Source organism: Streptomyces sp. NPDC093252 (assembly GCF_040683675.1).
Classification (GTDB): Bacteria; Actinomycetota; Actinomycetes; order Streptomycetales; family Streptomycetaceae; genus Streptomyces.
Genome location: NZ_JBFBEM010000016.1, coordinates 1 through 56,590, shown reverse-complemented (window position 1 = coordinate 56,590; position 56,590 = coordinate 1). Strand labels below are relative to the sequence as shown.

The 56,590-nt window shown below is 70.6% G+C and carries 51 protein-coding genes and 2 CRISPR repeat arrays (1 of these 53 cut by a window edge); of the genes, 31 read left to right on the top strand and 20 right to left on the bottom strand.

Annotation, left to right across the window (positions count from 1 at the left end):
* The 13 genes from AB0O01_RS29640 to AB0O01_RS29580 form a co-directional block, all read left to right on the top strand.
* Nucleotides 1-662: the 3' portion of an alpha/beta hydrolase gene (locus AB0O01_RS29640; RefSeq protein WP_365318110.1), read on the top strand. The gene continues 316 nt to the left of window position 1, outside the view; 662 of the gene's 978 nt are visible here — the last part of the coding sequence; the start codon falls outside the window, past its left edge; it ends in the stop codon at nucleotides 660-662.
* Between the two features lie 211 nt (nucleotides 663-873).
* On the top strand, nucleotides 874-1,770 hold the full coding sequence (locus AB0O01_RS29635) for an endo alpha-1,4 polygalactosaminidase (RefSeq protein ID WP_365318108.1): 897 nt from the start codon (nucleotides 874-876) through the stop codon (nucleotides 1,768-1,770).
* A gap of 194 nt (nucleotides 1,771-1,964) precedes the next feature.
* Nucleotides 1,965-2,309 carry a DUF3817 domain-containing protein gene (locus tag AB0O01_RS29630; RefSeq protein ID WP_365318106.1) on the top strand — a complete coding sequence of 115 codons (345 nt, stop codon included), beginning with the start codon at nucleotides 1,965-1,967 and terminating at the stop codon, nucleotides 2,307-2,309.
* On the top strand, nucleotides 2,306-2,602 hold the full coding sequence (locus AB0O01_RS29625) for an MTH1187 family thiamine-binding protein (protein ID WP_365318105.1): 297 nt from the start codon (nucleotides 2,306-2,308) through the stop codon (nucleotides 2,600-2,602). The genes AB0O01_RS29630 and AB0O01_RS29625 overlap by 4 nt, the downstream gene beginning before the upstream one ends.
* Nucleotides 2,603-2,767: 165 nt before the next feature.
* Nucleotides 2,768-3,526: a hypothetical protein gene (locus AB0O01_RS29620; RefSeq protein WP_365318103.1), complete on the top strand. Its 759-nt coding sequence runs from the start codon at nucleotides 2,768-2,770 to the stop codon at nucleotides 3,524-3,526.
* A gap of 2 nt (nucleotides 3,527-3,528) precedes the next feature.
* Nucleotides 3,529-4,227: a DUF4166 domain-containing protein gene (locus tag AB0O01_RS29615; RefSeq protein WP_365318370.1), complete on the top strand. Its 699-nt coding sequence runs from the start codon at nucleotides 3,529-3,531 to the stop codon at nucleotides 4,225-4,227.
* A 50-nt stretch (nucleotides 4,228-4,277) separates the two neighbouring features.
* Entirely contained in the window at nucleotides 4,278-4,928 is a 651-nt protein-coding gene (locus AB0O01_RS29610) for a TetR/AcrR family transcriptional regulator (protein WP_365318368.1), read from the top strand.
* A gap of 208 nt (nucleotides 4,929-5,136) precedes the next feature.
* Nucleotides 5,137-6,366: a helix-turn-helix transcriptional regulator gene (locus AB0O01_RS29605; protein ID WP_365318101.1), complete on the top strand. Its 1,230-nt coding sequence runs from the start codon at nucleotides 5,137-5,139 to the stop codon at nucleotides 6,364-6,366.
* A 56-nt stretch (nucleotides 6,367-6,422) separates the two neighbouring features.
* The gene (locus tag AB0O01_RS29600; protein WP_365318099.1) at nucleotides 6,423-6,863 is read left to right on the top strand and encodes a hypothetical protein; all 441 of its coding nucleotides are present in this window, start codon (nucleotides 6,423-6,425) and stop codon (nucleotides 6,861-6,863) included.
* Between the two features lie 255 nt (nucleotides 6,864-7,118).
* Entirely contained in the window at nucleotides 7,119-8,267 is a 1,149-nt protein-coding gene (locus AB0O01_RS29595; RefSeq protein ID WP_365318097.1) for a hypothetical protein, read from the top strand.
* Entirely contained in the window at nucleotides 8,231-8,590 is a 360-nt protein-coding gene (locus tag AB0O01_RS29590; protein WP_365318095.1) for an ASCH domain-containing protein, read from the top strand. Before AB0O01_RS29595 ends, AB0O01_RS29590 begins: the two co-directional genes overlap by 37 nt.
* A 393-nt stretch (nucleotides 8,591-8,983) precedes the next feature.
* Entirely contained in the window at nucleotides 8,984-10,750 is a 1,767-nt protein-coding gene (locus tag AB0O01_RS29585; protein ID WP_365318366.1) for a cellulose synthase catalytic subunit, read from the top strand.
* Between the two features lie 3 nt (nucleotides 10,751-10,753).
* Nucleotides 10,754-12,688 (top strand): kelch motif-containing protein, encoded by a 1,935-nt coding sequence (locus AB0O01_RS29580; protein ID WP_365318093.1) that lies wholly within the window; start codon nucleotides 10,754-10,756, stop codon nucleotides 12,686-12,688.
* Between the two features lie 11 nt (nucleotides 12,689-12,699).
* On the opposite strand, the gene AB0O01_RS29575 is transcribed toward AB0O01_RS29580, so the two are convergent.
* A complete protein-coding gene (locus tag AB0O01_RS29575) occupies nucleotides 12,700-13,710 on the bottom strand; it encodes a glycoside hydrolase family 6 protein (RefSeq protein WP_365318091.1) in 1,011 nt (336 codons plus the stop codon).
* Nucleotides 13,711-13,821: 111 nt separating this feature from the next.
* Nucleotides 13,822-14,871, bottom strand: coding sequence for a DUF5937 family protein (locus AB0O01_RS29570; protein WP_365318089.1), 1,050 nt, complete (start codon nucleotides 14,869-14,871; stop codon nucleotides 13,822-13,824).
* 233 nt (nucleotides 14,872-15,104) lie between these two features.
* On the opposite strand from AB0O01_RS29570, the gene AB0O01_RS29565 reads away from it, so the two are divergent.
* The 3 genes from AB0O01_RS29565 (at nucleotide 15,105) to AB0O01_RS29555 (ending at nucleotide 17,577) form a co-directional block, all read left to right on the top strand.
* A complete protein-coding gene (locus tag AB0O01_RS29565) occupies nucleotides 15,105-16,376 on the top strand; it encodes an MFS transporter (RefSeq protein ID WP_365318087.1) in 1,272 nt (423 codons plus the stop codon).
* A gap of 22 nt (nucleotides 16,377-16,398) precedes the next feature.
* On the top strand, nucleotides 16,399-16,908 hold the full coding sequence (locus AB0O01_RS29560) for a MarR family transcriptional regulator (RefSeq protein WP_365318085.1): 510 nt from the start codon (nucleotides 16,399-16,401) through the stop codon (nucleotides 16,906-16,908).
* Nucleotides 16,909-17,106: 198 nt separating this feature from the next.
* Nucleotides 17,107-17,577, top strand: coding sequence for a hypothetical protein (locus tag AB0O01_RS29555; protein ID WP_365318364.1), 471 nt, complete (start codon nucleotides 17,107-17,109; stop codon nucleotides 17,575-17,577).
* A 125-nt stretch (nucleotides 17,578-17,702) separates the two neighbouring features.
* Here the strand turns inward: AB0O01_RS29555 and AB0O01_RS29550 are convergent, their stop codons facing one another.
* The gene (locus tag AB0O01_RS29550; protein ID WP_365318084.1) at nucleotides 17,703-18,044 is read right to left on the bottom strand and encodes a DUF3817 domain-containing protein; all 342 of its coding nucleotides are present in this window, start codon (nucleotides 18,042-18,044) and stop codon (nucleotides 17,703-17,705) included.
* 94 nt (nucleotides 18,045-18,138) lie between these two features.
* On the opposite strand from AB0O01_RS29550, the gene AB0O01_RS29545 reads away from it, so the two are divergent.
* On the top strand, nucleotides 18,139-19,839 hold the full coding sequence (locus AB0O01_RS29545; RefSeq protein WP_365318082.1) for a methylmalonyl-CoA mutase family protein: 1,701 nt from the start codon (nucleotides 18,139-18,141) through the stop codon (nucleotides 19,837-19,839).
* Between the two features lie 50 nt (nucleotides 19,840-19,889).
* Here the strand turns inward: AB0O01_RS29545 and AB0O01_RS29540 are convergent, their stop codons facing one another.
* The gene (locus AB0O01_RS29540) at nucleotides 19,890-20,540 is read right to left on the bottom strand and encodes a TetR/AcrR family transcriptional regulator (RefSeq protein WP_365318081.1); all 651 of its coding nucleotides are present in this window, start codon (nucleotides 20,538-20,540) and stop codon (nucleotides 19,890-19,892) included.
* Between the two features lie 345 nt (nucleotides 20,541-20,885).
* Here AB0O01_RS29540 and AB0O01_RS29535 point away from each other — a divergent pair, with 345 nt between their 5' ends.
* The 4 genes from AB0O01_RS29535 (at nucleotide 20,886) to AB0O01_RS29520 (ending at nucleotide 25,260) form a co-directional block, all read left to right on the top strand.
* Nucleotides 20,886-21,863 carry a tetratricopeptide repeat protein gene (locus tag AB0O01_RS29535; protein WP_365318079.1) on the top strand — a complete coding sequence of 326 codons (978 nt, stop codon included), beginning with the start codon at nucleotides 20,886-20,888 and terminating at the stop codon, nucleotides 21,861-21,863.
* A 645-nt stretch (nucleotides 21,864-22,508) separates the two neighbouring features.
* Nucleotides 22,509-23,141 carry a DUF6230 family protein gene (locus AB0O01_RS29530; protein ID WP_365318078.1) on the top strand — a complete coding sequence of 211 codons (633 nt, stop codon included), beginning with the start codon at nucleotides 22,509-22,511 and terminating at the stop codon, nucleotides 23,139-23,141.
* A gap of 144 nt (nucleotides 23,142-23,285) precedes the next feature.
* Nucleotides 23,286-23,858 carry a DUF6114 domain-containing protein gene (locus AB0O01_RS29525; RefSeq protein WP_365318076.1) on the top strand — a complete coding sequence of 191 codons (573 nt, stop codon included), beginning with the start codon at nucleotides 23,286-23,288 and terminating at the stop codon, nucleotides 23,856-23,858.
* Entirely contained in the window at nucleotides 23,848-25,260 is a 1,413-nt protein-coding gene (locus AB0O01_RS29520; protein ID WP_365318074.1) for a hypothetical protein, read from the top strand. The genes AB0O01_RS29525 and AB0O01_RS29520 overlap by 11 nt, the downstream gene beginning before the upstream one ends.
* A gap of 94 nt (nucleotides 25,261-25,354) precedes the next feature.
* Here the strand turns inward: AB0O01_RS29520 and pyk are convergent, their stop codons facing one another.
* The 3 genes from pyk to pta all read right to left on the bottom strand — a co-directional run bounded on the left by pyk (nucleotide 25,355) and on the right by pta (nucleotide 30,308).
* The gene (gene pyk, locus AB0O01_RS29515) at nucleotides 25,355-26,779 is read right to left on the bottom strand and encodes a pyruvate kinase (protein WP_365318072.1); all 1,425 of its coding nucleotides are present in this window, start codon (nucleotides 26,777-26,779) and stop codon (nucleotides 25,355-25,357) included.
* A 146-nt stretch (nucleotides 26,780-26,925) separates the two neighbouring features.
* The gene (locus AB0O01_RS29510; protein WP_365318070.1) at nucleotides 26,926-28,167 is read right to left on the bottom strand and encodes an acetate kinase; all 1,242 of its coding nucleotides are present in this window, start codon (nucleotides 28,165-28,167) and stop codon (nucleotides 26,926-26,928) included.
* Entirely contained in the window at nucleotides 28,164-30,308 is a 2,145-nt protein-coding gene (gene pta, locus AB0O01_RS29505; protein ID WP_365318068.1) for a phosphate acetyltransferase, read from the bottom strand. The genes AB0O01_RS29510 and pta overlap by 4 nt, the downstream gene beginning before the upstream one ends.
* A 336-nt stretch (nucleotides 30,309-30,644) precedes the next feature.
* On the opposite strand from pta, the gene AB0O01_RS29500 reads away from it, so the two are divergent.
* The gene (locus AB0O01_RS29500) at nucleotides 30,645-31,670 is read left to right on the top strand and encodes an ATP-dependent 6-phosphofructokinase (RefSeq protein WP_365318067.1); all 1,026 of its coding nucleotides are present in this window, start codon (nucleotides 30,645-30,647) and stop codon (nucleotides 31,668-31,670) included.
* Between the two features lie 133 nt (nucleotides 31,671-31,803).
* Here AB0O01_RS29500 and AB0O01_RS29495 read toward each other — a convergent pair whose 3' ends face one another.
* The 5 genes from AB0O01_RS29495 to AB0O01_RS29475 form a co-directional block, all read right to left on the bottom strand.
* Nucleotides 31,804-32,628, bottom strand: a complete 825-nt coding sequence (locus tag AB0O01_RS29495) for a carbohydrate ABC transporter permease (RefSeq protein ID WP_365318362.1) — start codon at nucleotides 32,626-32,628, stop codon at nucleotides 31,804-31,806.
* Between the two features lie 13 nt (nucleotides 32,629-32,641).
* Nucleotides 32,642-33,604, bottom strand: coding sequence for a sugar ABC transporter permease (locus AB0O01_RS29490; protein ID WP_365318064.1), 963 nt, complete (start codon nucleotides 33,602-33,604; stop codon nucleotides 32,642-32,644).
* A 10-nt stretch (nucleotides 33,605-33,614) separates the two neighbouring features.
* Entirely contained in the window at nucleotides 33,615-35,024 is a 1,410-nt protein-coding gene (locus AB0O01_RS29485; protein WP_365318062.1) for an extracellular solute-binding protein, read from the bottom strand.
* 161 nt (nucleotides 35,025-35,185) lie between these two features.
* Nucleotides 35,186-35,398: a hypothetical protein gene (locus tag AB0O01_RS29480; protein WP_365318061.1), complete on the bottom strand. Its 213-nt coding sequence runs from the start codon at nucleotides 35,396-35,398 to the stop codon at nucleotides 35,186-35,188.
* Nucleotides 35,395-35,778: a hypothetical protein gene (locus tag AB0O01_RS29475; protein WP_365318059.1), complete on the bottom strand. Its 384-nt coding sequence runs from the start codon at nucleotides 35,776-35,778 to the stop codon at nucleotides 35,395-35,397. Before AB0O01_RS29475 ends, AB0O01_RS29480 begins: the two co-directional genes overlap by 4 nt.
* Nucleotides 35,779-36,124: 346 nt before the next feature.
* On the opposite strand from AB0O01_RS29475, the gene AB0O01_RS29470 reads away from it, so the two are divergent.
* The 7 genes from AB0O01_RS29470 to AB0O01_RS29440 all read left to right on the top strand — a co-directional run bounded on the left by AB0O01_RS29470 (nucleotide 36,125) and on the right by AB0O01_RS29440 (nucleotide 40,305).
* Nucleotides 36,125-36,964, top strand: a complete 840-nt coding sequence (locus AB0O01_RS29470; RefSeq protein ID WP_365318057.1) for a helix-turn-helix transcriptional regulator — start codon at nucleotides 36,125-36,127, stop codon at nucleotides 36,962-36,964.
* Entirely contained in the window at nucleotides 36,961-37,170 is a 210-nt protein-coding gene (locus AB0O01_RS29465; RefSeq protein ID WP_365318055.1) for a DUF397 domain-containing protein, read from the top strand. The genes AB0O01_RS29470 and AB0O01_RS29465 overlap by 4 nt, the downstream gene beginning before the upstream one ends.
* A gap of 372 nt (nucleotides 37,171-37,542) precedes the next feature.
* Nucleotides 37,543-37,665 carry a hypothetical protein gene (locus tag AB0O01_RS29460; RefSeq protein WP_365318053.1) on the top strand — a complete coding sequence of 41 codons (123 nt, stop codon included), beginning with the start codon at nucleotides 37,543-37,545 and terminating at the stop codon, nucleotides 37,663-37,665.
* The gene (locus tag AB0O01_RS29455) at nucleotides 37,652-38,161 is read left to right on the top strand and encodes a DUF6879 family protein (protein WP_365318051.1); all 510 of its coding nucleotides are present in this window, start codon (nucleotides 37,652-37,654) and stop codon (nucleotides 38,159-38,161) included. The genes AB0O01_RS29460 and AB0O01_RS29455 overlap by 14 nt, the downstream gene beginning before the upstream one ends.
* Nucleotides 38,162-38,175: 14 nt before the next feature.
* A complete protein-coding gene (locus tag AB0O01_RS29450) occupies nucleotides 38,176-38,973 on the top strand; it encodes a helix-turn-helix transcriptional regulator (RefSeq protein ID WP_365318049.1) in 798 nt (265 codons plus the stop codon).
* A gap of 92 nt (nucleotides 38,974-39,065) precedes the next feature.
* The gene (locus tag AB0O01_RS29445; protein ID WP_365318047.1) at nucleotides 39,066-39,548 is read left to right on the top strand and encodes a hypothetical protein; all 483 of its coding nucleotides are present in this window, start codon (nucleotides 39,066-39,068) and stop codon (nucleotides 39,546-39,548) included.
* A 94-nt stretch (nucleotides 39,549-39,642) separates the two neighbouring features.
* Nucleotides 39,643-40,305, top strand: coding sequence for a class I SAM-dependent methyltransferase (locus AB0O01_RS29440; RefSeq protein ID WP_365318045.1), 663 nt, complete (start codon nucleotides 39,643-39,645; stop codon nucleotides 40,303-40,305).
* 110 nt (nucleotides 40,306-40,415) lie between these two features.
* A CRISPR array of direct repeats spans nucleotides 40,416-40,932; the repeat unit is 28 nt; unit sequence GGAACACCCCCGCACGCGCGGGGCCGAC.
* A 220-nt stretch (nucleotides 40,933-41,152) separates the two neighbouring features.
* Nucleotides 41,153-42,339: direct repeats of the CRISPR family, unit length 28 nt; unit sequence GGAACACCCCCGCCTGCGCGGGGCCGAC.
* A 308-nt stretch (nucleotides 42,340-42,647) separates the two neighbouring features.
* Here AB0O01_RS29440 and AB0O01_RS29435 read toward each other — a convergent pair.
* The 4 genes from AB0O01_RS29435 to AB0O01_RS29420 form a co-directional block, all read right to left on the bottom strand.
* Nucleotides 42,648-44,888, bottom strand: a complete 2,241-nt coding sequence (locus AB0O01_RS29435; RefSeq protein WP_365318044.1) for a UvrD-helicase domain-containing protein — start codon at nucleotides 44,886-44,888, stop codon at nucleotides 42,648-42,650.
* A 211-nt stretch (nucleotides 44,889-45,099) separates the two neighbouring features.
* Entirely contained in the window at nucleotides 45,100-45,447 is a 348-nt protein-coding gene (locus AB0O01_RS29430; protein ID WP_365318043.1) for a thioredoxin domain-containing protein, read from the bottom strand.
* On the bottom strand, nucleotides 45,444-45,869 hold the full coding sequence (locus AB0O01_RS29425) for a MerR family transcriptional regulator (protein ID WP_365318041.1): 426 nt from the start codon (nucleotides 45,867-45,869) through the stop codon (nucleotides 45,444-45,446). The genes AB0O01_RS29430 and AB0O01_RS29425 overlap by 4 nt, the downstream gene beginning before the upstream one ends.
* Nucleotides 45,870-46,129: 260 nt before the next feature.
* Nucleotides 46,130-47,557 carry a cation:dicarboxylase symporter family transporter gene (locus AB0O01_RS29420; RefSeq protein ID WP_365318039.1) on the bottom strand — a complete coding sequence of 476 codons (1,428 nt, stop codon included), beginning with the start codon at nucleotides 47,555-47,557 and terminating at the stop codon, nucleotides 46,130-46,132.
* Nucleotides 47,558-47,709: 152 nt separating this feature from the next.
* On the opposite strand from AB0O01_RS29420, the gene AB0O01_RS29415 reads away from it, so the two are divergent.
* Together AB0O01_RS29415 and AB0O01_RS29410 are read left to right on the top strand one after the other, a co-directional pair.
* Nucleotides 47,710-49,392, top strand: coding sequence for a sensor histidine kinase (locus AB0O01_RS29415; RefSeq protein WP_365318038.1), 1,683 nt, complete (start codon nucleotides 47,710-47,712; stop codon nucleotides 49,390-49,392).
* Complete coding sequence (locus tag AB0O01_RS29410; RefSeq protein WP_365318035.1) at nucleotides 49,389-50,099, top strand: response regulator; 711 nt, start codon at nucleotides 49,389-49,391, stop codon at nucleotides 50,097-50,099. Before AB0O01_RS29415 ends, AB0O01_RS29410 begins: the two co-directional genes overlap by 4 nt.
* Nucleotides 50,100-50,209: 110 nt before the next feature.
* Here the strand turns inward: AB0O01_RS29410 and glgB are convergent, their stop codons facing one another.
* From glgB to AB0O01_RS29390, 4 genes are all read right to left on the bottom strand, one after another.
* Nucleotides 50,210-52,930: a 1,4-alpha-glucan branching enzyme gene (gene glgB, locus AB0O01_RS29405; protein WP_365318033.1), complete on the bottom strand. Its 2,721-nt coding sequence runs from the start codon at nucleotides 52,928-52,930 to the stop codon at nucleotides 50,210-50,212.
* A 34-nt stretch (nucleotides 52,931-52,964) separates the two neighbouring features.
* Nucleotides 52,965-54,344 carry a maltokinase gene (locus AB0O01_RS29400; protein WP_365318032.1) on the bottom strand — a complete coding sequence of 460 codons (1,380 nt, stop codon included), beginning with the start codon at nucleotides 54,342-54,344 and terminating at the stop codon, nucleotides 52,965-52,967.
* A gap of 102 nt (nucleotides 54,345-54,446) precedes the next feature.
* Nucleotides 54,447-56,147, bottom strand: coding sequence for a maltose alpha-D-glucosyltransferase (gene treS, locus AB0O01_RS29395; protein ID WP_365318031.1), 1,701 nt, complete (start codon nucleotides 56,145-56,147; stop codon nucleotides 54,447-54,449).
* A partial coding sequence (locus tag AB0O01_RS29390; RefSeq protein WP_365318029.1) for an alpha-glucosidase C-terminal domain-containing protein occupies nucleotides 56,144-56,590 on the bottom strand: 447 nt, incomplete at its 5' end. The genes AB0O01_RS29390 and treS, both read right to left, overlap by 4 nt.

The window sequence follows — 56,590 nt, the reverse complement described above, 5'->3', positions numbered from 1 at the left end:
GGCTGGTGCGTGAGCTGGCTGTGGGGGCGGGTGCCGCGGTGGTGTTCCCGGAGTACGACCGTGCGCCCGAGGCGCGTTATCCGGTGGCCATCGAGCAGAACTGGACGGTGGCCCGGTGGGTGGTCGCGGAGGGTGCCGCCAGGGGGCTGGACGCGGGGCGGATCGCTGTCGCCGGGGACTCGGTGGGCGGGAACATGAGCGCCGCGCTGACGCTGATGGCCAAGGAGCGGGGCGGTCTGGATCTGGTGCAGCAGGTGCTGTTCTATCCGGTGACGGACGCGGCGTTCGACACGCCGTCCTACCGGCAGTTCGCGGAGGGGTTCTTCCTGCGGCGGGACGGTATGCGGTGGTTCTGGGACCAGTACACGACCGATGAGAAGCAGCGTGCGGAGGTCACGGCGTCGCCGTTGCGGGCGTCGCTGGAGCAGTTGGCGGGGCTGCCGCCGGCTCTGGTGATCACGGGTGAGGCGGATGTCCTGCGGGACGAGGGCGAGGCCTACGCGAACAGGCTGCGGGCGGCGGGGGTGGCGGTGACGGCGGTGCGCTACCAGGGGATCATCCATGACTTCGTGATGCTGAACGCGCTGCGGGAGACGCATGCCGCGCAGGCGGCGATCGACCAGGCCGTGGGCGTGCTGCGGAAGGCGCTGGGCACGGACTGAGCGACGGGGCGGGCGGGTGCCACCGGTCCCGTGGCGCCGGGCATCATGAGCGGTGCCGGGCAGTACCGTGTCGTGCCGGGCCGTCGTGTGCGTGACCCCGCGCCACGCCGTGACCCTGCCCCCGCCTCCGCCCGGCACGTGACCCCGGCCCAGCCTCCGCCCCGTACGGTGACCCCGCCCCCGCCCCGCCCCCGCTGAGGAGCCCCACCCCATGCCGCACCGTCCCCGTCCCGCCCTCCCCCGCGCGCTGACGGTGCTGGCGCTGTGCGGGGCGCTCGCCCTCAGCGGCTGCTCCGGCGGCGACGGCACCGACGGCACCGACCGGGCCGGCGGCGACTCCCCGCCCCCGTCCACCCACGCCTCCCCCCGCTCCGGCGAGGTCGCCCTCCCCACCCCCGGGATGCCCTTCGACTACCAGATCGGCGGCGCCTACCCGCCCCCCGAGGGCGTCCGCGCGGTCTCCCGCGACCGGTCCGCGAAGCCCGCCCCCGGCCTCTACAACCTCTGTTACGTCAACGCCTTCCAGGCGCAGGCCGACGCCACCGGCTGGTGGCAGGAGCACCACCCCGACCTCCTCCTTCGCTCCCCGAACGACGGTGGCGAGGGCGGCCTCGTCATCGACCGGGACTGGGACGAGGCCCTCCTCGACGTCTCCACCCCCGCCAAGCGCGAACGCCTCGCGGAGATCGTGGGGGAGTGGATGGACGGCTGCGCCACCGCCGGTTTCCAGGCCGTGGAGGCCGACAACCTCGACTCCCACCTGCGCTCCGAGGGGCTGCTCAGCGCCGCCGACGATCTCGCCTTCGCCGAGCTGCTGGTCGAGCGCGCCCATGCCGCCGGACTGGCGATCGGCCAGAAGAACGCGGCCGAGCTGGCGTCCCGGGGCCGCGCCCTCGGCTTCGACTTCGCGGTGGCCGAGCAGTGCGGCCAGTACGACGAGTGCGGCTCCTACGCGAGCGCCTACGACGACCGGGTCTTCGACATCGAGTACGAGCCGGCCGGTCTCGCCGCCGCCTGCCGCGACTGGGACGACCGGCTCTCGGTGGTCCTCCGGGACGTGGACGTGACCCCCGTCGGTGCCTCCGGCCATGAACGCCGTACCTGCTGAACGCCGTACCTGCTGAACGCCGTACCTGCTGAGCGCCCGCGCGCCCTTCGCCGAGCCCGCCGCGAGGAACGGCGACCCCCGTCCGACCCGGCCCCACCCGCCTGCCACAATGGTGAACGTTTGTGCTTCCGTTCACAAAGGCGTCGGTCCGCAGGGGCCGCCGCCGGATACCCCCGATACGACGAAGGTGACCCGTGGACATCAAGACCGCCGGCGCGCTGCGCCGCCTCCGCCTGGTCTCGGCCCCCGAGGCCATCTCGTTCCTCGTGCTGCTGCTCTGCTCGGTGCTGAAGCGCACGACCGACTTCAACGCGGTGCCCGTGATGGGCGCGGTCCACGGCGTCCTGTTCATCCTGTACGTGCTCTTCTGGGCCGACGCCTGGAACCGGACCAAGTGGCCGATCGGCCGGGCCGCGCTCTACTTCGCCCTCTCCGTCCTCCCCCTCGGCGGCTTCTTCGCCGAGCGGATGCTGAAGCGGGAGGCCGAGGACGCGGTCATCGCCTCGCGCGCCCGCAACGAAGGGGTCGTGAACGCGTGATCGTCGCCTTCTCCGTGACGCCCCTGGGGGTCGGCGAGGACGTCGGGGAGTACGTCGCCGACGCCGTGCGCGTGGTGCGCGAGTCGGGGCTGCCGAACCGTACCGATGCCATGTTCACCTCGGTCGAGGGGGAGTGGGACGAGGTCATGGACGTCGTCAGGCGGGCCGTGGCCGCCGTGGAGGAGCGCGCGCCCCGCGTCTCCCTGGTCCTCAAGGCGGACATCCGGCCCGGTGTGACCGATGGGCTGACCTCCAAGGTGGAGACCGTGGAGCGGCATCTGTCCACCGGCTGACCCCGCCCCGAGCGTTCTGAAACGCTCTGAAACCCTTCTGAAACCCCGGCCCCTCAGGGCCGGGGTTTTCTCGGCCCATCCGATTGAGCACTCGCTCAAATTCCGCTACCGTCGTCACCACAGGCTTTGAGCACTCGCTCACATCGCAGAAGTGGGGGACGGCCCATGAAGCCCACCGCGCTCTACACAGAGACCCGCGTCCGAGCCGACCTGGACACCCTCTGGTCGGCCACCCAGGAACCCGCCCGGCACCGACGCTGGGACCTGCGCTTCACGGAGATCGAGTACCTCCCGCGCGCCGACGGCGAGCCGCAGCGCTTCCGGTACGCCACCCGGCTCCTGCCCTTCCTGACCGTCGCCGGGACCGGCGTCGCGGCCGGGGAGCGGCAGCGCCCCGACGGCACCCGCACCTCCGCCCTGCGCTTCTCCTCCCCGCACCCCCTCTCCCTCCTCGCCGAGGGCAGCGGCTACTGGCGGTACGTGCCGGACGGCGACGGGGTGCGCTTCCTCACCGGCTACGACTACCGCCCCCGCTGGGGCCGCCCCGGCGCCCTCGCCGACCGGTGTCTGTTCCGGCCGCTCATGGGCTGGGCCACGGCCTGGTCCTTCGACCGGCTGCGGCTCTGGCTGGAGCGCGGGATCACCCCCGAGCGGGCGCTGCTGAACTGGCTCGCGGAGATCGCCGTACGGGTCGTGGTCGTCGCCTGCGCGGTGAGCGGGCTGGGGCTGGAGCCGTTGCTGCGGCTGCTCGGGCCGTTCGCCGCGCCGCTGGCGTATCTGCTGCCGGTGCTGCTGCTGACCGCCGTCTGCCTGGCGCTGTTCCTGCCGCCCCGGGTCGGCACGCCCGCCGCCCGGCGCTGTCTGCGCACCCCGCCGACCCGGGTGCGCGCACCCCGGCTGCTGCGCACGCTGGAGACCCCGTGACCATGCCGGCCACCGGCCGCCCCGCCTCGATCTTCCGTACCGCCATGGGCGCCGGGTTCGACCGGCTCCACCCGGAGCTGCGGCGGCGCTTCTCGGTCGGGCTGGACAGCGGAGAGGCGTGCACCGGGCGCGGGGTGATGGACCGGATCTGGCACGGCGGGGCCTTCGTCCGGCCGTTCCTCGCGCTCGGCGCCACCCGCAACATCCTGGTCCCGTGCGAGGGCCGCCGGGTCCCCTTCACCATCGAGAACGTGCCCTACACCGACTCCCACGGCCGTGAGACGGTGACCTTCGTGCGCACATTCGACCTGCCCGGCCGCCCCCGCCGCTTCGACGCCCAGATGGTGCTGGACCCGCGCGGCGACCGCGTCCTCGACTATCTCGGCACCCATCAGCACCTCGCCACCGATCTGCGCCTGCGCGCCGAACCCGACGGATCACTCCTGATCCGGTCCGGCGTCCACCGCTTCCGGGAGGGCCCGGTGGACGTCCGGGTGCCCGCGCTGATCGGCGCCGACGCGGAGGTGCGGGAGTCGTTCGACGAACGCACCGGGAGGTTCCGGATCCGGGTGCGGGTGGTCAACCGGCGGTTCGGACCGCTCTTCGGCTACGAGGGCAGCTTCACCGCCGCCTACACCGACGTCCGCCGCCATGGCGTCCGCCCCGGGCTGCGGCCGGTGCGCGAGGAGGCCCGCGCGTGAGCCCCGAGTCCGAGTCCAATTCCGTGTCCAACTCCGCGTCCGCGAAACCGGTGTCCCCGGAGACCAGGAAGTCCCTGGAGACCAAGACCAAGCTGCTGGAGGGCGCTCTGCGCACCCTCACCGAGCAGGGCATCGCCAAGACCTCGGCCCGCAGTGTCGCGGCGGCGGCCGGGGTCAATCAGGCGCTGGTCTTCTACCACTTCGGCTCGGTGGACGAACTCCTCGCCGCGGCCTGCCGGTACGGGGCGGAGGGGTCGGTCGCCCGGTACCGGGAGCGGTTCGCCGCGGTCGGCTCCCTGGGTGAGCTGCTCGCGCTCGGCCGGGAGATCCATGAGCACGAGCGGGCCGCCGGGCATGTGACCCGGCTCGGGCAACTGCTCGCCGGGGCCCAGACCCACGCCGTCCTCGGCCCGGCGACCGCGGCCGGGCTGGAGCTGTGGATCGTGGAGATCGAGGCGGTCCTCGCCCGGGTGCTCGGGGCTACGCCGTTCGGGGAGTTCGTGGACCCGGCGGGGCTGGCGCGGGCGGTGGCGGCGTCGTTCGTGGGGATCGAGTTGTACGAGGGGGTCGACGGGGAGGGGGCGGGGGCGGCGCTGGCCGCGCTGGAGCAACTGGGGGTGCTGGTCGGGGCGTTGGAGGAGCTGGGGCCCGTGGCGCAGCGGGCGGTGCGGCATCGGTTGCGGAGGGCTTCGGGGCGGTGAGGGGGGAGTGGGTGCGGTCGAGGGGTGGGTGCGGGCGGGTGGGGGCCGGTCACGCAGTTCCCCGCGCCCCTTGGGGGGCGGCCCCCTGGAGCACTCCACACCCGGCCCACGACCTGGGTACCGTCAAGGATGGAAGCCCCGACGGATGGAGCACGATGTCTCGCCGCCCGCTGGATCGCCGGCGCCTCACCCTCAGGGGGGCGCGCTGATGCTGGAAGAAGCCGAAGAGATCGGCCGTCGCGTACGACGCGCACGGCTGCGTCTCGGCATGACGCAAGCCGACCTCGCCGCCGCACTGGGCAAGACGCAGGGCTGGGTGTCCAAGATGGAGCGCGGGCACATCGAACTCGACCGTGTCGGCCTGCTCAACCTGCTCGCCTCGGAGCTGCACGTACACCCGAATGACCTGATCGGGCGGCCGTACAACAGCTCTCCGGCGGAGAACCAGTGGCAGATCTCCGCCGCGGCGATCATGCGTGAGCTGCGCCGCTACGACCTCGCCCCGGTCTTCGACGGGACGCCGCGCCCCGCACGTCAGCTCTGGCAGGAGACCACCCGCCTGCACCGTCTCCGCGACGCCGCCGCGAACGTGGCGATCATGGAGATCCTCCCCGACCTGTTCCGTGAGGCGCGCGCCCTGGCCGAAGTCTCCACCGAGCACGAGCGGGAAGAGGCGTACGCGATCTACGCGGTGTGCTGCAAGTTCGCTCACACCGCCGGGCACGCCCTTGGACACCCTGAGCTGATCGCCATGGCGTGCGAACGCGCCGCATGGTCCGCACAACTGTCCGGCGACCCGGTGCTACCCGCCGTCGCCGACTGGATGCGAGTCTGGGACATGTGGGCAACCGCGGACTGGTCTGACGCCGTCGCCCTGTCCGACAAGGCGATCCGCAGTGTGCAGCAGGACTACGACCGGGGCGAACCGTTGGCCGTACGGGCCTGGGGGGCGCTGCAACTGCGCGCGGCCGTCTCGGCTGCCCGGGGTGGTCGCAAAGCCGAAGCGAAGGACCGGATCAAGCACGCGCGCGGTGCGGCCGAGCGGATGACAGAGGCCGTCGGCCCTCCGGTCTACGACCGCCACAGCCTCACCTTCTCGCCCGGGAACGTCCAGATCCACGCGATCAGCGTCGCCCTGGAGATGCACGAGCAACGCGAGGCGCTGTCGATAAACCGGCGCACGGGCAAGGAACTGGTCGCGTCGCTCCCGAACTCCCGCCAAGGCCACCACCACATGGACCTCGCCCGCGCCTGGCTGTGGGACGGAAACCGGGACAAGGCACTGACGGAACTGGAGAAGGCCGAGACCATCGCCCCCCAGCTCGTCCGCAATCACCCCATCGCCCGGTCAACGCTGCGCAGCGTCGTGTACGCCGAGCGGGCGAACACCCGCGAGAAGCTGCGGCGCATGTCAGATCGGTTCCGTCTCGACGGCTGAGGGCCGTATTCCTGCGGTTCATGTTGGGGCCCCGTCGCTCTTCGTAGCTTCGGGGCATGGCCGAACAGACCTCGCATCAACCTCATTCGCCAAGCGCCGAGTTGACCCCCGGCCTTCCCTTCCACCCCCGCCTCGGTGACCTCGCCCACGACCTGGCCAAGGGAGGGGCGATCGGGGTGGTCGTCGCTCTGCCCAGCAGCACTTCGGCGTCGTACCACCTGCGCCCGCCCGGCGGTGGTGCCGACTGGCGGGCCAGGAACGACGGAAGCACCCTGCGCCCCGTGCCGGTCCCGGTCACGCACGTCACGCCCATGCAGCGCGATGCCGTCTATGACCACCGCGCGCAACAGGCCGCGGTACCGGTCACGGTGCACTACGAGCACGGCGGCACCTGCGAGACCGTACTCGTGCTCACCCCGGGGCAGGTCGAGCTGCACTGCATCCAACTCGGCCGGCTCATCGAGGCGCGGGAATCGGCTCGGGAGCATGAGCGGTGACGCCAGCCGTGCTGACGCCCGCTCCGCTGGTCTCCGCACGCTTCCGGATGCCGTTGCCGATCGCCTTGCGGGGACGGGCCGCCACAGGCGACGGCCTAGGCCTCGCACCAGCCGATGACCCCGTCGTCCCCTGTGCCTCTGCTTGGTCCCCGCCGTGCGGGGGCGGGTGGGGCGTCGACCGGAGCTGTACCGCTGAACGCACATACGCCGCCTCCGCGGCGAGTCCTGCTCTCAACCACCGAGGGGAAGACTGCGGTGACCACCTATCCCGTATCACCGAACACCGTGCTCGCCAACGTGCTCATGAGCGCCGAGGATCTGCTGAGGCCGCAGATCATCAGCACTGCGCCTGACCGGGTCGTTTTCGTGGTGGGCACACAGATCAACGGAGCACCGCACGTCGGAACGTCCCTGGTCCAGTCGCTCACGTTCGTCATCGCCGCCCGTATCCGAGACAGGTTCGGCGTACCGGCCGAAGTCCGGTTCAGCGCGCTCGACAACGCCCCGTACGCCATCGTCACCGACAAGGAGACCGGTCACCGGTACCAGCGGGCCTATGCCCAAGCCCTCGGCGCGGTCGGTATCACCGAACAGGTCGAGAAGCTGTACCGGCCACTGTTCACCGCGCTGTCGGACCGGCTGAGCCTGCCCTTCTCGGTCGAGACGTACACCCAGCAGCAATCGAACGAGCACTTCCGGCGTACCTGGCTGCGGGTGCTGCCCCGGATGGACGCCGCCCGGTGGTACCTGTCCCCATCGTCCGGTGTGCCGCACGTCCGTGTCCCCTGCCCACGTCCTGGCTGCGGGTGGGCCGAGAAGCACGCCGAGCGCACCCGTGTCCGTGACGACGGTTTCGAGCGGGCAACCGTCTCGGCCGTGTGCCTGCACCATGGCGAGTACGAGGTGGCCATCGAGCCCACCGGCGGTGGCTACCTCGACCTGGCCACGCTGTATCGCAACCTGGTCAAAGAACTGGCCACCGGCAGCGGGCGCGGCGCTCTGCACGTCATGGTCAAGGGCAGCGACTGGATGCCGGGATGCATTCTCGTGGACGGTGCTCTCCAAGCGGTCGGCCTCACCCGCGGACAGTTGCCCGCCCGGCTGTTCTGCCCCCAGGTCGTCACGGACACGGGGGCGAAACTGTCCAAGTCCCTCATCCGCGAGGGGCGCGCGCCCTTGCCCGACGGCGCGGCCCCGTGGATGCTCGACACCCGCGAGTGGCCGGGGTCGTTGCCTGAGTACGTCGACCGTCTGCTCGGTCTGGCTGATGTGTTGCTCGCCGACCCTCGCCATTTCTACCGCTCGTACTCGGCCGGCGAACTCGGCCGACTCATGTCCACCGCATCACCTAGGAGCGTTCCCGCCCGATGTCGGAAATCGCCGCCGCGCGCGTCCACGAACTGAATCTCTATCGCCGGTACTTCGACCTGGTGGCCGCCGGTCAGAAGACGATCGAAGTACGGGTGAAGTATCCCCGGTTGGAAGACCTGGCCTCCGGTGATGTCATCCGCTTCCGAATCAAGGGCACCGACGAGACATGTGACGTGCTGGTCAAGCGAGTCACGGAGTACGAGACCTTCGAGGCACTGCTCGACGGAGAGGGCCCGGCGAACGTCAATCCGGCTTCCTCCCGCGAGCAGCAGCTCGCCAACATCCGCGAGATCTACGCGGCGGAGAAGGAGGCACTCGGCGTGCTCGCCATCGAAGTCGAGTTGCTGCCCCGGTAGAGCATCGTGCCGTCCCCGCTCCCGCCAGAGGGCGCACGGCCACCCACAGTGAGCGAAACGGACCGACCCTTCAGCCTGGACGGCAACAAGGGTGGTCCGGTGCTGGGGCCCGTCAGGACCCCGGTATCGGTGGTACCCGGACGGTTGGCGCGCGCTCGAACGCGGGTGCGCCAGCAACCCCGCACCGGTCTCAGCCATGCTTCCTCGATGCGTCAGAGGCTGTGACCACAGGGCTCCTACTGAGCGCGCCCAGAGCCCTGCGTTCACTGTCGTCACCAGCACTGGCGGGGCCCGAACCGTCCCCCACCTGGACGCCCTCCATTCGACATGCCTCGCAAAGTGCACTTCTGTGTGGATATCGACTCGTTCGATCTTCACTTCAGGGAGGGCGCTGTGCGGCCCGAGGGCTATGACTACGACACCCACAGCCGACTCGCCGGGCCGCTCACCGAGCCGTCCGGTCACGCGTATCAGGTGGAGTACACCTCGCTGCTCGCGCGTGAGCCGCACCGAATACGGGCGGTCCTGCTGATGGCCCTCGCGCCGGTCCTCACCGGCGTTCTGCTGGTCTACCTCGTCTGGCCCAGTCACTGGGTGGAGCGCGAGGGCGGTGAGCGGTGGCTGGTCTGGCTCGACGCCACCATGCTCATATCCGTCGGCCTGATCGGGCTGTTCATGGTCGTCAACGTGGCCTCCGTGGCCCACGCCACCATGGTCGCCCGCGATCCCCTGCCGGTCCGCCCCGAGCCCGGCACCCGGGTCGCCTTCCTCACGACGTACGTCCCCGGCAAAGAGCCGCTCGCCATGGTCCGCGCCACCCTCGAAGGCGCCACCCGGATCACCCACCCCGGCCCGCTCGACGTCTGGCTGCTGGACGAGGGCGACGACCCGCAGGCCCGCGCGCTCTGCGCGGAACTCGGCGTCCACCACTTCACCCGGCACGGCGTCCCCGAGTGGAACCGCCCCTCCGGTGTCCACAAGGCCCGCACCAAGCACGGCAACTACAACGCCTGGATCGCCCGGCACGGCGACGCGTACGAGTTCTTCGCCTCCGTCGACACCGACCATGTCCCGCTCCCGAACTTCCTGGAGCGGATGATGGGCTACTTCCGGGACCCGGACATCGCCTTCGTCGTCGGACCGCAGGTCTACGGGAACTATGACCACCCCGTCACCAAGGCCGCCGAGTCGCAGCAGTTCCTCTTCCACGCGCTGATCCAGCGGGCCGGGAACCGCTACCGGGCGCCCATGTTCGTCGGCACCAACAACGTCGTCCGGATCGACGCCGTCCGGCAGATCGGCGGGCTGTACGACTCCATCACCGAGGACATGGCCACCGGCTTCGAACTGCACCGGCGCCGCAATCCCCGTACCGGGCACCACTGGCGGTCGGTGTACACCCCGGACGTGCTGGCCGTGGGGGAGGGGCCGGCGTCCTGGACCGACTTCTTCACCCAGCAGCTCCGCTGGTCGCGCGGGACGTACGAGACACTGTTCACCCAGTACTGGAAGGCCCCGTTCAGCATGCCTCCCGGGCGGCTGTTCTCGTACTCGCTGATGCTCGTCTACTACCCGATGACGGCCGTGAACTGGCTGCTGGGGATGGTGAGCTGTGTGCTGTTCCTGTGGTTCGGGGCGTCCGGCACCCAGGTCACCGCCTCCGTCTGGCTGATGCTCTACAGCGATGCCGCCGCCCTCCAGATCGGCCTGTATCTCTGGAACCGGCGCCACAATGTCTCTCCGCACGAGCCGAGCGGCTCCGGCGGGCTGGCCGGGATGGCGATGTCGGCGCTGTCCGCGCCCATCTATCTGAAGTCGTTCGGCGAGGCGGTGACCCGGCGCCCCAGCCGGTTCGTGGTCACCCCCAAGGGCGACGGGGCCAGCCCCGACCGGGCGGCGACCTTCCGCATCCACCTCGGCTGGGCGCTGCTGCTCGCCACCTCCCTGGCCGCGTCCGTGGTCCTCGGCCACACCCATGCCGCCATGCGCACCTGGGCGGTCCTCGCCCTGCTCATCTCGCTGGCCCCGGTCGCCGTCTGGGCCACCGGACTGCTCGGCGAGCGCCGGGAACGCCAGGCAGCGGCCCTGCTGGACCACGTCCCGGAGCCCTGCGAACCCGCTCTCGCCGCCGTCCCCACCACCACGACCGGAGGTGACTAGGCCATGCCCGCCTACCAGCCCTCGCCCAGGACGAGGAAGACCGTGCTCGGCATCGGCGGAGTCGCCCTGCTGCTCGGTCTGAACGCCCCGGCCGCCCTCGACTTCGCCGGTGAGAGGTACCACGACTACAAGATCTCCCGGCCGGAGTACCTGGCCCGCTACGGCTCCTGGGACCAGATATCCATCCCGGACGAGTACCGCACCAACGCCATCCACGCCGCCCTGCTGCACACCGGCAAGGTGCTGATCGTGGCCGGGTCGGGCAACGAGCAGCGCAAGTTCGACCAGGGGTCCTTCGACACCGTGCTGTGGGATCCGAGGACCAATGTCTTCCGGAAGGTCCCGACGCCCGAGGACTTCTTCTGCGCGGGCCACGCCCAGCTTCCCGACGGACGGCTCCTGGTGGCCGGGGGCACCGCCCGCTACGAACTCCTCGACGGCGAGGTCGAGCGGGCGGGCGGCGGTATGCGGGTCAAGAACGAGAACCCGGACAAGGCCGTCTTCCTCCGCAAGGGCACCCGGTTCCGCTCACCGGCCGGGGTCGAGTACACCACCCGCTTCGACGTCACCGTGCCCCGCGCGAAGAAGACCACCGGCGGCGAGCGCGGGGTGACCGTCACCGCCAGCGAGGCCCGGGTCTTCGTCGAGGCCGTCGAGTCCGGCCCCCTCTCGGTCACCGAGAAGCAGACCCAGTACGAGGTCGTCGGCCTGACCGGCGTGGACGCCGCCAACACCTATGGCCTCAGTGAGCGCATCAGCCTCGACAAGCAGGACTTCCAGGGCATCCGCGCGGCCTACGAGTTCGACCCGGTCGCCGAGAAGTACCTCCCCGTCGACCCGATGGACAAGGCCCGCTGGTACCCGACGCTGGTCGGGCTCGACGACGGGCGGGTCCTGGCCGTCTCCGGGCTGGACGACGTCGGCATGATCGACCCCGGGGACAACGAGATCTACGACCCGGAGACCAAGAAGTGGACGCCGGGTCCCCGGCAGTACTTCCCGACCTACCCCGCGCTCTTCCTGACCCGGGGCGGCAAGCTCTTCTACTCGGCGGCCAACGCCGGGTACGGGCCCGCCGGCCAGGGGCGTGAGCCCGGCATCTGGGACCTGGAGAAGAACACCTTCACCAAGGTGCCCGGCCTGCGCGACCCCGACCAGACCGAGACGGCCGCCTCCCTCCTCCTGCCGCCCGCGCAGGACCAGAAGGTGATGATCCTGGGCGGCGGGGGCGTCGGCGAGTCGTCCAGGGCCACCCCGCGTACCGCCGTGGTCGACCTCAAGGCCGACAACCCGGTGTTCAAGGACGGCCCGGACCTCCCGCAGGGCACGCGCTATCTGAACAGCGTGATCATGCCGGACGACACCGTCTTCACCTCCAACGGCTCCTCCGACTACCGGGGCCGCAGCGCCAGCAACATCCTCAGGGCGCAGTTCTACGACCCGAAGGCCAACACCTTCCGGGAGGCCGCCGCCCCCGAGGTGGGCCGCAACTACCACTCCGAGGGGCTGCTGCTGCCGGACGGCCGGGTCGCCACCTTCGGCTCCGACCCCCTCTTCGACGACCAGCAGAACACCAAGCTCGGCCACTTCGAGCAGCGGATGGAGGTCTTCACCCCGCCCGCCCTGCACCGCAACGGCGCCACCCGCCCGGCCCTGGCGGACGGCCCGGAGAGGCCCGCCGCCGACGGCACGGTCACCTACCGCACCGACCACCCCGACCGGATCGCGCGGGCCCGGCTGATGCGGCCCAGCGCCGTCACCCACACCACGGATGTCGAGCAGCGCTCGATCGACGTCCGGGTCACCAAGCAGGGCGACCGGGTGACGGTCGCGGTTCCCGCCGACCGGACCCTCGTCCCGCCCGGCTGGTACATGCTCTTCGTCACCGACGCCGACGGGACCCCGTCGGAGGCCAAGTGGATCCAGGTGGGGAAGTAGAGGGTCTCTCCCTATGCCCGGGAGCCCGCGCCCCGCGCCAGCTCCAGGGCGTACTCCGGCCACCAGCGCCCGGCCTGCGGACCGCCCTCGCAGGAGCCGTCCGACTCGCCGGGCCGCTTGATCCACAGATAGGCGTCGAGTCCGCGCACCCCGGTGCCGTCCGTGGGCCGGGTGCCCAGCGACCGGCCGGGCGGGTTGCACCAGACCCCGTCGAGCGGGCCCGTGCCGTTGCGGCTGGTGTCGATGACGAAGTGCCGCCCGCCCAGCGCCTTCGACAGCTCCTGTCCGTAGGCGGTCGCCACCGCGTCCGTCTGGAAGTTGGCGACATTGAGCGCGAACCCGTCCGCGTCCGCCACCCCGGCCCGCTTCAGCGGCTCCACCAGCTTCCAGGGCTCCTTGATCCAGGCCGGGTTGCCCGCGTCGAGATACACCCGGGTGTGCGGCTGCCGCTTCAGCCGGGTGACGGCCTCGCGCAGCAGCAGCTCCCGCTCCGGCTCCAGCTCCACGGGGGTGCAGCCCGAGATGACATGCGCGATGGCGTCCGGCTCCAGCACGACCAGCGCCCTGGTGTCCCCGATCGCCGCGGCGAACCGGTCGATCCAGTCCCGGTAGGCGTCGGCGTCGGCGGCACCGCCCGCGGAGTGCTGACCGCAGTCGCGGTGCGGGATGTTGTACGCCGCCAGCAGCAGCGTGCGATCCGCCCGGCGGGCGGCGCGGGCCGCGGCGGCGATGCGGGGGCCCGGGTCGGTCTCCCCGGCCGGCCAGAGCGCGGCGGGCTGCTCGGCGATCCGGCGCAGCGCCTCCGCGTCCGCGTCCCGGCCCTGCTGTCGCCAGGTCCGGATCTGCCGGGCGGCCGGGCTGTCCGGGTCGACCCAGAACGGGGAGGTCGCGGCCCGTGCCGACCGCGAGGCGGGCCCGGTGACGGACGCCTCACCCACCTCGGGCGCGGCCCCGCACCCCGCGAGGAGCCCGGACACCGCGAGCGACGCGCACGCCACGAGGGGCTGGACCGGCCGGGACATACGGCTCCCTGAAACTACGACGAGGGCGAGAGAACGCCCATACATTCGCATAACTGATCAAATATCACCGGCATGACATGGAGCCCCGCACCGAGAGACACACCGAACGGATCAGCCGCCCGCTCCGCCCATCACTCCCTCCCCGCCCTCGTTGTCCATGGCGTCCATGGCTCCGCTCTCGGCGAGGAGCGCGCTGCCCAGGGGCGTCCGCTCGTAGTGCACCTGGTGGCCGTACCGGCGGGAGAGGAGCAGCCCGGAGGCGCGCAGGGTGGTGAGGTGGGCCGAGACGGAGGACGGGGCGAGCCCGAGGCGATGGGCCAGCGCGCTGGTGGTGGCCGGTTCGTCCAGCGCGGCGAGCACGGCGGCCCGGCCCCGCCCCAGGAGCCGTCCCAGGGTCGCGAGGGCGTCCGGGGTGCGGTCGCCCGGCGCGGCCCACAGCCCGGCGAGCCCCCGGGCCGGATAGACGAGGGTCGGCTGCCACGGCGGCTCGAAACCGCTCACCACATCCGGCCAGGAGAACACGCTGGGCATCAGCACCAGCCCTCCGCCGTCCAGGTCCCGCCCGTGATCGGGCTTGCCCGCGACGGTGAGCAGCCGCCCGGAGAGGGAGATACGGCGGTCCAGTTCCGGCAGCAGCGCGCCCAGGCCGACCGAGGCGAGCCGCCGGGAGTGGAACGCCACATCCGCCTCCAGCAGGGCGCGCAGCCGGGGCCAGTCGGGGGCGATCAGCACCTGCCAGGCGGCCTCCAGCAGATCGGCGAGGTGCTGGATCGTCCGGGCGGGGTCGGCCAGCAGCGCCCTGCCCTCCGGGGAGCGCAGGGCGCCGGGGGTGTCGGCGAGGGCCATGGCCAGATCGGCGCGGGCGGCCTCGGGGTCGGCGCCGCGCACCCGGGCGATCTCCTCGTCGAAGGTGGCCGCGGGCCCGATCGGGGGCGGGCCCATGAAGTCGGGGCTGTGCCCGCGGCGGGGCATCAGCAGCCGGAAGGGCGCCAGATCGAGGCCGCGGGCGGCCCGGCGGGCGCGGCGCAGCCAGGGCACGTGATACCCGTGCCGGTCGGGCCGCCCCAGCGTGCGCACGGCCTCCTGGGTCTCCCAGAGCGGGGAGAGGGCGAACCGGCAGCGCAGCAGGTCCTCGTCGGTGAGGCGCAGGTGGTAGGGCATGGCGGCCGGGTGCTCCTCGTCGGGACGGTCCGTCCGGTGGTGTCCCGAGTACTGGGGGGTGACCCGGACATCCGGTGGTGAGCCGAGCACTCGTACCCGGGGGTGGCCCGGACATCTGGTGGTGACCCGAGTGCTCGTTCCCGGCGTTGATCCGACCACCCGGCGATGCCCCGAACATTCGGCGGTGGCCGAAACTCTAACGCCCCCGCCCCCCGACTCCCCACCCTCTCCCCATGACCGAAGCCCCTCCCCCTCCCCTCTCCCTGCCCGGTTACGCGGCCGTCTTCGCCGTCCGCGAGTTCCGTACCGTCTTCGCCGCGCACGCGCTGTCCCTGCTGGGGGTGGTGGTCGGCGAGATCGCGCTGACCGTCCTCGTCTACGACCTGACCGGCTCACCCCTGCTCAGCGCGCTGGTCTTCGCGCTGGGCTTCCTGCCGTATCTGCTCGGCGGCACGCTGCTGTCCGGGGTGGCCGACCGCTTCCCGGCCCGCCGGGTGCTGGTGGTGTGCGATCTGGTGTGCGCGGGGTGTGCGCTGCTGATGGCGCTGCCGGCCACCCCGGTGGCGGCGCTGCTGGCGCTGCGGTGTGTGATCGCGGCGGTGGCGCCGGTGTTCACCGGGACGCGGACGGCCACGCTGGCGGACCTCCTCGGCACCGGGGACCTGTTCGTGCTGGGGCGGTCGCTGCTGCGGATGGTGTCGCAGAGTTCGGTGCTGGTGGGCTTCGGGATGGGCGGCGTCCTGCTGACCGTCGTCCCCCCGAGGGGCGCCCTGACCATCACCGTCTGCACCTTCCTCCTCTCCGCGCTGCTGCTCCGCCTGGGCACGCGCCGCCGCCCGGCGAGGGGCGGTTCGTCCGGCGGCCTCGTCTCCTACTCCCTCTCCGGGGTGCGGGAGATCTTCGGGCACCGCAGGCTGCGCGCCCTGCTGCTGCTCCTCTGGCTGCCGCCGATGTTCGTGGTGGCGCCGGAGGCACTGGCGGCGGCGTACGCGGACGAGATCGGGGTGGGGACGGCGGGGGTGGGGCTGCTGATGTGCGCGATGCCGGTCGGGACGATCGCCGGGGAGCTGTACGCGGGCTCGGCGCTCTCCCCGGGCACCCGTTCCCGCCTGGTCCTCCCCCTCCTCACTCTGGGCCTGCTCCCTCTCCTCGTCTACGCCCTCGGCCCCGGCCTGCCCTGGATCCTGACGGCCCTGGTGGTGACCGGCCTCTCGGGCGCCTACACGCTGGGCGCGGACCGCTGGTTCGTGGACGCGGTGCCGGAGGAACTGCGGGGCCGGGCGATGACCGTGCAGACGGCCGGGCTGATGACGATCCAGGGCGTGGGGATGGCCCTGGCGGGCGCGGCGGCGGAGTTCTGGCCGGTGGGGACGGTGGTCGCGGGGGTGGCGGTGGTGGGGACGGTGTGCTGCGCGCTGCTGGCGTGGGAGGTGCGCCGGACGGGGAGCCGGGCCGCCGCCGCGGGGCGGGGACCGAAGGACGAGACAGGGCTGACCGCCATATGACCGACGGGTAGGGTCTGATGCCGTGCCGAAGCCGCTCAGTCTCCCGTTCGACCCCATCGCGCGCGCCGACGAACTCTGGAAGCAGCGCTGGGGCAGCGTCCCTTCGATGGCCGCGATCACCTCGATCATGCGGGCCCAGCAGATCCTGCTGGCCGAGGTGGACGCGGTGGTGAAACCGTACGGTCTGACCTTCGCCCGCTACGAGGCCCTGGTCCTGCTCACCTTCTCCAAGGCGGGCGAACTGCCGATGTCGAAGATCGGCGAGCGCCTGATGGTCCACCCCACCTCCGTCACCAACACGGTCGACCGTCTGATGAAGTCCGGCCTGGTCGCCAAACGCCCCAATCCCAACGACGGCCGGGGCACCCTCGCCGTGATCACCGACAAGGGCCGCGAGGTGGTGGAGTCCGCCACGCGGGACCTGATGTCCATGGACTTCGGCCTGGGTGTCTACGACGCCGAGGAGTGCTCGGAGATCTTCGCGATGCTGCGTCCGCTGCGGGTGGCGGCGGAGGATTTCGAGGAGCAGTGACCTGTTCCGGGCGCGGTGAGCGAGGGCTCGGGGCGACTCCGGTCAACGGGGTACGGGCGGCTCCCACTTGATGGTGATCCTGCCGCCGGTGATGCGCGTAGACAGCGTCGGGGCCTCGGTGCGCTGCCAGGCTGTGGGCCGATATCCGGATGATCCAAGTCCGGATCGGCCCGAGCTGAGGAAGACCACGTGTTGAGGATGAAGAAGTGCGTGCGCGGTGCGCTGACCGCCTTGAGCGCCGGGGCACTGGCTGTCACGGTGACATTCGGTGCGGCGGGTACCGCGCAGGCGAGCGCCACCGGCACCACGGCAGTCGGCACCTTCAGCTACGAAGTGCGCGGCGCGAGCGTCAAGGTTCCGACCGGCTGCTTCCTGACCCACACCGTCAAGGGGTCCGGCAAGAAGATCACCAGCCAGCTCGCCGGTATCGACTGCGCGGGCCTCGCCGTGACCTTCTCGCAGTTCTGCAACTGGCGCATCGACTTCTCCTACGCCGACACGAACAACAAGACGTACAAGACCGCGCGTGGGGCCACGCACTCCGAGTGCAAGGGCAATCCACTGCGCCGGGCCGGGAAACGGACCCTGTCGAAGTACGGGAAGGCGTGTGCGAAGTTCTTCGTGAACGGCAAGCTGCGAGCGACCCAGTGCCACTACATCACCAAGTGACCGGCTGCCTCACCGGGTGATGGGCCCCCCGCCGCAGACGGTGCGGCGGGTCCCCCGGGCCTTCAGCGCCCGGTCCTCGGAACCCGGTCCCTGGGGCTCGGCCCTCGGGCCCGGTACGGGGCCGCTCAAACCGCGGCGGGCCGCGGCGCGGCCCCGCCCTCGATCAGCGGCTGGACCTCGCGGGTCACCCGGCGCTCGACGAAGAAGGCGGCGGTCGGGATCGTCCCGGCGAGCAGCACCCAGAGCAGCCGGGCGACCGGCATCTTCGCCTTGTTGCCGAGATCGAAGGCGAAGAGCAGGTAGAGGATGTAGAGCCAGCCGTGCGCGATGCCGACGACCGTGCTGAAGCTGTCGAAGCCGTCGATGTTCAGCAGGCGGTTTCCGATGAAGGCCACCGTCAGCAGGATCAGCAGGACGGCCGTGACGTAGGCCATCACGCGGTAGCGGGTCAGGACGCTCTTCTTCATGGCGACGAGCGTAGCCGGTGCCCTCTGAGCCCTGGAGCATGGCTCCTGACCTGCATCACTGTCGTTTACTTGGACGTCCTAGTAAATTTGTCACATGGACGCTGACGCCATCCAGGAGGGTCGCCGTCGCTGGCAGGCCCGGTTCGATGCCGCTCGGAAGCGGGAGGCGGACTTCAGCACGCTCTCCGGGGACGCGGTGGAGCCGGTGTACGGGCCCAGGGACGGGGACCGGTACGCGGGCTTCGAGCGGATCGGGTGGCCGGGGGAGTACCCCTTCACGCGCGGGCTGTATTCGACCGGGTACCGGGGGCGGACCTGGACGATCCGGCAGTTCGCCGGGTTCGGGAACGCCGGGCAGGCCAATGAGCGATACAAGATGATCCTCGCCGCGGGCGGCGGCGGGCTCTCCGTCGCGTTCGACATGCCGACACTCATGGGCCGCGACTCCGACGACCCCCGCTCGCTCGGCGAGGTCGGGCACTGCGGGACCGCCGTCGACTCCGCCGCCGACATGGACGTCCTGTTCCGGGGCATCCCGCTGGGGGAGGTGACGACCTCCATGACGATCAGCGGACCCGCCGTCCCCGTCTTCTGCATGTACCTCGTCGCCGCCGAACGGCAGGGCGTCGACCCCGGCCTCCTCAACGGCACGCTCCAGACCGACATCTTCAAGGAGTACATCGCCCAGAAGGAGTGGCTCTTCCCGCCCGAGCCGCACCTCCGGCTCATCGGCGACCTCATGGAGTACTGCGCCGAGCGCATCCCCGCCTACAAGCCGCTCTCCGTCTCCGGCTACCACATCCGCGAGGCCGGAGCCACGGCCGCCCAGGAACTGGCCTACACCCTCTCGGACGGCTTCGGCTACGTCGAACTGGGGCTCAGCCGGGGCCTGGACGTGGACGCCTTCGCCCCCGGCCTGTCCTTCTTCTTCGACGCCCATGTCGACTTCTTCGAGGAGATCGCCAAGTTCCGCGCCGCCCGCCGGATCTGGGCGCGCCAACTGCGGGACGTGTACGGGGCGAAGAGCGACAAGGCGCAGTGGCTGCGCTTCCACACCCAGACCGCCGGTGTCTCCCTCACCGCCCAGCAGCCGTACAACAATGTGGTGCGTACGGCTGTGGAGGCCCTCGCGGCCGTGCTGGGCGGCACCAACTCGCTGCACACCAACGCCCTGGACGAGACCCTCGCCCTGCCCGGCGAGCAGGCCGCCGAGATCGCCCTGCGCACCCAGCAGGTGCTCATGGAGGAGACCGGGGTGGCCAACGTCGCCGACCCGCTGGGCGGTTCCTGGTACGTCGAGCAGCTCACCGACCGCATCGAGGCCGACGCCGAGAAGATCTTCGAGCAGATCCGGGAACGCGGGCTGCGCGCCCACCCCGACGGACGGCACCCCGTCGGGCCGATGACCTCCGGCATCCTGCGCGGCATCGAGGACGGCTGGTTCACCGGCGAGATCGCCGAGTCCGCCTTCCGCTACCAGCGGGCCCTGGAGAAGGGCGACAAGCGGGTCGTCGGCGTCAATGTCCACACCGGCTCGGTCACCGGCGACCTGGAGATCCTGCGGGTCGGCCACGAGGTGGAGGGCGAGCAGGTACGGGAGCTGGGGGAGCGGAAGGGGCGGCGGGACGAGCGGGCGGTCCGGGCCGCGCTGGAGGCGATGGTCGCCGCCGCCCGCGACGGGGCCAACATGATCCCCCCGATGGTGGACGCCGTCCGCACGGAGGCCACGCTGGGCGAGATCTGCGGGGTGCTGCGGGAGGAGTGGGGGGTGTATGTGGAACCGGCGGGGTTCTAGGCGCGCGTCCTGGTGAGTTCGGGTTCCCCCTCCATCGTTCCAGACCCCTTCTAGACCCCCTGTGGCGTGCCGTCCGACGCCCCCGGCAGCCCCAGCAGCAGCACCCGCGTCAGCGAGCGCACCCAGCGTTCGTCCGCCGGTTCCGCGCTCACCAGGGCGCGGTGGACCACCGCCCCGGCGACCATGTCGAAGATCAGGTCGGCGGTGCGGGCCGCCTCCTCCGGGTCCTCCTGCGGCGTGAGTTCGCCGCGCTCCTGGGCCCGTGCCCGGCCCTGGAGGACCAGGCGCTTCTGCCGGTCCACGATCGACGCGCGGATGCGCTCGCGCAGGGCCTCGTCCCGGGTTGCCTCCGCCACCACCGCCATCAGCCCGCTCTGCGCCTCCGGCCGCGCCAGGATCGCCGCGAACTGGAGCACCACACCCTCGATGTCGGCGGCCAGACTGCCCCGGTCCGGCAGGCGCAGCTCGTCGAAGAGTTCCGCCACCGCGTCGACCACGAGTTCGTTCTTGCCCGACCAGCGGCGGTACAGGGTCGTCTTGGCGACCCCCGCGCGCGCCGCCACATCCGACAGCGTCAGCTTCGACCAGCCCAGCTCCACCAGCGCCTGACGGGTCGCGCTCAGGATCGCGGCGTCCGCCGCCGTACTGCGGGGGCGGCCACGCGGGGCGGCAGCGGCGGAAGGGCGGCGGCGGCTCTGCATCCCCGCACCCTATCCATCGCCGGATGCGTCGCTGGGTTCCTCGTGTCCCTCGCCGGGGTGCCCGGATCCGGGGTGCGTGAGCGAGGTCACCGGGGGACGGTTCCGCTCCCGGGGGCGCAGCCATTACGCTACGGCTCGTAGCGAAAACGGTGACGGGCCGTCGGCGCTACCCGCCCGCGAGCGGACGTACGCGGGCGAGGCCGTACGGCGCGGGTGGGGACCCGGTGCCGTGGGGCACACAGGCGGGTATGGCATACCCGGTTCGGGTGGGACCAAGCACCCCCGCTCCGGGCGGGATCTCAGGGCGTTTTTCGCACAGGCGCGGGAACGGGGGAGGATAGACGCATGCAGCCACGGAACATGTCCATGAGCGGCGTCGTCGACCTCGCCGCGGTGAAGGCGGCCCAGGAGGCCAAGGCGAAGGCCGAGCAGACGCGCGCCGAAACCGCCCGGCACGGCGGCGGCGGTGCCGTCTCCCCGGCCGACCTCGTCATCGACGTCGACGAGGCCGGCTTCGAGCGCGATGTCATCCAGCGCTCCGCCGAGGTACCCGTCGTCCTCGACTTCTGGGCCGAGTGGTGTCAGCCCTGCAAGCAGCTCAGCCCGGTGCTGGAGCGGCTGGCGGTCGAGTACGACGGGCGGATCCTGCTCGCCAAGATCGATGTCGACGCCAACCAGATGCTGATGCAGCAGTTCGGGATCCAGGGGATCCCGGCCGTCTTCGCGGTGGTCGCCGGCCAGGCGCTGCCGCTCTTCCAGGGAGCCGCCGCCGAGGACCAGATCAGGGAGACCCTGGACCAGCTCGTCCAGGTCGCCGAGCAGCGGTTCGGGCTCACCGGTCTCACCGTCGACCCCGACGCCGTCCCCGGCGGCGCCCCCGAGGCCGTCGCCGAGGAGCCCGCGGGACCCTACGACGCCCTGCTCAACGCCGCCGCCGACGCGCTGGACGCCGGTGACCTCGCCGGTGCCGTCCAGGCGTACCGCAATGTGCTCGCCGACGATCCGGCCCACCCGGAGGCCAGACTCGGGCTCTCCCAGGCCGAGTTGCTCCAGCGGGTGCAGGGGCTCGACCCGCAGCAGGTGCGCCGGGACGCCGCGGACAAGCCCGCCGATGTCCAGGCGCAGATCGTCGCCGCCGACCTGGATCTGGTCGGCGGCCATGTCGAGGACGCCTTCGGGCGGCTCATCGACACCGTGCGCCGCACGGCGGGCGACGACCGGGACGCCGTACGGCTGCGGCTGCTGGAGTTGTTCGAGGTGGTCGGGGGCGAGGACCCGCGCGTGGCCGCCGCCCGGCGTGCGCTGGCGCGCGCCCTGTTCTGAGGTGTCCCCGGGGCCGGTCCTCGGCCGGCCCCGGCCGCCCGTAAGGGTGATACCGAGGGGACACCGGATGTCGTGGGGGACTCCAAGCGCCCGCGCTTTGCCAAACCTTGGCCATCGCGGGCGCTGTTACTGCAAGTAAGTCGCCCTCGTCGTTGTGTCGGATTGTGTCCGGCGTTCAGTGGATTGTTCTCCCCATGGGTACAACCCAGCGTCGCGGATCCGAACGCCTGTGTTGTTCCGTGGTGATCCGCCCGTTACCAGCGAGTAACGAACCCCCTTGTGCGGGCGGCCGGAATGCACCACGATCGGCCACGCTCGGTCCCTTCCCGCACTCCGGCAGCCGGCCGGGGCGCGGATCTCACTGGGTCCCCACCGAGCAGGGCGGGCGGCACTGCCGCCGGTCCTTGGACAGGGGGGTCTTCGCCGGTCGGCGGAGCCTGTCCGGCAAGGTTGTGCGTGATGCGTGTCAGGCGCGACCAGTGGTTGTCGCTCGGGGGTGATCGCCGGTGACCGGGGCGCGGTGCGCGCCCGGTGACGCGGGCGCTCTCCTTCCCGAGGACGTAGCACTTCTCCCATCCCTGCCGCGGCCGAGCCGCTCACCAGGCGGGCCGGGGTCAGGAGATGTACGTCCGAGAAGGAGGAAATATGGAGTCCCAGGTGCGTGGTGGGACCAGATGGAAGCGGTTCGCGGTGGTCATGGTGCCCAGCGTGGCCGCCACGGCCGCGATAGGTGTCGCCCTCGCCCAGGGTGCTCTCGCCGCGTCGTTCAGTGTGTCCGGGCAGTCGTTCAAGGTCACGACCAAGCAGCTCGACGGCAAGGGCTTCTCCCAGTACGGCGCCCTCGACGAGGGTTACACGCTCAGGGGTGAGAAGACCGTCCACCCGGTCGCCGTCTCGGCGTTCCGGTCGGCCACCATCAAGAGCATGTGCCAGTCGGTCGTCACCCCGAACATTCCGGTGCTCGGGAACGTCAGCCTGATCCTGCGCGCGGGCGACGACGAGCCGGTGGAGGCGACCAACCTCTACATCGATGTCGCCCAGCTCGAAGCCGACGCCGAGTTCACCAATATCGACATCGGTGTCGCGGCCAAGGACGCCAGCAAGGGTCCCGGCATGAAGGGCGGCGGCGAGCAGGCCAACCCCTTCGGGTTCGCCCAGCAGTCGGACCTGGTCACCCTGAAGGACGTGAAGCAGACGGCGTGGGCCACCACCGCCGGAACCTTCAAGCTCAGCGGGCTGAAGATGTCGCTGTCGACGGGTGTCAAGGAGTGCTACTAGGCACCCCGGGCACGCGCTGACGGGCGGGGGTGCTCCCCGGCGCCCCCGCCCCCGCCCGCTCATCCGGCGCCGCCCGCCCCCGCGCGCCCGCGCCGCTACCCCAACTCTCCACCACAGCAACGCCGTTCCAGGGAGACGTTTTCCATGAGCGCCGAGACCTCGGTCGTAGCCGGCCAGTTCACCCGCAGGAAGCGGCAGTTCCGTGCCTGGCGGGGCTCCCGGCCGTTCTGGGCCGGGCTGTTCGTCATGCTCGGCGGACTCCCCATCGCCTATTTCCCGTACGCGAATCTCCAGATCGGTCATCTGACCCTGGCGATGGCCACCACCGCAGGCGCCGGATCGCTGATCATCGGGGTGCTGCTGGTCGTGCTCGGCTTCAGCCTCTGGTTCCAGCGGCATGTCCGCACCTTCGCGGGCATCGCGGCGATCCTGCTGGCCCTGGTGTCCATCCCGGTGTCCAACCTCGGTGGCTTTCTGATCGGCTTTCTGTTCGCCCTGATCGGCGGCGCGATGGCGGTCGCCTGGGCCGAGGGCGAACCGTCCGCCACGACCACCACAGGCACCGCCACCACCACAGGCACCGCCACCACCACAGGCACCGCCACCGACAAGGCACCCCAGGGCACGGACCGCATCCCGGGCCAGGCGGGAGAGCGCGACGACCCACCGGGAGCGGCCCCGGCCAACGAGGTGAACGGGAGGCACAGTGCCGGCTGACGAGACGGCCGCCGGGACCGCCGGGGAGGTGTCTCCCCCGGTCCCCCGGGCCAGAACCGGGCCGCGCCACGCGGCGCCCAGAAAGCCGCTGCTCACCAGGATCCACCTGCCCGCCGGGAAGGCCATAGCGCTCGCGGCGATGCCCACCGCGGTCCTGATGGGGATGGGGTTCACCCCGAGGCTCGCGCTCGCCGAGGACCAGCCGGCGTCCCGCAGCCTCGCGGCGGACGAACTGTCGGCCGAGGAGTACGAGGACTGTCTGACCGCGCTGGAGGAGGCGGAGCGGGACGCCGACGGGGCCACCCCCTCCGCGACCCCGTCCGCCACCCCCTCCCCGGACCCCTCGCCCTCTCCGTCCGGGACCGCTTCCCCCGATCCCGAGCCCACCGGGAGCACCGACCCCCAGTCCGCCGACGGCACCGGGACCCCGGCGCCGGACGCCTCTTCGCCGGATTCAGGTTCCGACGACGAGGACGACGAGGACGGCGAGGACGACGAGGACGGCGCCGACGGGAACGAGCCCGCCCCGAAGCCCTCCGGCAAGGACCCGGACCAGGACCCGGCGGAGCCGACCCCCGCGCCCTCGGCGGGCCGGGGCGGCGGCGGGCTGCTGGACGGTGTCGGCGACGCCATCGAGGATGTCGTGGACGGCGTCGTGGACGGCATCACCGACGGCCTCACGGGCGGCGACGAGGACGACGACGAGGATGACGACACCACCTCGCCCCCGGCCCCCACCCCCACTCCACCCCCCACCCCCACCGGCACCCCCACCCCCGACGCCCCCGGACAGCCCGGCGGCACCGACCCCACCGAGAACCCCTCACCGGAACCCCCCGAAGAAACCACCGCCTCCCCGACCCCCGTCCCCACCCCTACTCCCACCCCGACCCCCACCCCCTCCGAAGGCGTGGCCCCCGACGACTGCCCCATCGCCACCGACGACGAGGGCGGCGTCGACAATCCGGTCCCGGTCCCGGACGACCCCTGGTACCTGGACGCCAGCTCGCTGCTGCTCAAGGGCGCCGACTACCGGGGCATCGTGGAGGTGGAGACGGCGAGCGGGGTCCGCAAGAAGGTCCTCAAGTACGTCATCTCCAGCGGCACCGACATCGGCGATCTGCACCAGACGGTGAAGGACCCGCAGGCGGGGGCGACTTATCACGTCCAGGCGGCGCAGGGCTCGACCTCCACCATCCGCGACGGCGACACCGTGATGTACACGGAGAAGATCTCCGGGAAGCTGCTGGGGCTGATCCCGGTGGAGTTCAGCCCGAAGAGCCCGCCGCCGCTGAACATCCCGCTGATCTACTTCACCGATGTCAAGGTGGTCCAGGCCGCGCAGTTCGGCGGCACCCTGCACATCCCGGGCATGCGGGTCTACACGACACCCGGCGTCTGAACGCGCCCGGAGGACGTGACCGACCGACGCGACCGAGGGCGCCCCCGGAGACCCGGGGGCGCCCTCGGCGCCGTACTCACAGGGGGCGGACCCGTCAGGTGCGCTCGCCCAGGTGGTGGATGTGGACCATGTTGGTGGTGCCGGGGACGCCGGGGGGCGAGCCGGCCGTGATGACCAGGATGTCCCCGGTGGTGAAGCGGTTCAGCTTGACGACCTCCTGGTCGACCAGGTCGATCATCTCGTCGGTGCTGTTCACGAACGGCACGACATGCGGCTCCACGCCCCAGCTCAGGGTGAGCTGATTGCGGGTCGCCTCGTCCGTGGTGAACGCGATGATCGGCGGCTCGGCGCGGTAGCGGCACAGCCGCCGGGCGGTGTCGCCGGACTTGGTGAAGGCCACCAGGCCCCTGCCGCCGAGGAAGTCGGCGATCTCGCAGGCGGCACGGGCCACCGAACCGCCCTGGGTACGCGGCTTCTTGCCCGGCACCAGCGGCTGGAGCCCCTTGGAGAGCAGCTCCTCCTCGGCGGCCTGCACGATCTTCGACATCGTCTTGACCGTCTCGATCGGATACGCGCCCACACTCGACTCCGCCGACAGCATCACCGCGTCGGCGCCGTCCAGGATGGCGTTGGCGACATCGGACGCCTCGGCGCGGGTCGGCCGGGAGTTGGTGATCATCGACTCCATCATCTGGGTCGCGACGATCACCGGCTTGGCGTTGCGCCGGCACAGCTCGATCAGGCGCTTCTGCACCATGGGGACCTTTTCGAGCGGGTATTCGACGGCGAGGTCGCCACGGGCGACCATCACGGCGTCGAACGCCATCACGACGTCCTCCATGTTCTCCACCGCCTGCGGCTTCTCCACCTTGGCGATGACGGGGACGCGCCGGCCCTCCTCGTCCATCACCCGGTGCACGTCCGCCACGTCCTTGGCGTCCCGGACGAAGGACAGCGCGACCATGTCGCAGCCCATCCGCAGCGCGAACCGCAGATCCTCGACGTCCTTCTCGCTGAGCGCGGGGACATTGACGGCCGCGCCGGGCAGGTTGATGCCCTTGTGGTCGGAGACGACCCCGCCTTCGATGACGATCGACTTGACCCGGGGGCCCTCGACGTCCAGGACCTTCAGCTCGACATTGCCGTCGTTGATCAGGATCTGGTCGCCGCGGGCGACATCGCCGGGCAGGCCCTTGTAGGTGGTGCCGCAGATCGTCCGGTCGCCGGGGACGTCCTCGGCGGTGATGGTGAACTCGTCGCCGCGCACCAGCTCCACCGGGCCCTCGGCGAAGGTCTCCAGCCGGATCTTGGGGCCCTGGAGGTCGGCGAGGACGCCGATGGCGCGGCCGGTCTCCTTGGCGGCGGCGCGGACCCGGTCGTAGCGGCCCTGATGCTCGGCGTGGCTGCCGTGGCTGAAGTTGAAGCGGGCCACATTCATCCCGGCCTCGATCAGCGCGACCAGTTGCTCATGGGAATCGACCGCGGGGCCGAGAGTACAGACGATTTTCGAACGGCGCATAGGGCGATCCTATCGGTTTGTTTCGCCATGGAATATTCCGTCTGGTGGAAGTGCACGGAAGGGGCGGGGAGAGCACGTAAGGGCATGCGGGGTGCGATGGGTGCGGAAGTACAAATGGGCGGTCCGGCGCTCAGCCGAGTATTTCGTCAGTTCTTTTCGGAATCGCGCTCCGCGACCAGCGCGTAGGTCTGTGTCGCGATCTCCAGTTCCTCGTCGGTCGGCACCACGGCCACCGCCACCCGCGCCGACCCGGGCGAGATCAGCCGCGCCCCGTCCGCCCGTACGGCGTTCAGCCCGGCGTCCACCGCGATGCCCAGCCCTTCCAGGCCCGCCGTGGCCGCCTCGCGCACCGGCGCCGCGTTCTCCCCGACCCCGGCCGTGAACGCGAGGGCGTCCACCCGGCCCAGTACCGCGTAATAGGCGCCGATGTACTTCTTCAATCGGTGAATGTAGATGTCGAAGGCGAGCCGCGCTGCCGGATCGCCCTCATCGACCCGGCGGCGGATCTCCCGCATGTCGTTGTCCCCGCACAGGCCGATCAGCCCGCTCCTCTTGTTGAGAAGAGTGTCGATCTCGTCGGCGGACATTTCGCCAACACGCATCAAATGGAAGATGACGGCTGGGTCCAGATCGCCGGAGCGCGTCCCCATCACCAGCCCCTCCAGGGGGGTCAGCCCCATCGAGGTGTCCACGCAGCGCCCGCCGCGCACCGCCGAGGCCGACGCCCCGTTGCCCAGGTGCAGCACGATGACGTTCACCTCCTCCGGCGCCCGGCCCAGCAGGGCGGCCGTCGCCCGGGAGACATAGGCGTGCGAGGTGCCGTGGAAGCCGTAGCGGCGGATCCGGTACCGGTCGGCGGTCCCGAGGTCGAGGGCGTAGCGGGCGGCCGACTCCGGCATGGTGGTGTGGAACGCCGTGTCGAACACCGCGACCTGCGGCAGATCCGGGCGCAGCGCCCTCGCGGTACGGATCCCGGTGAGGTTGGCCGGGTTGTGCAGCGGGGCGACCGGGATCAGCCGCTCGATCTCGGCGAGTACGGCGTCGTCGATCACGGTCGGCTCGGTGAAGGACATCCCGCCGTGCACCACCCGGTGCCCGATCGCGGCCAGCTCGGGGGAGTCCAGGCCGAGGCCGTCCCGGTCCAGCTCCGTCGCGACCGCCTTCAGCGCGGCGTCGTGGTCGGGGATCGGGCCGATGTGCTCCCGGCTCTCCCCGCCCTCCGGGGTGTGCTTCAGCCGGGAGGACCGCTCGCCGATCCGCTCGACCAGGCCCTGCGCGAGCCGGACACCGGCCCGGGGGTCGAGGAGCTGGTACTTCAGCGACGACGAGCCGGAGTTGAGGACGAGGACCCGGGCCGGGGCCGGGGGCAGGGGCGCGGGCGCGGTCACGGGCGGGAAGCCTTCTGATCGGCGGACGGGGACGGGAACGCGGACGGGAACGCGGACCGGGTCTCGGACGGGGACGCGGACTGGGCCTGGATCGCCGTGATGGCGACGGTGTTGACGATGTCCGAGACCAGCGCGCCCCGGGACAGGTCGTTGACCGGCTTGCGCAGCCCCTGGAGGACCGGCCCGACGGCGATCGCCCCGGCCGAGCGCTGCACGGCCTTGTAGGTGTTGTTGCCGGTGTTGAGGTCGGGGAAGATCAGCACGGTCGCCTGCCCGGCCACCTCCGAATCGGGCAGCTTGGTCGCCGCGACCGTCGGCTCCACGGCCGCGTCGTACTGGATCGGCCCCTCCACGCTCAGATCCGGCCGCCGCTCGCGCACCAGCGCGGTCGCCGCGCGCACCTTGTCCACATCGGCGCCCGACCCGGACGTCCCCGTCGAGTACGACAGCATCGCGATCCGGGGCGTCACCCCGAACCGCTCGGCCGTCGCCGCCGACTGGATGGCGATGTCGGCGAGCTGCTCGGCGTCCGGATCCGGGTTGACCGCGCAGTCGCCGTACACCAGCACCTTGTCCGCCAGGCACATGAAGAAGACGGACGAGACGATGGACGCGCCCGGCCGGGTCTTGATGATCTCGAAGGCGGGGCGGATGGTCGCCGCCGTGGAGTGCACCGAGCCCGACACCATCCCGTCGGCGAGCCCCTCCTCCACCATCAGGGTGCCGAAGTAGTTGACGTCGGAGACCACGTCGTGGGCCAGCTCCACGGTCACCCCACGGTGCGCCCGCAGGCCCGCGTAGCGCTCGGCGAAGGCGTCGCGCAGCTCGCTGGTGGCGGGGTCGATCAGCCGGGCCTCGCCGAGGTCGATGCCGAGGTCGGCGGCGCGCTTGCGGATCTGGTCGACCGGGCCGAGCAGGGTCAGATCGCACACCCCGCGGCGCAGCAGCACCTCCGCCGCGTGCAGCACCCGCGGTTCGGTGCCCTCGGGCAGCACCACCCGGCGCCGGTCGGAGCGGGCCTGCTCCAGCAACTGGTGCTCGAACATCATCGGCGTGACCCGGTCGCTGCTGGGGGCGCTGACCCGGCCCAGCAGCTCGGCGGTGTCGACATACCGCTCGAAGAGTCCGAGCGCGGTCTCCGCCTTGCGCGGGGTGGCCGCGTTCAGCTTGCCCTCCAGCGCGAAGAGGTGCTCGGCGGTGGGGAAGCTGGTGCCGGACACGGACAGCACCGGGGTGCCGGGGGCGAGCCGGGCGGCGAGGGTGAGGATCTCCTCGCGGGGCACCTCGTCCAGGGTGAGCAGGACGCCCGCTATCGGCGGGGTGCCGGCGCTGTGCGCGGCCAGCGCGCCGATCACCAGGTCGGCCCGGTCACCGGGGGTGACCACCAGGGAACCCGGGGTCAGCGCGGCGAGGAAGTTCGGCAGCATGGCCCCGCCGAAGACGAAGTTCAGGGCGTCCCGGGCCAGCCCCGAGTGATCGCCGAGCAGCACCCGGGCGTCCAGGGCGTGGGCGATCTGGGCGACGGTGGGCGCGGCGAGCGCGGGGTCGTCGGGCAGCACCCAGCAGGGCACCGGGAGCCGTCCCAGCAGCCGCTCGGCGATCTCGTCGCGGTCCTCGCGGGCCACCCTGTTGGTGACCATGGCGAGCACGTCGCAGCCCAGGCCGTCGTAGGCGCGGTAGGCGTTGCGGGTCTCCGCGAGCACCGACTCGGCGCTCTGCCGACGGCCGCCCACGACCGGGACGACCGACGCCCCGAACTCATTGGCGAGCCGGGCGTTGAGGGCCAGCTCGTCGGGGAGCTGGGTGGCGGCGTAGTCGGAGCCGAGGACGAGGACGACGTCGTAGTCCCGCGCCACCAGATGGAAGCGGTCCACCAGGACCGACACCAGTTCGTCGGTGCCGCGCTCGGCCTGGAGGGCGGACGCCTCGTGGTAGTCGAGCCCGTACACCGTGGCCGGGTCCTGCGTCAGCCGGTAGCGAGCGCGCAGCAGCTCGAAGAGCCGGTCGGGGCCGTCGTGCACCAGCGGGCGGAACACCCCCACCCGGTCGACCTGGCGGGTCAGCAGCTCCATGACCCCCAGCTCGACGACCTGGCGGCCGTCGCCGCGGTCGATTCCGGTCACGTACACGCTGCGCGTCACGTGCGCTGTTCCTTTCGTCGGGCGGCCACCCCGGCCGGTCGTCGGTTCATCTGTCACCGGGCCGGTCGGCCGGGACATCCGTCATCGGCCGGGGACCGGTCGATCGTCACCGGACGAGGGCCGGTCGATGCGCCCGCCATTTCGCTCGTCCGGGTGAAGCGAACACTCTTGACAATATCGTCGCAGATGGATAAAGCGCCCGCTTGCGGCACTGTTCACCACAGGCACCGGCGACATGGAACAATCGAATACGCCTCACCCGGCCCCACCCGCGCAGCGTGGCGCACATCCACTCACCGGCATGCAGCATCCACACCGAGCAGGAGACACAGCACGATGCGTATCGGAGTTCTCACCGCAGGTGGCGACTGCCCCGGACTGAACGCCGTGATCCGGTCGGTCGTGCACCGGGCCGTCGCCCAGTACGGGGACGAGGTGATCGGCTTCGAGGACGGGTACGCCGGGCTGCTCGACGGCCGGTACCGCGCCCTGGACCTCAACGCGGTCAGCGGCATCCTCGCCCGCGGCGGCACCATCCTCGGCTCCTCCCGGCTGGAGCGCGACCGGCTGCGCGAGGCGTGCGAGAACGCCTCCGACATGATCCGCGACTTCGGGATCGACGCCCTCATCCCCATCGGCGGCGAGGGCACGCTGACCGCGGCCCGGATGCTGTCGGACGCGGGCCTGCCGGTCGTCGGTGTCCCCAAGACCATCGACAACGACATCTCCTCCACCGACCGCACCTTCGGCTTCGACACGGCCGTCGGGGTCGCCACGGAGGCGATGGACCGCCTCAAGACCACCGCCGAGTCGCATCAGCGGGTGATGGTGGTGGAGGTCATGGGCCGCCACGCGGGCTGGATCGCCCTGGAGTCCGGCATGGCCGCCGGTGTCCACGGCATCTGTCTGCCCGAGCGGCCCTTCCACCCCGCCGACCTGGTCAAGATGGTCGAGGAGAGGTTCTCCCGGGGCAAGAAGTTCGCGGTCCTCTGTGTCGCCGAGGGCGCCCACCCGGCCGAGGGCACCATGGACTACGGCAAGGGCGCCATCGACCAGTTCGGCCACGAACGCTTCCAGGGCATCGGCACCGCCCTCGCCTTCGAACTGGAGCGCCGCCTCGGCAAGGAGGCCAAGCCGGTCATCCTCGGCCATGTCCAGCGCGGCGGCACCCCGACCGCGTACGACAGGGTCCTCGCCACCCGCTTCGGCTGGCACGCGGTGGAGGCGGCCCACCGGGGCGAGTTCGGCCGGATGACCGCGCTGCGGGGCACGGACATCGTGATGGTGCCGCTGGCGGAGGCGGTGACGGAGCTGAAGCGGGTGCCCAAGGACCGGATGGACGAGGCGGAGTCGGTGTTCTAGGGCCGGTTGCCGGGCCCGGTTCACGGTGTTCTGAGGCCCGTTGCCGGGCCCGGCTCACGGTGTTCCGGGGCCTGTTGTCTGGCCCGGTTTCAGGGCCTGCTGCCGGGCCCGTCGGTCCTTCGGCGGGGCCCGCTCACCCCTTCATCGCGCCGCCCAGCGCGAACCCACCCCCCAACCGCCGCGCCACCAGCACATACAGCAGGATCACCGGCGTCGAGTAGATGATCGAGAACGCGGCGAGCTGCCCGTACGCCACCATGCCGCGGTTGCCGAAGAACTCGTTGATGCTGACCGCGGCCGGCATCTGGTCCGGGGTGAGCAGCAGCATGAAGGGGACGAAGAAGTTCCCCCACATCATCACGAAGGCGAACACCGTCACCACCGCCACCCCCGGCCCCATCAGCGGCAGCACGATCCGCACCAGGGACTGGAGCGAGGACGCCCCGTCCGTCCAGGCCGCCTCCTCCAGTTCCTTCGGCACCCCGTCCATGAAGTTCTTCATCAGCCAGATGGCGAAGGGCAACTGGGACGCGGCGAAGAAGAAGATCGTCCCGCGCATGGTGTCGATCAGATCGACCTGCACGAAGAGCGCGTAGACCGGCACCATGATCGCGGTGATCGGCAGACTGGTCGCGAAGAGGACGGTCAGCAGGAACGGCCGGTTGAGCCGCGACCGGAACCGGGACAGCGGATAGGCGGCGAGCGCGGCGCACACCACCGTCAGCAGCGTCGCCCCACCGCACAGCAGCAGACTGTTCAGCAGCGGCCGAAAGGTCACGTCCTCGGTGAGGACGGCGTCGAAATGGCCGAAGGTCACCCCGTCCGGGATCCTCACCCGCAGGTCGGCCCCCGGATCCACCGCCGACAGCAGCACCCAGGCCAGCGGCAGCACGAACGCCGCGGCGACGGCCAGCAGTCCGGCGTCGGCGGCGAGCCGCCGGGAGAAGCGCGTACGCACCACGCCCTTCACCTCATACCTCCGTCCGCAGCAGCCGCATGTACACCACGGAGAACAGCGAGCCCACCACCAGGAGCAGCAGCGCGACCGCCGTCCCGTACCCGATCATGCTGTTCTGGAACGCCTGTTCGTACATGAACAGCGGCAGTGTCTGGCTCTTGTCGCCGGGCCCGCCCCGGGTCATCACCCAGATCAGCCCGAACACGGACAGTGTCTGGAGGGTGTTGAGCATGAGATTGGTGCCGATGGAACGGCGGATCATCGGCAGCGTGATGTGCCACATCCGCCGCCATCCCCCGGCCCCGTCGACCTTGGCCGCCTCGTCGATCTCCTGGGGGATCTCGGCGAGCGCGGCCGAGTACACCAGCATGGAGAACGCCGTCCCCCGCCACACATTGGCGAAGGACACGGCGAGGATCGGCAGGGTGAACAGCCAGTTCTGGGTGGGCAGATGGAGGAAGTCGAGGAGGGCGTTGAGCGTGCCCTCGCGCCGGAAGAAGGCGTAGAGCAGAAACCCGGCGACGACCTCCGGCACCACCCACGCCGTGACAACGATGCCGCCGGTGAGCGTACGGACCGGCTTCGAGGCCCGCCGCATCAGCGCGGCGAGCGCCAGCCCCAGGGTGTTCTGCCCGATGAGGGAGGACAGCACGGTGAAGACGAGGGTCAGCCAGACGGCGTTCAGGAACGCCGGGTCGGTGAACGCCGTCCGGAAGTTCTCGAACCCGATGAACGACGACTCGGCCTGTCCGGTGAGCTGGAGATCGGTGAAGGCGATGTAGACGCAGTAGGCGATGGGGGCGGCGAGAAAGAGGAGGAGCAGGAGGACGGCGGGGGTGAGGGGGAGGAGGCGGGTGGTGGGGTGGGGGTGTGAGGGGGATGTGGGGGGCGTCTGCTTGGGTGGGCGGGGTTGGTTCTTGAGCGGAGTGGTGCCGCCGTCGGTGGTCGGGGTTCCGCTGAGGGGCGTGCTCTTCATGCCGTCGCCGCTAGCTCTCGGTGGGCTGGCTGCCGGTGACTTGGTTGTCGGTGACGTCCCGGAGGGTGTCGTCGTACGCGGCGGCGGCCTCGTCCACCGACAGATCCCCGGTGGTCACCGCTTCCATCGCCTCCTGGATGGCCACGGACACCTTCGGGTACGCGGGGTAGGCGGGCCGGTAGTGGGTGGCGGGGACGAGGTCGGTGAAGAATTCGATACCGGGCTGGGCGGCGATGTACGCGGGATCGGCGGCGACGTCCTTCCGTACCGCGATACCGGAGTTGGCGATGTACCACTTCTGGGCGTTGGCCTTGGTCTGCATGGTGGTGATGAAGTCGAAGGCGAGGTCCTTGTTGGCGGCCTTGTCCGGGATGGACCAGGTCCAGCCGCCGGACATGCTGACCTTGCCGGGCGCCTGCCCGTGCTGGGTCGGCATGGCGGCGAGCCCCAGTTTGTCGGACCACTCGGGCCACTGATGCCCGCTGCCGGGGAGCCAGTCCTGGGGGAGCCAGGACCCGTCGAGATTGATCCCGAGCCTGCCTTCGGGAAGCAGTTCGCCACGGACGCGGGTACCGAAATTCGGGTCGAGGGCGTCGGAGACCTCGGGCCCGAGTGACTCCTTGTAGACGGTCTCGACGAAGGTGAGGGCGTCCTTGAAGGGTTGGCTGCCGGTGATCCACTTCTTGCTGCCGTTGTCGTAGAGGGGGTCGGCGGCGCCGGAGTCACCACTGCCCTCAGCGGTGCCGTAGAGCAGCATCTCGAAGCCCTGCATGGTGGCGGCCTCGCCCATGGGTTTGCCGGTGTAGACATTGAGGGGGGTGACGTCGGGGACCTTCTCCTTGATGGTGCGGGCGGCGGAGAGGACGTCGTCCCAGGTCCTCGGCTGCCAGTCGGCGGGGAGTCCGGCCTTGGCGAAGATCGCCCTGTCGTACCAGAGCGCCCGGGTGTCGGTCCCGTCCGGGACGCCGTACGTCTTCCCGTCCTCGCCGCGGGCCGCCGCCTTCGCGGTGTCGATGAACTGGTCCCAGTCGGCCCATTTCTCCAGGTAGGGGTCGAGGGGGGTGAGGTAGCCGCTGGTGATGTCGGAGTTGATGAGGAAGGTGTCCTCGTAGACGAGATCGGGGGCGGTCTTGGGCGAGCGGAGCATCTGCTGGAGCTTGGTGTAGTACTCCGAGTCGGCGGCCTTGATCGGCACGAACTCGACGCTCTTCCCCGGGTACTTCGCCTCGAACTGCTCCTTGATGTCGGCGAGGTAGGTGTCCATGACCTTGACGGAGTTGTCCGTCGACTGTTTGAAGGAGACCTTCAGGGTGTCGGGGTCGCTGTCCGACCCTCCTCCGCAGGCGGCGAGGGAGGTGGCGGCGGTGAGGGTGAGGGTGGCGGTGAACAGGGCGGCGGTGGGGTGGGGGCGGCGGCGCACGGTTACCTCCGGTGGGGGGAGGGGGAGTTGTGCTGGGGGTGGGGGTGAGGTGAGGTGAGGTGGAGTGGGGGTGGGGGTGGGTGTCCGGTGAACGTAGGAGGGGTGGTCCAGTCCGGTCAATGAGTGTGCGTCGAGTGATGGATACCCCGGGGGATGGGGGGCTATGGGGTGCCGGGTGGGGCTTGGCCGGCGGTGTGGCAGCGGGGGCAGCGGCAGGGGGGCCAGCGGAGGGAGTCGGGGAGGGTGAGGGGTCCGGGGCCGGGGCGGTAGGTGCGGCGGAGGGTGGGGGTGAGTCGTCGTCCGTCGGGGCCGACGCGGTAGATCTCGATGGTCATGCGGGAGGTGCCGGGGGTGGGTGGGGTGCCGGCGTTCATGGGGTGGGGGTTTCGGGAGTATCGGGGGCTTCGGGAGTGCCGGGGGCTTCGGGGGTATCGGGGGTCTCGGGGGCAGTGTCGATGTAGTGCCAGCTATGGCAGCCCGGGTGTCCGGTGTAGAGGATGCATGCCTCGTCGTCGGGGGTGGGGCCGGAGATGGCGTTGCAGTCGGGGACGATCCGGAAGGCGTGGGGGCGGTGGCCGTCCGTCCACTGGGCCCATACTTCGCCCTCGCTCGGATCGTCCAACTCCCAGACGAGGTCGTGGTGGGGGCCGGTGGGGTGCGCCTGGAGGAGGCAGCGGAGGAGGGGTTGTACGTTCTGCGGGGCGCTGGAGTCTTGGATGGTGGCGAACATGAGGGCGATGAGGCGGAAGGGCATTGTTGCGGTGGAGCCGCAGATGTGGGGGTGGGTGGGGGTGGGGTCTTGGGCGGCTGGGGCGGCTGGGGTGGCGGGGGTGGTCGGCTGTTGGGTGGGTGGCGGTGGGGGCGGTACCTGCCGGGGTCGTGGCCGTGGCAGCCAGCCGAAGACAAGACGCGTACGCCTCACCGTGTCGCGAACCCGCGGGCCCAACGCCCCAAGCGGGGTGCTCATTTTGCCCACCTCGTGACTTCTCATGCAGATAACTCCTCTCTGTAGTGGTTCCACTACCGGGAGGAGTTAGCGTCGCGTAGAGTCAGGTGCAGTTCAACTATGTGGATCGGCAAACAAATTTGAAGGAATGCGCATGGCGAACCTGAAGGAGCTGAGCCCGGACGATGGCCCTCGGGAGGCCATGGGGGCACGCCTCCGCCGTGAACGGGAGAAACGGGGCTGGAAGCAGCGCGAGTTAGCCGCCCGCATGGACTATTCGCCCACGCAGATCTCGCATGTAGAAACTGCTCTGAAAGATGCGACCTTGCGGTTCTGTCGCGCGGTTGATGCCGTACTTGAGCTTGCGGGTACCGATGAGTCCTTTGAGCGCGAGTGGCTGGGGATGAAGTACGGCGCGCTGCTGGAAGGCTTTCCGGGATTCATCGCGTACGAGGGCCGGGCCGTGGAGATCCGACTGTACGAGGTGGGTGTCATCCCAGGTCTGCTTCAGACACCGGAGTATGCGGCGGTTCTGGCGGACTCGTACGTCGAGCGGGGAGCGATCACGGAGGACCAGGCGCGAGAGCGGACCAACCTCGTTGCGACGCGGCAGGCGGCGTTGATCCGAACCCCTCCACCGCTGCTCTACGTGGTGCTGGACGAAGGCTGTGTTCGTCGGTCCGTCGGTGAACCGGCGGTGATGCGCGCACAGTTGGACCGACTGCTTCAGTTCGCAGAGCAGCCCAACGCCATGCTTCAGATCGCTCCGTTCAGCATGGGGGCTCGTCGGCCGTTTGACCTGCCGATAACGCTCCTGACACTCGCTGACCGTTCGCTCCTGTTCTACGCGGAGTCTGCGGCCCGGGGGCATCTGGAACGAGAGGCGAGGGCTGTGGTGCCTACGCTGACGGCCTACCATCACTTGCAAAAGTACGCGCTACCACAGGCGGAGTCCGTGGCCATGATCAACGAGGTACGAAAGGGCACCCCGTGACGAGCACGACCGAACCCTGCAACTGGATCAAGTCTTCCTACAGCAACAACGGTGGTCAGTGCGTCGAATGGGCCCCCGAGAACGCAACCGCGACCGGCGTAGTCCCCGTCCGGGACAGCAAGCGCGCCGACGGCCCCGTCTTGATGCTCTCCCGGGGAGCGTTCGCCGGCCTGGTGGCGCTCGCCCGCAACGCCGACATCGACTGAACCCGTCCGTGCTACCTCTCCCGCTGGGCCCCGTTCGGTCGTGTGAGGCCGGGCGGGGCTGCGGCGCCATCCGGGAGCGGAACGGGATCGCCGTTGGCGTTGGCTGAAGCCTGATCATCCGCGCGATGCATGGACGGCGCAGCCCTGGACGACGGAGTTCCCCCGTTCCGGGGTATCTGGGCCGCTTTCCCGTTCTGGAAAGCGCAGGATCTTGACCGTGATCCGGAGGGGCCGCCAGCATCGGCACAAGGAGTGACCGAGGACAGAGGGGAAGCCATGGACGGCGGAGCGTTACGGAAGCTCTCTGGAGACCCGGACTGCAAGAACGGCACATGCCCGACCCTGTGGGGCACTGAAGATCGGGAGAACTACGTGGTCCAGGGGTACATCGAGACGGATCCCGGACGGCTGGCGCAGTTGGATCTGCCCGACGGAGAGGCCGCGGTGATCGTCCCCGCCGCAGTACTGGAGGAGTACTTCCGTGCTCGTGGGTGAGGAATTCGGCCGTCTCTTCGAGACTTTTGAGCGGAGCGCGTTCCGGCTGGAGACGCTGGACGAGTACGACGTCGAGGAGGAGCGCGAGGAGATCGCGCGGTTCCTGGCCGGTGAGGACATGGGCGCGGAGTGGGCGGACAACCCTTGGGTACGGTCCATGACGGACAAGGGCAAGCAGGTGTCGCGAGTCCATGTCCTCAGATCGCCGCTCACGGACTACCTCCGGTACGAACTGTCCGCGTACCCCGGCAACATCAGGGCGGGGGAGAGCATCGGCATCATCGACGTGACCGAGCGGCCGGTGACCGGCCTGGCCGACCACGACTTCTGGCTCTTCGACGACCGGGACGTGTACCGGATGCATTACACGGAGGCCGGCGCGTTCGTGGGCGGTGAGCTGCTGCCGCCGGACAGGCTCACGGAGTACCGGGGGTACCGAGACCGGGCCTTGTCCAACGCCGAGCCCTTCGCCGCGTATTGGGAGCGTCACCGCTGACGGACTCAATCGGCATGGCCTTGCGGGCACTGCGTAACGCGTCCGGACGGACGGGGGACGTGGTGGCCCGTAGGGCTTCCATGTCGGCGGGCAAACTCTCAAAGATCGAGAACGGCAAGGTCCTGCCGACAGTGCAGGATGTCGATCTGATCCTTACGGCCCTCGGTGTCTCCGAAGACGCCAAGGAACAATTCCTCACCGCTGCTCGGGCGGCGGCCACGGAAGAGACCGCATGGCGTGTCCTGCGAAGAATGGGCCCGTGGAAGCATCAGAGGACCATCCGAGCCATCGAGGCCGGCACACAGAGGCTCAGGCTGTTTCAGGGACAGCTCATTCCTGGGCTGCTCCAGACCCCGGAATACACCTCGGCGGTCTTCAGCCTGCCTCCAGCACTGCCGGAGGAGACGCACGCGAAGACAGTCGCCGCCCGGTTGGAACGCCAGGCCGTGCTGCACACCCCTGGGCGTACCTTTCATTTCCTGATCTGTGAACACGTATTGCGCTGGCAGATTGGCGAGCCGGTCGTCATGGCACTGCAAATCAATCGGCTCCTGTCACTGTCCCGGCTGACCGGAATCCAGCTCGGTGTCGTGCCCCAGGCAGGGAGGAAGCCGGACTTCCCGATGACGTGCTTCAGCCTCCATGACGATCGCCTGGTGATCGTGGAGACATTCCACTCGGAGGTCACCACGCGTGATCCGAGAGACGTGCAACTGTACGCCGACACCTTCGACAGATTCGCTGAGGTCGCCGTATACGGGGACGAGATGAGAAATCTTCTGATGGCCATCCGGAACGGATTCTTGCCGTAACAGGAAAGAAACTAGCGGGAGTTCCGCCGGCCGACCGAGGATGGTGGACGACGAGCCACCATGCACCGCTCCACCACAGAAGGATGCGCAGGATGAACTCAGCAATCCAGACGCGGACCCGTGACCCGCGTACGATTCTGAACGCGCTGGAAGAGCGCGTTCCCCACCTCGTGACCGATGTCGGCGTGGGTGACCTGTGGGAACGGGAGGTGCGTCTGCTCCTCCGCGACAGCGTCGCGGTTCGCAGCCTCGCGGAACGCATCCTCGGGCAGGGCATCGCCTACGTCGTCACCGCCATGGAGAATCCGGGGACGGACATGGGCGTCGGGTACACCGTGGACATCGGGGTCCACCAGCTCATCCTCGACACCCCCCTCTACTTCGCCCTGTGCGACGCGCACAACGGCGGCCGGTACAAGCACCACGCGCCGCTGATCGAGCGGCGTCGCGACGGAGTTGTGGCACGTACGGCCCAGCTCATGCGCGCGAACGGGTTTGCCGTCGACGACGAGTTGTGGGAGACGGATGCCTCCAACTGCTCACCGTGCGACGACAAGGTCCCCGACAGCCACTGAACCAGCGCTGTATCCCAAGCCCTCGTCCTCTCCCAGCACATTCGAGGACGGGGGCGCAGCGCTGCCGCACCTCACCCACCAGAAGGACGCTCCATTGCCCGTACGACACGACATCGACAGTGAACGCGAACTCTGGGACGCCTTCGCGGAGAGTACGAAGGAAAAGGTTTTCGAATCCGACCCCGTGTTCTGCTGGACCCAGTACGCCGGACACGGTCCCGGCCCGGAACTACTGGGGAACCCGGAAACGGTACTGGAAATCGGATGCGGCACAGGGCGGGCGCTGGCCTGTCTCGCACAACTGGGTGTGAAGGCGCGAGGTCTGGATCTTTCCCCCATCATGACCGAGAACACCAAGAAACGCTGGGGTCCGCTGGGAGTTGACTTCGTCTGCGCCGAAGTGCTGGATCACCTGAAGGTCGATGAGGATTCCTACGACGCCATTTACTCGATCTTCGGGGCGGTATGGTTCACCGACCCGGCCAAGCTGCTGCCGTTGATCGCTTCCCGATTGAACCCTGGCGGAGTCCTGGCCTTCTCTCACCCACCGGCCATCCCCGGAGCGTATGGGCCACAGGGAATGTACAAGGGTGGATTCGCCGCCAAGGCCATGTATGCGTACCGATACAGCTACACACCCCGCAGATGGGTAAGCCTCCTCACCAAAGCCGGCTTCAGTCAGGCCGAAGCACGAGTCTGGGAAGCCCCGACGCAGGGACACATCGGAACACTGATCGCCCGGGGGGTGAAGGGGTAGATGGTCCGGGGGTGAGATCGCTGCTTGATCTCGGGTTGCCGTGTGCATTGGGAATGCCTCTGCACGCACGGGATCGCCCTTCCTCAGACTCCCCGCTCCTGACCAGGGAGGCAGCACCCCCGCCCGCGCGGGGCCGACACATGGGTCTGGACTCCCCATCCACCCTGGTCGGGAACAACCCCGCACGCGCGGGGCTGACGTTCCGTCCGGGTCCAGGCCATACGGCCACAGCGGAACACCCCCGCACGCGCGGGGCCGACAAGCGATCGGAGACTCCGCCCGCACTCGGGACAGGAACACCCCCGCACGCGCGGGGCCGACCCGATCACAGTGCCTCCCCGAATCACGATGTCGGGAACACCCCCGCACGCGCGGGGCCGACCTCCCGTGTCCTGGCCAGCGAGACGGACCCCCGCGGAACACCCCCGCACGCGCGGGGCCGACCCTCGTGCGAGCGTCACGCGAGTGTCTCCCGGGGGAACACCCCCGCACGCGCGGGGCCGACGTCGGCGGCGCTCTGGCGGAGGTGGTGGGCCCAGGAACACCCCCGCACGCGCGGGGCCGACACCCCTGGCGGAGGGCGCTCGCCCTCGGGACCGGGAACACCCCCGCACGCGCGGGGCCGACACTTCCTGACCTGGTGCTCTTTCCGCAAGTACCCCTGGTTTCGTTCAGTTGGATTGGCCTCCCCCTGATCAGCCTTCTCCTGCGAGCGCCAGGAAAGCGGGATAGGCATCCTGGGCCCCAAAAGACGCCCATCCTCCCGAGGATCTCGACTGCCTCGCCGTCGCCCTTCCGCATGCGCAGGGTCAACGTCCTCAGGACGGCGACCGAGGACGCCTCAGTCGGAACACCCCCGCCTGCGCAGGGCTGACGCCGCGCCCGACTCGGCCACGGCGTCCCGGTACGGAACACCCCCGCATGCGCGGGGCCGACGTGCTCAGCGCGCAAGCGTGGATCGAGCTGCGGGGAACACCCCCGCCTGCGCGGGGCCGACTGTGCCGGACCGGTCCGGCCTGAGGAGCTCACGGGAACACCCCTGCCTGCGCGGGGCCGACCGCTCCAGCCCGGGGGTCGACGCGCCGCCCGACGGAACACCCCCGCCTGCGCGGGGCCGACAAGGCCGAAGGCCAGCGCCTGGAAGTCCCGGACGGAACACCCCCGCCTGCGCGGGGCCGACCGCCCAGAGATGCTTGCGCGTCTGCGACAGCAGGGAACACCCCTGCCTGCGCGGGGCCGACGCCAACAAGGACAACCCGGCGCTCATCAACAACGGAACACCCCCGCCTGCGCGGGGCCGACTCGGCCCGCTGGGCGTCCGCCCGCTGCGACCACGGAACACCCCCGCCTGCGCGGGGCCGACGCAATCCCAGAGGAGAACCCCATGACCGCCCTCGGAACACCCCCGCCTGCGCGGGGCCGACCGGACGGCGACGCGGAGTTCAACAGCATCACGAGGAACACCCCCGCCTGCGCGGGGCCGACCGCGGATCACCACACCGCGCGACCGGGAAGACCGGAACACCCCCGCCTGCGCGGGGCCGACAGCTATAACGCCAACTGGGCGGGCGCGACCTCCGGAACACCCCCGCCTGCGCGGGGCCGACCTCGCGTACCGCACGGCCGACCAGCCGCCCGCCGGAACACCCCCGCCTGCGCGGGGCCGACTCGCGCAGCACGCGGCCCCGAAGACAGATCGCCGGAACACCCCCGCCTGCGCGGGGCCGACGTGGACGGTCACCCCTTGTCGTGCTGCTCTTCGGGAACACCCCCGCCTGCGCGGGGCCGACCCTGATGAGGCGCGGGTCGCCGCTGGTCTGCTCGGAACACCCCCGCCTGCGCGGGGCCGACATCGACCGCCGCACCGGCCGCGCGATCCCGCGCGGAACACCCCCGCCTGCGCGGGGCCGACTCGCCGTACCGCTCGACGAGCACGCCGAGGCTGGGAACACCCCCGCCTGCGCGGGGCCGACGCGGAGGAGGACGCGTGGACGCTCGACCGGCAGGGAACACCCCCGCCTGCGCGGGGCCGACCCTTCCTGACCTGCTCCTTCATCCGCAAGAAGCCCTGTTCTCATTCAGTTGGATCGACCCCCACCCCAACCAACACTCCCCATCGGGCAGCCGCAAAGAACCAGCAGCCTCGGCCACCCTTCCCCTAGGCGCTATCCCCAACCTTGCAGGCACCCTACCGAGCCGCACCGAAACGATGGCGGTTACTGGTGATCTCCCCGACAGGCATCCGCAGCGCAACTCGACGCGCCGCGGAACCCCCCGATCCCCGCGCTCCCAACCACCCCCTCCCGCCCCCACACCGCCCCCCACACCCCAGCCCCCCAACATCACCCCTCCCCACCCCACCCCCACTCCGCCCCCCACCGAACCCCCTCCGAGCAAAGCACCCCCACCCTCTGCGTAGCCCGCGTCAGTGCCACATACAGGTCGCTCACCTCATAGACCCCCGGCTCCACCACCAACACCGAGTCGAACTCCAACCCCTTCGCCTCGCTCGGGGCAAGGAGCACCACCCGGCGGGTCAGGTCCGGCTCGCCCCCCGTCCTCACGCCCGGGAGGTTCATCGCCAGGCGGCGGTGCATGCCCCTGGGGGCGATGACGGCCAAGCGGCCTTCCTCGGGGGTCAGTTGCTGCACCGCATCCCCGATCGCCGACGGGATGTTCTCCACCGTCCGCACCCATGGCCGTACCCCCGTCGAGCGGACGGAGCTTGGTGGCTCGAAGTCTGGGCGCTCCGTGCGGAGCACCGCCGCCGCCATGTCCATGATTTCCGCGGGGGTGCGGTAGTTGACGTTGAGGCGGGTGTGGGTCCAGCGGTCCTGCACGTAGGGGGTGAGGATGTCCGACCAGGAGCCGACGCCAGCCGGGGAGGAGGTCTGGGCCGGGTCGCCGACCAGGGTCATCGAGCGGGTCGGGCTGCGGCGCATCAGCAGGCGCCACGCCATCGGCGACAGCTCCTGCGCCTCGTCCACGATGATGTGGCCGAACGCCCAGGTCCGGTCCGCCGCCGCGCGTTCCGCCGCGTTGCGGTGATCCCCCTCCTCGTGGCGTTCCGCGAAGCGTTCCGCGTCGATGATGTCGTGCGCGGAGAGGACCTCGGAGGACTCCGGGTCGTCGTCCTGCTTGTCCTCGAACTCGTAGGTGCGGGAGGCGAAGGAGACGTCCAGGACGCCTTGTGCGTACGCGATCTGGGTCTCGCGTTCGCGTTCGGCTCGTTCGCGGGTCACGCGGTCGTCCTCGCCGAGGAGTTCCGCGGCCTCGTCCAGGAGCGGGACGTCCGCCGTCGTCCACGCGCGGGTCACCGGGCGGCGGATCGCCGCCGCGTCGGCGTCGGAGACGTAAGCGTCCGGCGCCGCCAGGAAGTCGGCTACCAGGCGGCGGGCGGTCAGGCGGGGCCACAGGGTGTCGATGGCCGACCAGACCTCCTCGTTCTCGGCCAGGTCGTCCCGGATCTGGGTCAGGTCTGAGGCGTCCAGCATGCTGGAGCCGTCGTAGGGGTCCGTGCCGATGCGCTCGGCGTACAGCTCGGTCAGGGTGTTGAGGATGTGGCCCTCGAAGTGTTCGCGGGCCGCGTTGTGGGGGAGCCCAGCCGCGCGGGTGCGTTCGCGGGCGACCCCGACCAGCCCGTCGTCCAGCATCAGGATCTCCCGCTCGTGCTCGATCGTGATCACGGGGTCCGGCAGCGCCTGCCGGTCCTGTACGACCGCGGCCAGGACGGCCGCCATCCGCTCCCCGCCCTTCACCGCCTCGGCCCGGGGGGAGTCGGTCGCCGTCGCCTTCACTCCGGGGAAGAGTTCGCCGATCGTGGCCAGGAGGACGCCCGTTTCGCCCAGGGAGGGGAGTACCTCGCCGATGTAGCCGAGGAACGCCGGGTTCGGGCCGACGATCAGGACCGCGCGCTTGGCGAGGAGTTCGCGGTGCTCGTAGAGGAGGTAGGCCGCCCTGTGCAGGGCCACCGCCGTCTTGCCGGTGCCGGGGCCGCCCTCCACCACCAGCACCCCTCGGTGCGGGGCGCGGATGATCTCGTCCTGCTCCGCCTGGATGGTCTGGACGATGTCCGCCATCCGGCCCGTGCGCGCCGAGTTCAGGGCGGCCAGCAGGACCGCGTCCCCGGTCGGGTTCTCGTGGCCGGTGCGCTCGTGGTCGGCCAGGTCGAGGATCTCGTCGTGCAGGGCGGTGACCCGGCGGCCGTCGGTGGAGATGTGGCGGCGGCGGCGCAGGCCCATGGGGGTGTGGCCGGTGGCCAGGTAGAAGGGGCGGGCGACGCCGGCCCGCCAGTCGATGAGGAGGGGGGTGCGGTCGGGGTCGTCGGCGCGCAGACCGATCCTGCCGACGTGGTGGGTGGCGCCGTCGGTGAGGTCGATCCGGCCGAAGCACAGGGAACCGTCCACCGCGTTGAGCGCGGCCAGCAGGCCCGAGCGCTCGGCGACCGCGATGTCCCGCTCCAGCCGTGCCTGCATGGGCTTGTCGCCCTGGGCGAGTGCCTCGCCGACCGACGCCTCGGTGTCGTCGCGCAGGACATCCACCCGGGCGTACAGCCCGTCGATGAATTCCTGCTCGCGGCGCATTTCGACGTCCGGCTCGTCTGGAGATGCGATGTTTGACAATTCAGCTCCCGGACGGATATACTTCGGTTATTGGTTTTCTCGCCATTTCATAGTGGATATGGAGTGGCGAACTCTTGAATATACGCAGAGAAATCCCCCGAGCGCAATTGCTCGGGGGATTTCTTTGTGAGTGCCGGGTGCCCGGTGCCGGGTGCCAGTTACATCGACGAAGTCACCGGCCCGCCACCTCCGTCGCCTCCGCCACCTCCTCCAGCAGGCGTCGCTTCGGTCGCGTCCCCACCATCGCCTTCACCGGCTCCCCGCCCCTGAAGACGAGGAACGTCGGCATCGACAGCACCTTGTAGTGGTTCGTGGTGTCCGGGTTGCGGTCCACGTTCAGTTGGACGACCTTCAGGCGCCCGCTCTCCTCCGCCGCCAGCGCGCTCAGTACCGGCGCCATCTGACGGCACGGCGGGCACCAGTCCGCGGTGAATTCCACCAGCACCGGCAATTCCGACCCGATCACCTCGTCCGCGAAGTCCGCGTCCGTCACCTCGGGTACCCCGGCCGCTCCGGTCATCGCCGTCCTCCCAGTTCGCAACCCGGCTCCGGACCCCCCGGAACCGACGCCTCGGCCGCCAGCGCCGCCCGCTCCCGCTCCGCCCGCGCCAACTGCGCCCCGACCTGTGCCCGTACGGCAGTCAGCTCGCCGATCAGGGTGTCGAGTTCCGCCAGCTTGCGGCGGTAGACCAGGAGGGACGCCGGGCAGAGGTCGCCCTCGGCGTGGCCGGCCCGCAGACACTCCACGAACGGGCGGGTCTCCTCCAGGCCGAATCCGAAGTCCTGGAGGGTGCGGATCTGCCGCAGCAGCCGCAGATCGCCCTCGTCGTAGGTGCGGTGCCCCTGGGCGTTCCGCCGGGCGGGCAGCAGCCCCCGGGACTCGTAGTACCGGAGCGTCCGGGTGGTGGTCCCGGCCCGCTCCGCCAGCTCGCCGATGCGCATGCGTACGAACGTACGGCTTGACGTCGGGGTCAAGGGAAGGGGCGGGAGGGGCGGGAAGGGGAAAGAGGTCACGCGAAAGGACCCCGGGGCGGCTGAGTGACGGGGGGAGAGCTCAGCCGGCCGGGGTCCTTGCGGTGGGTGTCCGGACCCGGTTCAGGCGGGGACGGGCACCCTGGGGGAAGCGGGTCGGGCCACGAGCCCGCTTCCCCCTGTCCTGTGGGCCGGGTGGGATCCGTGCGGGGGATCACCCGGCCGTCGGGTTATGCCTTGGTCAGGTGCTTGCTGTCGCTCTGCTGCGGCTGCGGCTGCTCCGGCACCGCCGCCTCGTCGTCGGCCGCTGCGGCGGGGCCGCCGTGACCGTCGTCCAGCAGGGTCTTCTCGTCGAAGGGGGCATGGCCCGCGAGGACCTGGTTCACCCGCTCGCGGTCGATCTCCTTGGTCCAGGTGCCGATCAGCACCGTGGCGACCGCGTTGCCCGCGAAGTTGGTCAGGGCGCGGGCCTCGCTCATGAAGCGGTCGATGCCCACGATCAGGCCGACACCGTCCACCAGGGCCGGCTTGTGCGACTGGAGGCCACCGGCCAGCGTCGCCAGACCGGCGCCCGTGACACCCGCCGCGCCCTTCGAGGCGACCAGCAGGAAGAGGAGGAGCGAGATCTGCTCGCCGACACCCATCGGCGTACCCAGCGCGTCCGCGATGAACAGGGACGCCATGGTCATGTAGATCATGGTGCCGTCGAGGTTGAAGGAGTAGCCGGTCGGGACCGTGATGCCGACCACCGGCTTGCTGACACCCAGGTGCTCCATCTTCGCGATGAGGCGCGGCAGCGCCGACTCGGAGGACGAGGTGGAGAGGATCAGGAGGAACTCCCGGCCCAGGTACTTGAAGAGGGACAGGATGTTCAGGCCGGAGATGAACTTCAGCAGCGCGCCCAGCACCAGGAAGACGAAGAGGAAGCAGGTCACGTAGAAGCCGAGCATCAGGACGGCCAGGCTCTTCAGCGCGTCCACACCCGCCGAGCCGGTGACGGCGGCGATGGCGCCGAACGCACCGATCGGGGCGGCCCACATGATCATGGCCAGGACGCGGAAGACCAGGCGCTGGATGTGCTCGATGCCCCGCAGGATCGGCTGGCCGGCGTCGCCCATCGCCTGGAGCGCGAACCCGGCGAGCAGCGCGATCAGCAGCGTCTGGAGGACCTCGCCCGAGGTGAACGCCGAGACGATCGTGGTCGGGATGATGCCGAGCAGGAACTCGGTGGTGTCCTTCGCCTCCGAGTCGACCTGCGCCTGACCGGTCTCCCGGATCGCGTCGGTGACCGCGAGGCCGGTGCCCGGCTCCAGGATGTTGCCGACGACGAGACCGATGGCCAGCGCCACCAGCGACATGATCACGAAGTAGATCAGGGCGATTCCGCCGACCGCGCCGACCTTGGCCGCCTTGCGGACCGAACCGATGCCCAGCACGATCGTGCAGAAGATGATCGGCGAGATCATCATCTTGATGAGATTGACGAAGCCCGTTCCGATCGGCTTCAGGTCGACGGCGAAGTCCGGCGCGGCCAGGCCCACGGCGATGCCGAGTGCGACGGCGATGATCACCGCGATGTAGAGATAGTGGGTGCGGTCCCGCTTGGCGGCGGGCGCGGGGGGTGCGGCAGGTGCCGTTTCCGGTGTGCGGCTGCTCACGGCTGCCCCTCCTTGACGTCGTCGTCGGCATCACCCGCGTGCGGCTCACGACCGGGCGTTTTGAGGATTGACGTGACTATCTCCTGGGGTGTGAGGCCGGTCACCCTTGCGTTCATTTAGTTCACGCTTAACGTCAGGGGCACACTGTCGTCATGCGCATTCGCTTTCCTCGGCCCCGGAGTCTGGCCGGTCAGCTCTTCGCCATGCAGGCGGTGCTGATCGCCGTGCTCGTCGCCGGATACGCGCTGTTCACCTACGTCAGCGACCGCACCCAGGCCGAGGACGCGGCCGGGCGCCAGGCGATGGCCGTGGCCCGCGCGGTCGCCGACGCCCCCTCGGTGGCCTCCGCCATCGGCGGCGCCGACCCCACCGCCGAGCTCCAGCCCTACGCGCTGCGGGTCACCAAGGACGCCGGGATCGACTTCATCACGATCATGAATCCCCAGGGCATCCGCTGGACCCACCCCGACGAGACCCAGATCGGCAAGCCGTTCCTCGGCCATATCGACGCCGCCCTCAAGGGCGAGTCCTTCACCGAGACCTACACCGGCACCCTCGGCCCCTCCGTCCGCGCGGTCACCCCGATCACCCTCGACGGGCGGGTCATCGGCCTGGTCAGCGCCGGGATCCGGGTCGAGGCGATCAGCGCGCGGGTGCAGGACCAGGTCACCGCGCTGATCGGCGTCGCGTCGGGTGCGCTCGCGCTCGGCGCCATCGGGACCTATGTCGTCAACGCCCGGCTCCGCCGCCACACCCATGGCATGAACGCCGCCGAGCTGAGCCATATGCACGACTACCACCAGGCCGCGCTGCACGCGGTGCGCGAGGGGCTGCTGATGCTCGACGGGCAGTACCGGGTGGCGCTGATCAACGACGGCGGGCGCGAGCTGCTCGGCGTCAGCGGCGAGGTGGTCGGCCGCTCGGTCGCCGAGCTGGGGCTGCCCGCCCCGCTGACCGGGGCCCTGCTGTCCGCCGAACCCCGGGTCGACGAGGTCCACCTCACCGCCGACCGGGTCCTCGTCATCAACACCTCCCCCGTCTCGGGCGGCGAGCGCCGCGGCTCGGTCGTCACCCTGCGCGATGTCACCGAGCTTCAGTCCCTGATGGGCGAGCTGGACTCGGAGCGCGGCTTCACCGAGGCCCTGCGCTCCCAGGCGCACGAGGCCGCCAACCGGCTGCACACCGTCGTCTCACTGATCGAGCTGGGCCGCGCCGACGAGGCCATCGCCTTCGCCACCGCCGAACTGGAACTCGCCCAGGCCCTCACCGACCAGGTGGTCGCCGCCGTCAGCGAACCCGTCCTCGCCGCCCTGCTGCTGGGCAAGACCGCGCAGGCCAACGAGCGGGGCGTGGAGCTGGAGGTGTCCCGGGAGAGCGGCGGCCTGGACGACGGACTCCTGCCGGGGGCCTTGCCCGCACGCGATCTGGTGACCATCCTGGGCAATCTGATCGACAACGGGGTGGACGCGGCACAGGGCAGCGTCGGCGCCCGGGTGACGGTCGCGGTGTACGCCGAGTGCGACAGCGGCGGGGGTGGTGGTGAGGGCGCCGAGCTGGTGCTGAAGGTGTCCGACACCGGGGAGGGTGTCGACCCCGCCCACACCGACCTGGTGTTCCAGCGCGGCTACTCCACCAAGCCCTCCGGTCCCGGCGGCCGGGGCCTGGGCCTCGCCCTGGTCCGCCAGGCGGTGCACCGGCACGAGGGGACACTGACCGTGACCCAGGCGGCGGACGGCGGCGCGCTGTTCGAGGTACGGCTGCCGCTGCGATCGACGGCGGCAGCGGCGGCGGCAGTACGGGACACCGTGGGACAGAGACAGGAGGGACGGGCATGACCGGCGCGGACAGGGGCGGGGAGCGGCCGATCCGCGTGCTCGTGGTCGAGGACGACCCGGTCGCGGCCGACGCCCATGTCATGTACGTCGGCCGGGTGCCCGGCTTCACCGCCGTCGGCAAGGCCCACACCGGCGCCGAGGCGCGGCGCGCCCTGGAACGCGGCCCGGTCGATCTGCTCCTCCTCGACCTCCACCTCCCCGATGTGCACGGCCTCCAGCTCGCCCGCTCCCTGCGCGCGGCCGGGTATCACGCCGATGTGATAGCGGTGACGTCCGCGCGGGATCTGACCGTCGTCCGTGAAGGGGTCTCCCTGGGGGTCGTGCAGTACGTCCTCAAGCCCTTCACCTTCGCCACCCTCCGTGACCGGCTCGTCCGGTACGCGGAATTCCGCGCGTCGGCCGGTGAGGCCAGCGGGCAGGACGAGGTGGACCGCGCCCTCGCCACACTCCGGGCCCCCGGCCCGGCCGCGCTCCCCAAGGGACTCAGCGGCCCGACCCTGGAGCGGGTCACGGGCGCGCTGCGCACCTGTACGGAGGGGCTCACCGCGGCCGGGGTGGCGGAGGCGGTCGGGATCTCGCGCATCACCGCCCGGCGCTATCTGGAGCACCTGGTCGAGGCCGGTCGCGCGGGCCGCAGCCCGCAGTACGGGCAGGTGGGGCGACCGGAGCTGGTGTACCGGTGGGTGCCGGGGCGCCCTCCTGGCTGAGGCCGGGTGTGCCGGTGGGTGCCGGGTCGCTGTCTCTACAGGGGACGGGCGTGCCGGGCCGCCCTCCCGGCTGAGGCCACGCGGCCCGGCCCAGCCCCACCCCCCCGCGCTCACGCAGGGCGCAGCCACACCGTCGACAGCGGTGGCAGGGTGATCGACACGCTCGCCGGACGGCCGTGCCACCCCACCGGCTCCGGCTTCACCGGGTCGGACCGGGTGACCCCGCCGCCCCCGTACCGCGCCGCGTCCGTGTTCAGGGACTCGTGCCAGGCGGGGATGTCGTCCGGGACGCCGAGCCGGTAGTCCGGGCGGACCACCGGGGAGAAGTTGCTCACCGCGAGCAGCGGGGTGCCGTCGGCGGCCCGGCGCAGGAAGGCGAGGACGTTGTCGTCCGCCGCGTCCCCGGCGATCCACTCGAAGCCGGATGGGTCGGTGTCCCGCTGCCACAGCGCCGGGGTGCGGAGGTACACCCCGTTGAGGTCGCGGACCAGGTCCCGTACGCCCCGGTGGTCCGGCTCCGCGCCGTACGCCGGGTCCAGGAGCCACCAGTCCGGGCCGTGCGCCTCCGACCACTCGGCGCCCTGTGCGAACTCCTGTCCCATGAAGAGGAGTTGCTTGCCCGGGTGGGCCCACATGAACGCCAGATAGGCGCGCAGATTCGCCCGCTGCTGCCACCAGTCGCCCGGCATCTTCGACACCAGCGACCGCTTGCCGTGCACCACCTCGTCGTGCGAGATCGGCAGGACGTAGTTCTCGCTGTACGCGTACACCATCGAGAAGGTGATGTCCTGGTGGTGGTGCTTGCGGTGGACCGGGTCGTGGGCGAGGTACGCCAGCGAGTCATGCATCCAGCCCATGTTCCACTTCAGGCCGAATCCCAGGCCCCCGAAGCCGCTCGGGCCCTGGTGATGGGTGGCCCGGGTGACCCCGTCCCACGCCGTCGACTCCTCCGCGATGGTCACCGCGCCCGGCGCCCGCCGGTACACCGTCGCGTTCATCTCCTGGAGGAACGCCACCGCGTCCAGGTTCTCCCGGCCGCCGCGCTCGTTCGGCGTCCACCCGCCCGGCTCGCGCGAGTAGTCCAGGTAGAGCATCGAGGCGACGGCGTCCACCCGCAGCCCGTCGACATGGAACTCCTCGCACCAGTACACGGCGTTGGCCACAAGGAAGTTGCGCACCTCGCGGCGGCCGTAGTCGAACTCCAGCGTCCCCCAGTCCGGATGCGCCGCCCGCCGCGGGTCCGCGTGCTCGTACAGCGGACGCCCGTCGAACTCCGCCAGCGCCCATTCGTCGCGCGGGAAGTGCGCCGGGACCCAGTCCATGAGGACGCCGATGCCCGCCCGGTGCAGGGCGTCCACCAGGTGGCGGAAGTCGTCGGGGGTGCCGAGGCGGGCCGTCGGCGCGTAGAAGCCGGTGACCTGGTAGCCCCAGGAGCCGCCGAAGGGGTGCTCGGCGGTCGGCATCAGCTCGACATGCGTGAAGCCCAGGTCCTTCACATAGGCGGGGAGCTGGACGGCGAGGTCGCGGTAGGTTAGGCCCGGTCGCCAGGACGGCAGATGCAGTTCGTAGACCGAGAAGGGCGCCTCGTGGACGGGGGTGTCACCCCGGTGCGCCATCCACTCCGCGTCGCTCCACTCGTACGACGAGGTCGTCACCACCGACGCCGTCTCCGGCGGGGTCTGGGTGCGGCGGGCCATCGGGTCGGCGCGCAGGGTCTTCGAGCCGTCCGGGCGGGTCAGCTCGAACTTGTACAGCTCGTCCACGCCGACCCCCGGCACGAACAGCTCCCACACCCCGCTGCCGCCCAGTGAGCGCAGGGGGTGGCCGGTGCCGTCCCAGTGATTGAACGTGCCGGCCACGCGGACGCCCCGCGCGTTCGGCGCCCAGACGGTGAAGCGGGTGCCGGTGACGCCCTGGTGGGTCATCGGTTCGGCGCCGAGCGCCTTCCACAGTTGCTCGTGGCGGCCCTCGCCGATGAGGTGGAGGTCGAACTCGCCGAGGGAGGGGAGGAAGCGGTAGGGGTCCTCGGTCTCGGGTCCGGTCTCCTCGTAGGTCACCTGGAGGCGGTACGCGGGGATGTCGGAGAGGGGCAGCAGGGCCGAGAAGAGGCCGTCGCCGTCGTGGTGGAGTTCGGTACGGAGGGCGGAGCCGTCGGAGGCAGGGGAGGCGTCGGAGGTGATGACGGTGACGGCTCGGGCGTGGGGGCGCAGGACGCGGAAGGCGACTCCGCCGGGGGCGGGGTGGGCGCCCAGGACGGAGTGGGGGGCGTGATGGGTGCCGGAGAGGAGGCGGTTGCGGTCGGGGGTGGGGAGGGGGGAGGAGGGGGGTGGGGTGGGGGCTTTCGTGGGCGTGGCTTTTTTGGCGGGGGCCTTTTTGGCCGGGGCTTTCCTGGCGGTGGTCTTCTTGGCGGGGGTGGCCTTCTTGACCGGGGTCCGCTGGGCAGGGGCTTTCTTGGCGGCGGGGGCCTTCTTGGCCGGGGCCTGCTTGACCTGGTCCTTCGTGACGGGCGCCTTCTTGGCCGGGGTCTTCTTGGCGGGGGTCTGCTGGGCGGGGGCCTTCGCCTCGGCGGGGGCGGTCTTCTTGGAGGCGGCGGCGGTCTTTTTGACGACCGGCGCCTTCTTGGCTGCCGGAGCTTTCTTGGCGACCGGGGCCTTCTTGGCGGCGGCGGCCTTGTTGACCGCAGCCTTCTTGACAGACGCCTTATCGGCCGCAGCCTTCTTGACCGGCGCTTTCTTCGCTGTGGCCTTCTTGACCGGGGGAGCCTTCGCGGCGGGTGGGTTCGCCGGGGTGTTCGGGGGCGGGGTGGTGGTGGACGGGTCGTGCGCGGTCACGGGCGGAGCCTCCTGGGGCGGCCGGGGGGATGGTTCAGGACGGGGAGGTCAGACGGTCGATCGCCGACAGCGGTACCGCGAGCCAGTCCGGCCGGTGCCGTGCCTCGTAGACGACTTCGTACACCGCCTTGTCCGTCTCGTACGCCCGCAGCAGTACGGCGTCCGTGCGCGGGTCGGTGCCCGTGACCTCGGCGTAGCCCGCGCAGTAGGCGTCCCGGCAGGCGCCCGCCCAGGCCGCCGCCGTCTCCTCCGGTACCGGCGGCCGGGCGGAGTGGGCCGCGTAGTCGAAGGACCGCAGCATGCCCGCGATGTCGCGGACCACCGGCTGCGGCATCCGGCGTTCGGCGAGCGGCCGGGCCGGTTCGCCCTCGAAGTCGATCAGCGACCAGGTGCCCGACGGGTCCCGCAGGCACTGTCCGAGATGGAGATCGCCGTGGATGCGCTGGGCGGTCCGGGTGCCCGGCGCGATCCCGGTCAGGGCGTCGAACGCCGCCCGCAGCCCGGGTTCGTGGGCCCGCAGCGCCGGTACCGCCCGGACCGCCGACTCCAGGCGGCCCCGCATGCCCGCGACCAGGGTCTCCAGTTGGGCCGGGCCCAGGGTGACCGTCGGCAGCGCGCGGGCGAGGGCGGTGTGGACGTCGGCGGTGGCCCGGCCCAGTTCACGGGCCTCGGCGGTGAAGTCCCCGGCCTCGGCCTGCGCGCGCAGCGCCAGCTCCCAGCCGTCGGTCACCCCCCGCAGAAACGGCTGGAGGACCCCGAGAACAAACGGTTCGCCACCCGCTTCGGCCGCCTCGGTCCGGATCCACGCGGTGGGCGCGGGTACCCGGGCGGAGCCCTCGCGGGCCAGGGCGAGGGGCAGTTCCAGATCGGGGTTGACGCCGGGCGAGATGCGCCGGAACAGCTTGAGGACATAGGCGTCCCCGTACACGATCGAGGAGTTGGACTGTTCGGCGGTGCTCAGCCGGGGGACCAGGCCGGGGGCGATGTCCTGCTCCGGGTCGCGTTCGAAACGCAGTCCGCCGATGCGGGCCCGGGAGCGCAGGGCCTCCAGGAGGACATCGGCGGGGCGGGGGTCGTGCAGCGCGTCGTACACCGTGAGTCCGGCGAGCGGGCCCTCGGTGGCATGGCCGATCAGCGCGGGCGCCAGCCGGGGCGGCAGCGCCTCGCGCGTGCCTATGAGGAGCTGGTAGCAGTCGCCGCGCGGCGGCTGGTGGGCGCGTACGAGAAGGTGGTGGAGGCCGATCCGGCCGCCGGCGGGGAGCAGTTCGGTGGCCGCCACCAGGGAGAAGCCGCTGAGGGGACGCCCCTTGCCGGCGAACCAGCGCTGCCGGGGCAGCCATGGTCGCAGCAGGGGATCCAGGGACGCGAGCAGGCCGGTGCTGAGCGTGGCGGCACGGGTGACGGCTTCCGACATGGCGTGCGTCCTTTCCCCGGGTCGGGGTGTTGCGTATGCGCGTGCCCGGGGTGGGGCGGGGAGAAACCGCCACCCCGCCCGAGGGGTATGGGGAAGGGGAGGTTAGGCGGCGTCCTTGCGGAGCCGGAACCAGTAGAAGCCGTGCCCGCCGAGGGTCAGCAGATACGGCAGCTCGCCGATCGCCGGGAAGCGCACCCCGCCGATCAGCTCGACCGGATGGCGTCCCTCGAACTCCTGTAGCTCCAGCTCGGTGGGCTGGGCGAACCGGGAGAAGTTGTGCACACACAGCACCAGGTCGTCCTCGTACTCCCGCAGGAAGGCCAGGACGGCGGGGTTGGAGGAGGGGAGTTCGGTGTAGGTGCCGAGGCCGAAGGCGGGGTTCTGCTTGCGGATCTCGATCATCCGGCGGGTCCAGTGCAGCAGCGAGGAGGGCGACGACATGGACGCCTCGACGTTGGTGACCTGGTAGCCGTAGACCGGGTCCATGATCGTGGGGAGGAAGAGCCGGCCCGGGTCGGAGGAGGAGAATCCGGCGTTGCGGTCGGGGGTCCACTGCATGGGGGTGCGGACGGCGTCGCGGTCGCCGAGCCAGATGTTGTCACCCATGCCGATCTCGTCCCCGTAGTAGAGGATCGGGGAGCCGGGGAGGGAGAGGAGGAGGGCGGTGAAGAGCTGGATCTGGTTGCGGTCGTTGTCGAGGAGGGGGGCGAGGCGGCGGCGGATGCCGATGTTCGCGCGCATACGCGGGTCCTTCGCGTATTCGGCGTACATGTAGTCGCGTTCCTCGTCGGTGACCATTTCGAGGGTCAGTTCGTCGTGGTTGCGCAGGAAGATGCCCCACTGGCAGTTCGAGGGGATCGCGGGGGTCTTGGCGAGGACTTCCGACACCGGGTAGCGCGATTCGCGGCGGACGGCCATGAAGATGCGGGGCATGACGGGGAAGTGGAACGCCATGTGGCATTCGTCGCCGCCCGCGCTGTAGTCGCCGAAGTAGTCGACCACGTCCTCCGGCCACTGATTGGCCTCGGCCAGCAGCACCGTGTCCGGATAGTGCGCGTCGATTTCCTTGCGTACTCGTTTCAGCAGCTCATGGGTGGCGGGGAGGTTCTCGCAGTTGGTGCCCTCCTCGGCGAAGAGATACGGCACCGCGTCCAGCCGGAAGCCGTCGATGCCCAGGTCCAGCCAGAAGCGGAGCGCCGAGAGGATCTCCTCCACCACCGCCGGGTTCTCGTAGTTGAGGTCCGGTTGGTGGGAGAAGAAGCGGTGGAAGAAGTACTGCTTGCGGACCGGGTCGAAGGTCCAGTTGGAGACCTCGGTGTCCACGAAGATGATCCGGGCGTCGGCGTACTGCTTGTCGTCGTCGGCCCACATGTAATAGTCGCCGTAGGGGCCTTTGGGGTCCTTTCGGGATTCCTGGAACCAGGGGTGCTGGTCGCTGGTGTGGTTCATGACGAAGTCGATGATGACGCGCATACCGCGCTGATGGGCGGCGTCCACGAATTCCACGAAGTCGGCGAGGTCACCGAATTCGGGGAGGACGGCGGTGTAGTCGGAGACGTCGTAGCCGCCGTCGCGGAGGGGGGAGGTGAAGAAGGGGGGCAGCCAGAGGCAGTCGATGCCGAGCCATTGTAGATAGTCGAGTTTGGCGGTGAGGCCCTTGAGGTCGCCGACACCGTCGCCGTTGCTGTCCTGGAAGGAGCGGACCAGGACCTCGTAGAACACGGCGCGTTTGAACCACTCCGGGTCCCGGTCCTGCGCGGGGGTGTCCTCGAACGTGTCCGGGACGGGCTCGTTGACGATCATGTTGTGGGTGACCCTCCGATCTGCGGGGTGGACGGTCGCAGGACGGTCAGAATGTGCGCGGGCCGGACGCCCGGCTCCAGCCGCACATAGTTGGCCCTGCCCCAGTGATAGGTCTCGCCGGTGAGCAGATCGCGCACCGGCACGGTCTCGTGCCAGTCCAGGCCGAGATGCGGCATGTCCAACGAGACCGTGGCCTCCTGGGTGTGGTGGGGGTCGAGGTTGGCGACCACCAGGACGGTGTTCGCGCCGGAGCGCTTGGAGTACGCGATCACCGCTTCCTGGTCGGCGTGGTGGAAGTGCAGATCGCGTAGTTGGCGCAGCGCCGGGTTGGTGCGGCGGATGGTGTTCAGCCGGGTGATGAGGGGGGCGATGGTGCGGCCGTCGCGGTCGGCGGCGGCCCAGTCGCGGGGCTTGAGCTGGTATTTCTCCGAGTCGAGGTACTC

Bases quoted from the DNA above. Each gene is read 5' to 3' on its own strand.
- AB0O01_RS29635 (WP_365318108.1), top strand. From the start codon at position 874: ATGCCGCACCGTCCCCGTCCCGCCCTCCCCCGCGCGCTGACGGTGCTG.
- AB0O01_RS29620 (WP_365318103.1), top strand. From the start codon at position 2,768: ATGAAGCCCACCGCGCTCTACACAGAGACCCGCGTCCGAGCCGACCTG.
- AB0O01_RS29615 (WP_365318370.1), top strand. From the start codon at position 3,529: ATGCCGGCCACCGGCCGCCCCGCCTCGATCTTCCGTACCGCCATGGGC.
- AB0O01_RS29605 (WP_365318101.1), top strand. From the start codon at position 5,137: ATGCTGGAAGAAGCCGAAGAGATCGGCCGTCGCGTACGACGCGCACGG.
- AB0O01_RS29600 (WP_365318099.1), top strand. From the start codon at position 6,423: ATGGCCGAACAGACCTCGCATCAACCTCATTCGCCAAGCGCCGAGTTG.
- AB0O01_RS29590 (WP_365318095.1), top strand. From the start codon at position 8,231: ATGTCGGAAATCGCCGCCGCGCGCGTCCACGAACTGAATCTCTATCGC.
- AB0O01_RS29580 (WP_365318093.1), top strand. From the start codon at position 10,754: ATGCCCGCCTACCAGCCCTCGCCCAGGACGAGGAAGACCGTGCTCGGC.
- AB0O01_RS29575 (WP_365318091.1), bottom strand. From the start codon at position 13,710: ATGTCCCGGCCGGTCCAGCCCCTCGTGGCGTGCGCGTCGCTCGCGGTG.
- AB0O01_RS29570 (WP_365318089.1), bottom strand. From the start codon at position 14,871: ATGCCCTACCACCTGCGCCTCACCGACGAGGACCTGCTGCGCTGCCGG.
- AB0O01_RS29565 (WP_365318087.1), top strand. From the start codon at position 15,105: ATGACCGAAGCCCCTCCCCCTCCCCTCTCCCTGCCCGGTTACGCGGCC.
- AB0O01_RS29555 (WP_365318364.1), top strand. From the start codon at position 17,107: ATGAAGAAGTGCGTGCGCGGTGCGCTGACCGCCTTGAGCGCCGGGGCA.
- AB0O01_RS29550 (WP_365318084.1), bottom strand. From the start codon at position 18,044: ATGAAGAAGAGCGTCCTGACCCGCTACCGCGTGATGGCCTACGTCACG.
- AB0O01_RS29545 (WP_365318082.1), top strand. From the start codon at position 18,139: ATGGACGCTGACGCCATCCAGGAGGGTCGCCGTCGCTGGCAGGCCCGG.
- AB0O01_RS29540 (WP_365318081.1), bottom strand. From the start codon at position 20,540: ATGCAGAGCCGCCGCCGCCCTTCCGCCGCTGCCGCCCCGCGTGGCCGC.
- AB0O01_RS29535 (WP_365318079.1), top strand. From the start codon at position 20,886: ATGCAGCCACGGAACATGTCCATGAGCGGCGTCGTCGACCTCGCCGCG.
- AB0O01_RS29530 (WP_365318078.1), top strand. From the start codon at position 22,509: ATGGAGTCCCAGGTGCGTGGTGGGACCAGATGGAAGCGGTTCGCGGTG.
- AB0O01_RS29525 (WP_365318076.1), top strand. From the start codon at position 23,286: ATGAGCGCCGAGACCTCGGTCGTAGCCGGCCAGTTCACCCGCAGGAAG.
- pyk (WP_365318072.1), bottom strand. From the start codon at position 26,779: ATGCGCCGTTCGAAAATCGTCTGTACTCTCGGCCCCGCGGTCGATTCC.
- AB0O01_RS29500 (WP_365318067.1), top strand. From the start codon at position 30,645: ATGCGTATCGGAGTTCTCACCGCAGGTGGCGACTGCCCCGGACTGAAC.
- AB0O01_RS29490 (WP_365318064.1), bottom strand. From the start codon at position 33,604: ATGAAGAGCACGCCCCTCAGCGGAACCCCGACCACCGACGGCGGCACC.
- AB0O01_RS29480 (WP_365318061.1), bottom strand. From the start codon at position 35,398: ATGAACGCCGGCACCCCACCCACCCCCGGCACCTCCCGCATGACCATC.
- AB0O01_RS29475 (WP_365318059.1), bottom strand. From the start codon at position 35,778: ATGCCCTTCCGCCTCATCGCCCTCATGTTCGCCACCATCCAAGACTCC.
- AB0O01_RS29470 (WP_365318057.1), top strand. From the start codon at position 36,125: ATGGCGAACCTGAAGGAGCTGAGCCCGGACGATGGCCCTCGGGAGGCC.
- AB0O01_RS29450 (WP_365318049.1), top strand. From the start codon at position 38,176: ATGGCCTTGCGGGCACTGCGTAACGCGTCCGGACGGACGGGGGACGTG.
- AB0O01_RS29445 (WP_365318047.1), top strand. From the start codon at position 39,066: ATGAACTCAGCAATCCAGACGCGGACCCGTGACCCGCGTACGATTCTG.
- AB0O01_RS29435 (WP_365318044.1), bottom strand. From the start codon at position 44,888: ATGCGCCGCGAGCAGGAATTCATCGACGGGCTGTACGCCCGGGTGGAT.
- AB0O01_RS29430 (WP_365318043.1), bottom strand. From the start codon at position 45,447: ATGACCGGAGCGGCCGGGGTACCCGAGGTGACGGACGCGGACTTCGCG.
- AB0O01_RS29425 (WP_365318041.1), bottom strand. From the start codon at position 45,869: ATGCGCATCGGCGAGCTGGCGGAGCGGGCCGGGACCACCACCCGGACG.
- AB0O01_RS29415 (WP_365318038.1), top strand. From the start codon at position 47,710: ATGCGCATTCGCTTTCCTCGGCCCCGGAGTCTGGCCGGTCAGCTCTTC.
- AB0O01_RS29410 (WP_365318035.1), top strand. From the start codon at position 49,389: ATGACCGGCGCGGACAGGGGCGGGGAGCGGCCGATCCGCGTGCTCGTG.
- AB0O01_RS29400 (WP_365318032.1), bottom strand. From the start codon at position 54,344: ATGTCGGAAGCCGTCACCCGTGCCGCCACGCTCAGCACCGGCCTGCTC.
- treS (WP_365318031.1), bottom strand. From the start codon at position 56,147: ATGATCGTCAACGAGCCCGTCCCGGACACGTTCGAGGACACCCCCGCG.